Below are 57,671 nucleotides of genomic sequence, written 5' to 3'. Positions count from 1 at the left end.
AGCGCCAGCTCATCGAATGTGACGGGCAAAGGAGCATCAGGCTGGCAGAGGGCCCGGGCCTGCAGGGCATAGACCGCCATGCTGGTAGGCAGATGGGCCACCAGCGAGGCATAACACCAGCCAAGGCCACCGGCGGGATGGACACAGAAAAGAGTTGGACCGGATAGCCCCGCCTCCTCCCTGCGCCCCCTGAGTGGCAACAGCATTGGCATCCCTTCTCGCTCGCCGCCAAGATGCCGTGCCAACTGAGCGGGGCTAGGTGTTTCGAACAGGCTGGCCAGGGAAAGCGTCTGGCCGAGCGCCTCTTCAATGCGTACCACCAGTTGCGCCGCCAGCAGAGAGTGGCCGCCGAGAGCAAAGAAGTTATCCCCGGCGCCGACCCGCACCAGCCCCAGCACCTCGGCAAAGAGACGGCAGAGCCGCTCCTCCAGCAGGGTTCGCGGCAACTGCTGGCCAACTGCGGTAGCAAGATCTGGCAGCGGCAATGCCTTGCGATCCAGCTTGCCGTTGGGAGTGAGCGGCAGCTCGGCCAGAGTCACCAGCAGCCCCGGCACCATGTAGTCGGGTAGCGCGGCACTGAGCGCAGGCGTCAGCTCGGCTAGAGTCAGCTCGACGCCATCAGAGGGCACCACATAGGCCACCAGCCGGCGATCGCCTTGGGCAAACTCGGGGGCCAGTACCACTGCCTGTGCCACGCGGGGATGTTGCAGCAACACCAGCTCAATCTCCTCCAGCTCGATGCGCTGACCGCGGATCTTCACCTGAAAATCGAGGCGCCCCAGATACTCGATGGCGCCATCCTCGCGCCAGGAGGCCAGATCGCCGCTTCGATAGAGGCGCCCCGCCCCGAAGGGGTTGGCAATAAAGCGCTCGGCGGTAAGCTCGGGCTGTCCGAAATAGCCTTCTGCCACCTGTACGCCCCCTATCCAGAGCTCTCCCGCTACACCGGGTGGCACTGGCTGCAGCCAGGGATCGAGAATATGGATACAGGTATTCCAGACCGGATAGCCGATGGGCACGCTGGTCACCTCCTCATCCGCACGGCAAGGGTACCAGGTGACATCCACTGCCGCCTCGGTCGGGCCATAGAGGTTGTGCAGGGGCGCGGCAAAAGCGCCATACCAGCGCTGCACCAGATCGGCCGGCAGCGCCTCGCCGGAGCAGAAGACCTGGCGCAAGGTGCGGCAACGCTTGGGCTCGGCCTGACCGACGAAGATCTGCAACATGGAGGGAACGAAGTGCAAAGTGGTGATCCCAGACTGTTCGATAAGCGCGGCAAGATAGGCGGGATCCTTGTGGCCGCCCGGTTTGGCGAGCACCAACCGCGCCCCCGTCATAACAGGCCAGAAGAACTCCCAGATGGAGACATCAAAACCGGCCGGCGTCTTTTGCAGCACTCGATCCGCTGGACTGATGGGATACATATGTTGCATCCAGAGCAGTCGGTTGACGATGGCGGCGTGGCTCACCACCACCCCCTTGGGGCGGCCGGTCGAACCCGAGGTGTAGATAATGTAGGCGGCATCTTCCGGTTTGGGGGCCGGCAAGGTGCAAGGAGCCACCGCCGCCAGCGTCTTCGCCACCTCCGGTGCATCAAGGCAGACGGCAGGTATGTCGGGCGCCACCGACATGGCCAGGGCTCGGCAAGTCAATAACAGCGCAGGTTCGCTGCTCGCCAGAATGTAGCCGATCCGCTCTGCCGGATAGTCTGGGTCAACCGGCACATAGACGGCCCCCACCGCCATGATGGCCTGCTGGGCCAAGATGAGCTCGGGCGAGCGGGAGATCACCACCGCCACCCGGCAACCGGGACCTATCCCCCTCCCCACCAGATAGCTGGCCAGCTGGCGAGTGCGCTGGCGCAGCTCGGCCACTGACCAGCGCTCCTCACTACATTCAAGGGCGATGGCGGCGGGGTTGGCCGCGGCCAACCCCTCGCCTAGCAGGGTGCTCAGCGTGGTGGATGGTAACGGATGGCTGGTCTCGTTCCAGCGTGCCAATTCAGCCTGCTCACAGGCCAGCAGCAGCGGCAGACGCACGACCTCAATGTCATCACCGGCATCACTCCAGGCCGCCAGATAGGCCACCAGACGGGCCAGATGGCGCTCACTCTCCTGACGGCTGAAGCGCCCCTGATGGGTCTCAAGGGTCAGGGTGACGTCGCCTGCTTCCTCGGCAAAGTAAAAGGCGCACTCTTCCACCGGCCCCGCCGCCAGTACCCGTACCTCCCCGCGTACCTCGCCAAAAGTCAGGGTGCGGGTAAAGGGCATCAGGTTGACCTGAGGGCCAAAGAGCGGCAGCCCGGGTTGACGCTGCTGCAAATGCTCCTGACGACAACCCTGATGGCGACGCAGGGCGGCAAATTGCCGCTCTACCTGCGCCAGCAGCTCGCCAACCCGGCTTGCCCCTGTCACCTCGATGTGAAGGGGCAGCACATTGACCTTCATGCAGGGGGTATCGGCAGCCTGTGAGCCCAGCCGCCCCATCAAGGGGATCCCCAACACTACCTCGCCAGCGCCGCTCATCCGGTGTACATAGCTGGCTACCGCCGCCAGCAAGAGGCTGTATGGATGGCAGGAAGAGCAGCCAGCTCGCGCCACCAGAGCCTGCCACAGTCGGCCAGCCAAACGCTGCTCGAGGCGATGGATGTATCCCGGCCCCTGCACCGGACGACGGGAGAGCGACGCCGGGCTCTCCACGCCAGCCAACTGCTGCACGAAGAAGTCGAGATCCCGCGCGGCACGGGGGGATGCCTGATAATCAGCCTCTTCGGCCAGCAGCTCGGTCTGGGTGGCATAACCGCATGGGGCTGGCAGACACCCGCGGCAGAGCTCTTCGTACCAAAGCGCCACCCGTTGGCAGATCAGGCGCAGGCCAAAACCGTCGATGGTGATATGGTGCACCGCGATAAACCAGGCCCACTGCCGGTCGGCAAGGCGGTAGAGGGAGGTGGCAAAGAGCGGGCCCTCGGCCAGATTGAAGGGGGTCGCCAACAGGGTTTCCATCTCTGCCAGCGCGGCTGCGAGCGGCTCGGCCTCACGGCGCAGATCCCGCTCTGCCATCTGCCAACAGGCGGGGTTGGCCTCCATGAAGGGGCCCTCCCCCGTTGCCACAAAGGCGCAGTGCAGACCGGGGATCTCATCGAGCGTCTGACGCACCGCCCGGATGAAGTGATGAGGGGCGAGCGCCCCCTCCAGCAGCCAGTACTCTCCCGTGTTGCAAGCCGGACTCTCCGGGTACTTTTGCTGGGCAAACCAGATGCCCGCCTGCGCCGTGGTGAGTGGCCAGCGCGGCTTGTCCCCGCCCTGGTGCGGGGCACGCATCGCCATTGTCTGTTCCATGGGAATATCCTTGCGCAACATCGACCGGGGAGCGTTTTCGCCTCCCCGAACGCTTGAAAAGCGAGGAAGCAGAGCCTCCTCAATGTAAGAAAAGGGCGATGCCCGCGACATCTGAAGATGCGGGGCTAGACGCCCAGAGTGGCACCGCCATCGACTACCAGATCCTGCAGGGTGATATGGCTGGCAGCATCGGAGGCGAGAAAGAGAACGCAGGCCGCCACGTCGGCCGGTGTGGCCAGCTTGCCAAGGGGGATCCCCAGCTTGAACTGTTCGGGGAGCCCGGCGATGGTTCTCCGCTCCCCCTCCCCGTCCTGCCACATGCCCCACAACATCGGCGTCTGGGTCGACCCCGGCGACACCAGATTGCAACGCACTCCGTAGGGGGCGAGCTCAAGCCCCGCCGTCAGAGTGAGGCTGGTCAGTGCAGCCTTGGAGGCACCATAGACCCCCATCCCCGCTCGCGGCACCTTGGCTGCATTGGAGGAGACATTGACGATGGCACCGCCTCGTCGCGTGCGAAACCAGGGGGCCAGAGCCCGCATCAGGTAGAAGGGGGCAAAGGTGTTGACGGCAAAGGTGCGCGCCAGCAGGACGTCATCCACTTCGTCGAGCCTGCCGGTGGCCAGCACGCCGGCAACATTGACCAGCACATCGGGCCCCAGCCCCTCTTCGAGCAACTGCTCGCAGCAGCGGGCGATGGCCTCGCTGTCGCTCACATCGATCACCACCCCCTTCACATTGCCGGGCAGCGCCTCGGCCAGCTGAAGATCGAGCACCACCACGCTCGCCCCCGCCTCGGCAAAGGTGCGCGCCACGGCATGGCCTATTCCCTGCGCCGCGCCGGTTACCCAGACGATTTTGCCTTGCCATTCGCTCATGGGGTGCACTCCGGCTGTCCGGCGTGACGGGAGAGCAGCGACCACCAGTGGGCCAGCGTCGGTTGACAGGCAAGTTCGGCGAGTTCAACCTCCAGGCCCCGCTGGCGCCACTCCTCCACCAACCCCATCACCGCCAGGGAATCGAGGCCGTAGTCGAGCAGGTTCTCATCCTCTGCCGGCAGCGTCTGCTGCATCTCTGCTGGCAAACGGGCCAATACCTGCGCCTGCAACAGCGCACGGCTAAGCGGAACAGCGTTTGCTGCCTCCAGCACCTCTGCCACCGTGAGCACCCGACCGGCATTGCGGCTGACATAAGAGAGAGCCAGCAGATGATCCTCACGGGAGAAGTCGGCGATGGCGTCGGCCACAAGGAAGGGGCGTATGTCGCGCATGAAAGCATCGACCGCCGTCTGCATCACCCCGATGTGACCGTAGATACCGCAGATCACCAGCTGATCCCGCCCCCATCCAGCCATCAGATCAGCAAGGGGGGAGCGGCAAAAAGCACTGTAGCGCCACTTGGTCAGCACAGTATCCTGCGGCTGTGGCGTCAGCGCCGCGACAATGGGCTGGCGTTCCGGCGAGCGGGTCAAACCCGGCCCCCACATGTCGCTGAGCAGGGCGCGATCAGCCGGACTCTGCTCGGCGGGCTGGGCGGTATAGACCACCGGCATGCCGAGGGCCCGGGCCTGGCGGCTCAGGAGCACGATATTTTCGACGACCTGGTTGATAAGCGGGTTATCCGGCCCATAGAAGTCGACAAAGTAACGCTGCATGTCGTGGATCAGCAGCACGGCGCGACCCGGTTCGAAGGGCCAGTTGACCCGTGCGGCGGGCAGCTCTTCTGCGGTGGGCAGCGGGTAGGCATCAAGGGCTTGAATGGTCATGCACACTCCTTGGCAAGCTGCTCGCGCAGCGTCTGTTTGTCTATCTTGCCGACCGGGGTCTGGGGCAGTTCATCCACCAGTACCAGGCGATCTGGCAACTTGTAGTCCGCCACCCCCTGCTCTCGCAGGAAACGACGCAAACGGGGCAAATCGAGGGACTCACGGCTCATCAGAAAGGCACAACTGCGCTCCCCCAGCAGCGGATCGGGCATGGCCACCAGCGCCGACTGCCGCACGTCGGGATGAGTGAGCAGCAGCTCCTCTATCTCAAGGGCGTCGATCTTCTCCCCACCCCGGTTGATCTGATCCTTGTTGCGGCCGACCACCATCAAATGGCCGCCGGGCAAGCGGCATACCAGATCGCCGGTGCAGTAGAAGCCATCCCGATCGAAGGCCCGCAGATTGTGGGCCTCGGCCTTGTAGTAACCACGGAAGGTGTAGGGGCCGCGCGTCCACAGCTCACCGCACTCGCCATCGGGCAAGGTGCGCCCGTTGCTGTCACGCACCTCCACCTCGTCTCCCGGGCTCATCGGACGTCCCTGGGTGTTGACGAGATGCCAGTGGTCATCCTCGGCGCGGGTGTAGTTGACCAGCCCCTCCGCCATGCCGAATACCTGCTGCAAGCGACAACCCAGACGGCTTTCCACCGCTTCGGCATGCGCAGGACTCAGGCGCGCGCCCCCCACCTGCACCCACTCAAGGGACGTTTGCGGATAATGGCTGGCCGTCTCCAGCCAGAGCGCAAGGGCGGGGGGTACCAGCGCGGCCCAGTTGACCTTGTGACGCTGTACCAGTGGCAGACAGGTTGCCGGTGAAGGCTCCGGCGCCATCACCACACAGCCGCCGACATGAAAAACGCCGAGCGATCCGGGAGAACTCAGGGAAAAGTTATGAGGGGCAGGCAGGGCACAGAGATAAATGACCCGCTCGTCCCAGCCGCAGACCGCCACGCTCTGGCGCACGCTGTAGCCGTAATCGTCGTGAGTACGGGGGATCAGCTTGGGAGTGCCTGTGCTGCCACCGGATAGCTGGAAAAAGGCAACCTGATCGGCCGGGGTCGGCACAGGGTGCGCCATTGCAACAGATGCCGGATGATCTGCAACAGAAACAGGGTCCGGCTCACGCCATGCAAACCCTTGTGCTGACGCCTCCCCATCTACAGGCTCGAAGAGCAGCATCTGGCAGGATGGCTGCGCCAGCGCCTCAAGGGCCGCCAGGCTGCCCGCCTCTCCCGCAAAACCCGGATGAGCAGGGCTCAGTACCAGCAGCGAGGGATCAATCTGGCTAGCAAAGGCGACCAGCTCGCGCCGCTGATGGCTGAAGAGGGCATGTACCGCCACCACGCCACAGCGGATCAAGGCAAACCAGCAGATATAGAATTCGGCGCAGTTGGGCAATTGCACCAGCGCGGTATCGCCGTGACCGAGCCCGCGGGCGGCCAGCCGCACCGCCAATGCATCGACCTCACGACGCAGCTGGCCATAACTCAGGATACGCTCGCCGCAGATGAGGGCTGTGCGATCGGGATAACGTTCTGCAGACTCATCCAGTAGGGCGGTAAGCGGCTGACCGCGCCACCACCCCTGCGCCCGATAGTGGGCTGCGCGTTCTGCGGGCCAGGGAGTAAAGGAGACCAGCGGCTTCATGCAGCCACCTCCGGCTCACGGCGCTCGAGGCCAAAGGCACGCAGCATGGTGCCGAGTTTGGCGGCCGTCTCCTGCCACTCCGCCTCGGGCGAGGAACCTACCACCACCCCGGCGCCGGCATAGAGACGCAACGTCTTTCCGGCCAGCATGCCGCAGCGAATAGTGACCACCCACTCGCCATTGCCATCGGCATCCATCCACCCCACTGCGCCACTGTAGAAGTGACGATCATATCCTTCCAGCCGGGCGATGGCCTGGCGGGCTTCCTCCTGGGGAGTACCACATACTGCCGGAGTGGGATGGAGCGCCAATGCCAACTCCAGCGCGGTAGATGGCTCGCGCAACCGCCCCTCGATCCGGGTCGAGAGGTGCCACATGGTGGGCGTGGCGATCACCTGCGGCTCAACCGGCACCTCGAGTTCGCGACAGAAGGGAGATAGCGCGGCTGCGACCGCATCGGCCACCAGCGCATGCTCATAGCGATCCTTGCGTGCCTGCAGCAGATCGGCGCAGGCTGCCTGTTGTTCGCAAAAGGCGTGGCGGGGACGGGAGCCTGCCAACGGGTTGCTCACCACAGTCATGTCATTGCGCGAGATCAGCAACTCTGGACTCGCGCCCAGCAGTGTCTCCCCCTCGGGAAGCGGAACCTGAAACACATAGGCCCCGGGATTCTGGGCCAGCAGGCTGCCATAGGCTTGCGAAGGGGCAGTACGCTGCGCGCTCTGCACATCAATGGCTCGCGAAAGCACTATCTTCTCAAGCTGGCCTTCGCTGAACTGCTGCAGGGCCTCTCGCACTGCCCCCTGATAGTGAGCCGCATCGGTCACCTCACACACCTTACCGTGCAGCTGGCAGTGGCAGCTGGGCAACAGGCGCTCCCGTGCAATCCATTGCCACTGTTCCGGGATCACCAGATGCCAGGGGGCTCGGGTGTCGAAGGGGATGGCGCCGATCGCGATGGGATTGGTCATGCCCTGTCGGCGCAATTGACGCAAATGGCTCAGCAACTGACCCGGTGCGATGCCAGTGAAGCTGTCGTGAATGCCCGAGGTGAGCAGTACCCGCTCACCACTGGCAAAACAGCAGGCTCTGTCCAGATCAGCCGCAGTGGCGGGCCACTCTTCTTCCTGTACATAGTCACACATGAGGGTGCTACTCCTTGGAATGAATCTCTGCCTGATGCTGACAAGCCCGTCATTCGACTCGCTTGGCAACAAGGTGAGCGGCATCCTAGCAAGGAGCAAAATCTGGATCAATACAAATGATAATCAATATCATTAACTTCTTTTCTGTCAAAAAGGGGAGCGTATGAATCTTTGAAAGAAAGCTAAAAAAAGAGTTGCGAACGAGGCAAAAGCAATTTGATAATGCTTATCATTTGAATATTATGGAAAATATAAATAATGAAATCCTCAGCCTCCCGTTTTGTCACTCCCACGCTACTGGCCACCACCATAGTGGCCTTGCTGACCCAGCAAGCCACAGCCGCCAATAGCACGCCCCAAGCCGACGAGGTGATCACCGTCACCACCACGGCACACAACACCCGCTCGGCACCGGCTTCCATCTCTGTCATCACCGCCGAACAGATTAAGGCGGCACCGATCAACGATCTCTCGGATCTGCTGCGTCACGAGGTGGGTATCCAGGCCGAAACCGATACCAATGGCCGCAGCGATATCGGCATTCGCGGCATGTCGGGCAAATACACGCTCGTACTGGTGGATGGCAAACGCCTCTCCTCCTCCAATGCCCTGTGGCGCGGCGGCAACTTCGACAACACTCCGGTTCCCCTTGGCATGATCGAGCGGGTCGAGGTGATCCGCGGCCCCATGTCAGCGCTCTACGGTTCCGACGCCATCGGCGGTGTCATCAACATCATCACCAAGCAGCCAGGCACGCAGTGGCAGGGGGCGGCGGATGCCGACTTCAAGGCCATAGAAGGCAAGGATGGCGGCGAGCAGCACAGAACCAACCTGGGCTTTACCGGCCCGCTCACCGACAACCTGCTGATCCGGATGAACGGCGAAGTCTATGATCGCCAGGCCTGGACACCCACAGAGGCAACCGACGGCATTCCCCTCATCGAAGCCAAACAGACGCGCAACTTCGCGTCCACCCTGAGCTGGCTGGTGGATGAGCAACAACGCTTCGAACTCGACTATCTCTACAACCAGGACGAACGGCCCCTCGACATTTTCCGCAAAACAGGCAACAAGGTGCACAGTCGCCAGCAGCAGAACGACCGCAATCTGTTTGGCCTGACTCACAAGGGGAACTGGAGCTGGGGTGACACCACCGTCATGGCCAATTACGAAAGCTCCCGGATCGACGACTTCAACACCAGCTACTCAGCCCCCCAGCAGCGCGAGCTGGAGGAGAACACCCTGACTCTCAAGGGTTACACCAATCTGATGCTGGCCAATCACTATCTGACCTTCGGCGGTGAATATCTCGACCGGGAGCTGGTGGATACGGTGAGCTACAAGGATATCGGCGGCAGGGAGAGTCACGCCCAGGAGGCGCTGTTTGCCCAGGACGAGATCGGCCTGACCGATAACCTGACCTTGACCCTGGGGGGGCGTTACGATCACCACGAGATCTATGGCGGCCACTTCACGCCGCGCGGTTATCTGGTCTATGAGCTGAGCGACCTGGTGACCGTCAAGGGCGGCGTCAGCCAGGCCTTCAAGGCGCCGGCTCCGCATCAATACTCCAAGGGTTACAGCATCGAGAGCTGCGGTGGCAGCTGCCTCATCTACGGCAGCGACAAGGTCAAACCCGAGACCAGCACCAACTACGAGCTGGGGATCATCGCAGGAGAAGGCATCTGGGAAACCAGCGCCACCCTCTTCTACTCCGACATAGAAGACATGCTGACCTTCAAGCAGATACCCAACTCCAAAGACCGTACCTGGTACAACCTGGATAAGGCCACGACCAAGGGACTGGAGCTGACCGGTCGCCTCGATCTGTTCGAGGATCTCAGCCTCAATGCCAACTACACCTACCTCAAGGCGGAAGGGGAGCAAGGTCAGCCCCTGCCCGAGCGCCCGGAGCACAAGGCCAACGCCAGGCTCACCTGGCAAGCCACCGAGCGGGTGAATGCCTTCGTAGGCACGACCTACACGGGCACCCAGTTTGCGGAGCAGACCGTCAACAAGGCCACTGTGTTGCATAAGTTACCCAGCTACCAGACGTTCGATCTTGGCACCGGCTTCAAGGTAACCAACAACTTTGATCTGCGAGTCGGCATCACCAACCTGACCGATGTCCGTCTGCAAGAGAAAGATGCTCTCTTCCAAAACGTGGAACCGGGCCGCAGCTATTACATCAGCGGCTCGGCCCGTTTCTGATCCGGCCCTCCACGCGGCACGGGAACCTTCCCGTGCCGCAATTTACGACAACAAGGGACAAGTCCCACTGGATAGCAATGAGCATGCTGATTTTCACTCTGTTCGAGGATCTTCCATGTTTCCCTCACTACTGAACGCATCGCCACTTGCCACTCTCCCCACTCTGGGCGAGTTGCTGGCGACGCTCCCCTGCCCCACCCGGCTTGCCCACCGGATCGGCTGCCACCGCCACCATGCCAGCCAGATCCTGCAAGGCATGGAGGATCGCCTGCTGCTGGTGATTGGCCCCTGCTCCATTCACGATCCGATCGCCGCTCGCGACTATGGCGCTCGGCTGGTCGAGCTGCAGACACGCTACGGCGATCAACTGCTGCTGGTGATGCGCACCTATTTCGAAAAACCACGCACCACCCTCGGCTGGAAGGGATTTATCTTCGATCCCTGCCTCGATGGTAGCGACCGACTGGCGGAGGGATTGCACCAGGCACGCGCTCTGCTACTGGAGCTGGGAGAAGCGGGCCTCGCTTGCGCTACCGAGTTTCTCGATCTCACCAGCATGCTCTATCTGGGGGATCTTATCAGCTGGGGAGCCATCGGAGCGCGCACCACCGAATCCCAGTTCCATCGCCAGCTGGCATCTGCGCTCCCCTGCCCCATCGGTTTCAAGAATGGTACCGATGGCAATGTCCAGGTCGCCGTGGAGGCGATCCTCGCCAGTCGGGCTGCCCACCTCTATACCCAACCGGATGGTGAGGGGCGCATGACACTGGTTCGTAGCCACGGCAACAAGGATTGCTACCTGATCCTGCGTGGCGGCCGCCAACCTAACTATCAACATGATGCCGTGAAACAAGCCTGTTTACTGTTGCAACGACACCACCTTGCTCCCCGGCTGATGGTCGATTGCAGCCACGGCAACAGCCAGAAGCAGCATCTTCGTCAACTGCGGGTGGCACAGGATCTGGCCAATCAGCTGACAGCCGGTAACCAGGGGATCGCTGCCGTGATGGTGGAGAGTTTCCTGTGTGAAGGGCGTCAGGAGATCAAGAGGGGTCAGCCACTTTGCTACGGCCAGTCGATCACCGACGCCTGCATCGGCTGGGAACAGACCCTGGTACTGCTCGATATGCTGGCCGAAGGGGTGGAAGCAAGACGCCGGCGGCGGATTGCGCTGGCAAGTTGAGATAAAACGGCGGCATTCCTGGTACAGCGCCAGAGCGCAATATGGCCCCGACGGGGCCACATTTTTACTCTCTTTGGCGGGCGTCAGGCGACGGACTCGCGCTCCACCAGCCTGGCTTCAAACTTGAGTGCCAAACCGTCGGCCGGCTTGTGATCGAGCAGGCGAAGGGCCAGCTCGGCGGCACGGCTCCCCATCTCCTCGATGGGATAACGCACCGTGGTGAGCTTGGGATAGATGTAGCGGGCGTAAGGAATATCGTCGAACCCCACCACCGAGATCTGCTGCGGGATCTTGTAACCCCGCTCCAGCAGACAGGAGATGGCTCCCGCCACCATGGCATCGTTGAAGCCAAGCACGGCGGTAAATTCAACCCCGCGGGAGAGCAGCTCGTTCATCGCCACATAACCACCGTTCTCATCGGCAAAGCCACGGCCGATCAAGGCCGGTTCCAGTGCGATACCGGCCTGGGCCAGGGTCTGGGTGTAGCCCGCCATGCGCTGCTGGCCGTCGACGAACTCTTCATCGTCCGAGGTGATAAAGGCAATCTTGCGGTGGCCGGCCTCCAGCAGATGCTGGCATGCCGTAGTGATACCGGCCTGGTTGTCGAGCCAGACGCAGCGATCTTCGGCTCCCGGCACCTGGCGGTTGATAAAGACCACAGGGGTGGATCCGGCGGCCAGCTCGCTCAGCTCCTCATCGGGCAACGCCTTGCTGTGCAGGATCAGGGCGTCACACTGGCGCTGCAGCAGGGCCTGAATGGCATGACGCTCGCGGGTGATGTCATGGTTGCCTGACATCACTATGGTGAACTTGTTGGCCCGATCGACCATGGCTTCAATGCCTCGCATCATCTGGGCGAAGAAGGGGCCGCCACAGAGATCGCCGACCAGCACGCCAATGCAGTTGGAGCGCTTGCTGACCAGGGCCTGGGCAAAGCTGTTGGGACGAAAATTGAGTTCCTTCATCGCCGCCAGCACGGCCTCGCGCTTTTCCGGCGCGACCTGTGCCGTATTGTTGATCACCCGGGAGACGGTTGAGATGGACACATTTGCCAGCTGAGAAACGTCTTTAATCGTTGCCACTATCCATTCCTTTATTGTGGGGAACCTGTCGGTACCGACGGCCCAGTATATCCTGCTCGCGGATCCGATTCCCGGAGCCAGGTCACCTGACAGGTTTCCTTTGGTAACAAATTCTTGCGCCGTGATACCCGGCGCCGGGTAACAGGCAGGGGCCAGCGGCCCCCGCATTCAATAGCCGTGCTTGAGTTCGCGATCGGACATGAACCGCAGCGGCTGCTGAAACTTGTGCTGATAGATGAGATCGAACGACAACACGTTCTGCACATAGTTGCGTGTCTCCCGGTAGGGGATGCTTTCGACCCACACGTCCATCGGCTTGTCGGCACTCTGCTCACGCCAGCGCTTCACCCGGCCGGGGCCTGCGTTGTAAGCCGCCGCCGCCAGGATCCGGTTGCCGTCGTAGACATCCAGCAGGCGTTTGAGATAGGCGCTGCCCAAGCGGATATTCATTGCAGGATCAAACAGTTGCTGCTCACTGCGATAGGGTACCCCAATCTTGCCGGCAGTCTCTTTCGCGGTCGCCGGCATCAGTTGCATCAGGCCCCTCGCCCCCACCGGCGATTGTGCCCGCGGGTAGAGGGCGCTCTCCTGGCGGGAGATGGCATAGAGCAGGCTCATGTTGACCGCCCGCTCGCGGGCCACCTGACTGAAGGTCTGCTTGTAGGGTTTGGGGAAGCGCAACTCGAGGGCATCCCAGGCCTCGGCACGGATGCTGGCGAGGATCGCCAGATCATGCCAGCCACGATTGAGGGCGATGTGGCCAAATTCGATGCGCTGGGCCACCGGGTTGCGATCCAGGTTGTGGATCCACTCCGAGCGGGCAGCCGCCACCTCGTTCATGGCCAGGAGCTCCTGCACCCGAAGCAGGAAGGGCCAGCGCCGGCTCGCGCTGCGCCAATCCGGTACATGCGGCACCGTCTGGTTCTTCATCCGGTAGGGGGCGCCAGTGCGCTGGGCGGCCATAAACCCGTAGAAACCACGCAGATTGGCGGTCTCCAGATAGAGGTCGCGGGCCTGCTTCTGCTGCCCTTGTACCTCCAGCGAGCGAGCCATCCAGTAGCGCCAGCGATCCTCCTTCTGGTGTGCCATCGGCATCATCTTCACCCAGCCGGAGAGGCCGCGCCAATCCTCTTCCCAGATGGCGAGCCTGGCTCGCAATTCGGTGATGTCCGGATCGGCCAGCAACCTGACCATGTTGTCCAGCCACTGGCGCTCGCTTCTCGAACGATCCAGCAGCAGGCGGCGGGCGATAGCCCGCTCCACCGGCTTGATCTCAGCCTGGCTCAGGCCAAAGCGGCTGCGAAACAGGTCGAGCTGGCGCAGCACAGCCTCCGGCTGCTGGTTGGCATAGCGGGTCAGCCCCAGCGACAACAACTTCCTGGAGTAAGGGTTGTTGCTGAAGTAAGTGGGGTTCATCGCCTTGGCTGGCTGCTCGAACAGGGTCACCATCTGGTTGCCATACCCTTGCAGGCCGGTGCCAAGGGAGGCCCCCAGATGGCGGATCAGGTTGGGATTTTCCGCCTCGAAGGCCATCGTCATCCGCTGCCAGATCTTATCCTGGGTGCGCAGACCAGCCCCCTGCCAGAGGGTGAACAGCGGATCACAGGCATCGGGACGGGATTGCCCGCTCATCCACATCTTGCCCGCCCCCTGCAACGCCTCCCTGGTCTTGCCGGTGTAATAGAGCGCCTGATAGTGCATGCAGAGCAGGTCGGTCGATTTGGGCTTGGCCGGGTAGAAGCGCAGGAACTGCGACCACTGCTGGCTCTGGGCCAGATAAGTCAGATAGGTACGCTCCAGCCGGTTGGACTGGGGGGTATCCCCATGCTGGCGGATGAAACGGGTCACATCCTGATAATCGGCCGCCCCGGGCCGAAAGGCGAGCTGGAAGTAATCGAGATAGGGCAGCAGAGGATAATGGGTCAAGCGAGCGCGAAGCTGCTGAAAACGGGCCTGATCGTTGGCCCGCACGGCATCATAGGCCTGACGGTACAGACTCTGATCCTGGGTCTGGGCCATGATCCCTGGCGCAAACAGTGTCGTTAAGAGAATTCCCCACACAGCTTTCACTGAACATCTCCATTGGGAAGCACGCCACCGCCCGCAGGCGGTGGATCCGGAAATGCCCATTCTACCCGCAGCCGGGCGGTGCGAAAGCGGGGATGACGACTATTTTTCCGCGCAGGCCAGGTGGACGTCGCGCTGGTACTCGGGTTTGGCCAGCCGCTGCACATATTTCTCCAGATAAGGTACTGGCAACGGCTTGGAGGCGAGGTAACCCTGGTAGAAGCTACACCCCTGCGCCTTGAGAAACTCAAGTTGCTGGCGCGACTCCACCCCTTCCGCCGTCACATTGAACCCCATGTGGCGCGCCATGGCGATCACCGCCTCGACAATGGCCATGTTGTCCCCATCCCGCGGAATGTCCTGGATGAAGGAGCGGTCGATCTTGAGCTCGTCAGCGGGCAGCCGCTTGAGATAGCTGAGGGACGAGTAGCCGGCACCAAAATCGTCGATGGCAAAGCTGATGCCAAGGGCCTTGAGCTCCGCCATCTTGCTGATGGTGTCCTCGGCATGGCCCAGCACCACCGACTCGGTGATCTCCAGGTTGAGGCAGGCCGGATCCATGCCGGTTTGTGCCAGCACATCGTGGATCCGCTCGACGAAATCGGTGGCGTGAAACTGCTTGGCGCTCACATTGACCGAGATCTGGGGAATGTGGATGCCACTCTCCTCCCACAACACGTACTGGACACACGCCTCATGCAACACCCAGTTGCCGATGTCGACGATGAGATCCGTCTCCTCGGCAATGGGGATGAACTCGGCGGGCGAGACCAGGGCCCGGCCCGGCGGCTGCCAGCGGATCAGGGCTTCAATGCCGATGAGATCGCCGCCATCCACCAGGTGCTGCGGCTGATAGTAGAGGGTCAGCTCGTTCTTGTTCAGGGCGTTGCGCAGCTCGTTGTGGATGAGCAGGCGCCGATCCGCCTGATGCTGCATGGAGGCATCGAAGAAACGCCGCGTCTTGCGCCCGGCAGACTTGGCCTGGTACATGGCGGTATCCGCCTGTTTGAGCAGATCGTCGACCCCCTGTTCCCGATCCGGAAACAGGGTGATGCCGACGCTGGCGCCGATATGCAATACCTGCCCGCCATGGCTGTAAGGGGAGGCAATCTCGGTGATGAGGCGCTCGGCGATGATGTCGGCCTGCATCTCGGCCTGGGGCGGGCTGGCTGAGAGGGAAGGCAGCAGCAGCACGAACTCGTCACCCCCGAGGCGAGCGAGACAGTCCCCCTGACGCACCAGCCGTTTGAGACGGGTCGCCACCTCCTTGAGCAGCCAGTCACCGGTGGCGTGGCCGAGGGAGTCGTTGATGGTCTTGAAGTGATCGAGATCGATAAACAGCAGAGCCCCGATCAACCCATTGCGACTGGCCTCGTTGAAGGTCTGCACCAGGGTTTCGTGCAACTGGCGCCGATTCGGCAAACCGGTCAGCTCGTCGTAATAGGCCAGATCCTGGATCCGCAGCTCGGCCGCCTTGCGCTCAGAGATATCCTCGAAGCAGATGACGAAGTGGCTGATCTCCCCCTTCTCATCCTGCACCGGCGTCACGATTTCCCACTGGGGATAGACGTGGCCATCGGCATGGCGCCGCTGGGTCTCCCCCTGCCAGCGGCTCAGGGTATTGAGCTCGTAGCCCGGTTTTCCCATGGTGGGCCAGAGATCCTCTTCCAGATGCAGGCCCAGCACGGCCTGGCTGTCAAAACCGGTGATCTGGCTGAAGGCGTGATTGACCCGCAGCACCTTGAAACCGGGATCCGTGATGATGATCCCTTCGTGGGTTTCAAAGGCCACGGCGGAGAGGCGCATCTGGGCATCGGATTGCAACCGCTCCAACTCGGCCACCATGCGTACCGAGAAGGTGTTGAGCACAGAGTCGAGGTTGGCAATGTCGGCGGGAGCGGAGTAGAGCAGGGCCAGATGACCCAGCAGCTGGCCCCGGCTATCGCACAGCGGCTGGCCATAATAGCGCTGTCCGGGTCGGGAGGGGGTCTGGCATTCGCTCAGCTCATTCAGGTTCACCTGACAGCTGGTTCCCTGCCGATAGAGTTGCTGGCACGGGGTGCCCGCCAGGGGGTAATCCCGGATATCCAGCCCGTCGGCAGCCAGCACCTTGATCCTGTCCACCCCGCTCAGCTCACCCACCCAGACGGCATCCACCTTGAGGATGTGAGTCAGCTGGTTGACCAAGGTGTTGAAAAACTCGGTACCGGTACAGGCAGAAAGCGCCTGGGCCAGGCGGGTCAGCAATGAGGTCTGCAATGGCTGGGAGAGATTGAGTGATTCGGCCGCCGCGCTCATCCCGTCAAGGGGCGCCAGCCAGCCGCAGCACAACTGCTGGCTGGGCACGTATTGCCCACTCCAGATCACGTGACTGAACAGGCCCCGTTCATCCTTGAGATGGCCGATGAACTGTTCCGGCAAGGTGGATTGATGCAGACGCGCCAAAAAATCGGCAAAGCCCGCTTCATCTTCCGGCTGCAGGCAACCTGCCCAGGGGTGTTTCCCCTCCCCCTGCCACTGCTGGTAGGCGCCCTGATCGGAGAGGCTCCACTGATCATGCTGCCGATCATAAAACCACATGATTTGAGTGGCTTGCTGCTTCATCTACAACTCCAACACAACAATCGTTCACGTTTGATGTCCAGGCAGAACGGGCACAACCACTCCCCACATCGACTCATGAGTTCAAAGACAATCAAAGAGGGGGGGCTAACATGCAGTATCGAGCGGGGAAAACCGGGCGAACCGGACAATGAAGTCGACACAAGGTGCTGCCAAGAAGGGACAGAAACGATCCTATTCCCGTCATACTGCCTGCCAGTTTCAAGGAGCTCAAGCTATTTTTGGCACGAAACCGGAAAAGCTCACAATTTACAAATCGCTAAATACATGGCGGGAGATTTTGTGACCAATATCACATTTTCAATACTACCGATGAGTAATCTGAAGGTGAAGACACAAGCAAGACGACCCGAAGGGGGCCAATATGAAAATCGAAATTACCAGCAAAATCATCGACATCACCCCGGCTATCCGCGAGCGCATCGAATCCCGTTTTGACAAGCTCGAGCGTCTTCAGGTGCCTCTCATCACACCCCATGTGATTGTGTCCAAAGAGCGTCTGATGTTTATCGTCGAAGCCACTGCTGGCATCCCCAACGGCAAGCTGTTTGCCCAGGCAGAGCATGAGGATCTCTACGCCGCCATCAATGAACTGGGACAAAAACTGGAGCGTCAAATCAACCGCCACACCGAAAAACCGATCGCCCGTCGCGCCAATGGCACACGCAAGGAGATGCCACAACCGGATGAAGCCGACGCATAACTCCCGGCAAGGTTAACACAGTCATTCAACACAAAGGCGGGATATCCCGCCTTTTGTATGTCCGCTTGCATGCCCGCATTCGCTTACCGACATGGGCGACTCGAACCGCCCTTCATGCAACCCGTCTCGCTCAAATGAGCCAGTGGAGCCGGGTATCGATGCCCTGCTGCAGGCGATCCAGCACAGGCAACAGCACCAGCGGGTCTTCCTGACGAGGCTCATCCGCAAGTGCTCCCCTCAGCCGCTCACGCCCGAGTGGCGTCAGGTTGTCGTAGACCGCCTCATCCAGCAGCGGTTGCTTTGCCACCAGTGGCTGTGGCTGCAATGCCAGCCACAGCCGCACATCCACCATGCTGCCCCCCTGCTGCAACCGCTCGTTGAGGGCACAGCTGTCGCTGGTCGCCTCTTCTGCCATCAAGGCTTCTGCCGGGCGCAACCCGAAATGGGCACGCCAGTCCCGCTCATCCGGCGCAGCGGCCGGCTTGGCGTCAAACCAGGGCTGCTCCTCCACCGAGTCGGTGAGCAACGCCAGGTGCAGCCGAAAATCCGCCCGATCGCCATGCTGCAGATCCAGGTTGAGACGTTGCCCCAACTGGCCCTCATCGACGAGCAGGTGATCACGGATTGAGCGGGGTAGCATGGCATAACTCTTGAAAATGGCGATTTCATTTCTTATCGGCCATCAATCCGATTCTTTTAATGGAAAAATCCCGCTTGGGGGTTCACAAAAGCGGAAGATCTGTTAGTATGCGCCTCGCACTTGTGGAGGGGTTCCCGAGTGGCCAAAGGGATCAGACTGTAAATCTGACGGCTCTGCCTTCGAAGGTTCGAATCCTTCTCCCTCCACCATTTCAAGTGCCACAATCTGTTTGCAATACCCCGTGGAGGGGTTCCCGAGCGGCCAAAGGGATCAGACTGTAAATCTGACGGCTCTGCCTTCGAAGGTTCGAATCCTTCTCCCTCCACCATCATTCAGAAAACCCGGCCTTGGCCGGGTTTTCGCTTTTCCGGCCCACCATATGTCAGGCCGATCTCCCCTCGCCCTCCATCAGAATAAAAAAACGGGAGGCCAGCGCCTCCCGTTTCGTCAGTCACGGTCGCTCCCGTTAGAGGGTGAAGCGATAGAAGACATCCACCGCCTGGGCGACCCCACTCATGGCCTGCAGATAGAGTCGCGGCAGCACCTCGTAGCGCAGCTTGAACTCGGCGATCGGGCTGAATACCCCCACCCCGTACTGAAACTGCAAACCGGGCAACAAATAGGCGGAGAGAGTCACCTGGGTGTCGTCGCCACTGCCGGCGGTATCGAGGGAGACATCACTCATCCCCAGCGCCTCTCCGATGCTCGACACCACGCCGTTGGCCTGGCTGACCGCGCCGGCCACCAGCAGGCCGTTGAAGCCGCCATCCTCGCCGCCCGTCTGCAGCCCCTTGCCGCGCAACAGATAGGAGAGCTGTTCGGACTGGGCCATCTGGGGTTCGGAATAGACCTTGATCTCCGGCTTGGTGGCCGGCCCCGTCACCCGTACCCCGACCGTCACCTGATCCTCTATGGTATCCGGGTCACGATAGGCCTCGATATTGAGGAAGGGGCGATCGAGGGGACCGGAGAAGATGATCCGTCCCTCCTTGATGATGAGGTTCTGGCCATAGGCCTTGAAGCGGCCGTCGGTCAGCACCAGCTGGCCGTTGCCCGCCAGTGGCTTGCCCGGATCCTGATTGATATTGAGCCCGCCGGAGACATTGGTCTTGAGCCCCATCGCCTCCAGTTTCACGTCGTCCCCGAGCCGGATCGCCACCTTCATCAGCAGTGGCAGGCTGGCCTGGGGAGGCGGTGGCGGCAGATCGTCGTACACCACGGTCACGTCATCGGAGACGGCGACCGCCGAGTCCGGCAGACTCTTGACCAGGATCCGCGCCCAGGGAATATCCACCTTGCCGGTGATGCGGGTCTCCTCCCCCAACGAAATGGCAATGTCCGGGGAGACCCGCACCCGGCCCATGCCCGGGTATTGCGCCTCCAGCTCATCCCCCTGGATGGTCAGGCTGCCACTCACCGGCATCTTGGCCCAGCTGAGCCAGCCGCCGAGGGCCAGCGGCCCCTTGCCCACCAGCATGGAGCCATCCAGCTCGGCGCGGTTGCCCTCGATCTTGAGGCGGGTCACCAGTTTGGAGAGGGTCACCATATCGGAGTGAGTCTGCACTTCGCCATCAAGCAGATTGAGCTGACCGAACAGCAGGGGGGATGCCAGGGTTCCCTCGAAGCGGGCATTGGCGGAGATCACCCCTTGCAGGGAGCGCACCTCGGGAATGAGGGGGGCAAAGGTGTCGAGCTTGAGATCGTCAAACTTGAGCTGGCCCCCGAGCTGGCCGCGACCTGCGGGCTCCCTGATCAGCAGGTCGGTATCGATATTGCCGATCTGCTGCGAGGCGAAGTCGAGGCGGATCGCCGCCTGCTGGCGCTCGAACTCCACGGCCAGCGCCAACTGCTGATAATCGGTCTTGATGTCGTCAGCCACGAAGGAACCCGGCGTGGTGCGCACCACCGCATGCAGGGTCGGTTGGCTACCGCGCCAGCTGGCACGACCATCGGCGGAGAGCTCCGCCTGCCAGCGGAAGTTGTCCGGCAGCCAGGGGCGCAGCCGTTTGAGATCAAACCCGTTGAGGGCAAACTCCAACGCCCCCTGCTCGGCCGATACCTGGCTGCCCTTGATGCAGAGGTTGGCCCCCTGGGAGTCAAGACAGAGATCCCCCATCGCCAAGCGCTGGCGCGGCAGATCGAGATCGAGGGCCCAGGGGTTGGTCAGGCTCCAGCGCCGCAAGGGAGTCTTGAGCTTGAGCTCGGAGAGGGTCCCGCGCCAGTGATCCCCGCGCACGCCGCCACCCAGCTTGAGATTGGCGGCCACCGGATCGCCCTTCATCGTCAGGGTGAGCTGATGGCGCGCCAGATCCCCGTCGAGGGCCAGCGCCAGCTGGCTTAGCTTGGTCTCTCCCTGGGTCAGGCTGGCCACGGTGAGCGCCAGCTCACCCGCAGGCTTGTCACCCACCAGGGCATTGCCCTTGATGGCGATCCCCTTGATGTTGGTGCCCGCATAATAGAGGCGATTGGCCAAAAGCTCAGTGGTCACCCGCGGCGCCTGCTGATTGCCCCCCAGGCGCACCTGCCCCTTGATATCCCCCTTCAGGCCGGGGTAGAGCCCCGCCAGATTGGGAGCATCGAGATCGGCCACCAGTTGCCACACCTGCTGGCTGATCTGCCCCTTGGCCTGCAACCGGTTGGGGCCGCTTTGCAGCGACAGCCCGGGAATGCGCCACTCCATCTTGTCATTGCCGCTCGCCTCACCCTTGATGGCCAGCGGATACTGGTTGAGCTTGCCATCCACCCTGAGGGTGGGCAGGTTCAGCTCCCAGCTGCCCGCTTCGTTCATCACGAAACGGCTCTCAATCTCCCCGCCCAGGGTGCCCTTGAGATCCGGCACCAGCTCGGCCGGATTGATCCCCTTGAAGCGGGTGTTCCCTTGCCAGTGGACTCCCTTTTGCCAGGCCAGCTTGCCATCCAGGGTCAACTCCCCCTTGAGAGCCTCGAGCCGCAGGGCCAGTTTGCTCAGCTGTTCGAGATCCCCCTTGCCATTGAGGGCAATCTTGAACGGGGGCACATCCGTCCCCTTGCCCGACGTCTTGAGGGCAAACTGATAGCCGGAGAGCTTGCCCTTGGCGGTCAGGCTCCCCTTGTCCAGCCGGTAATTCGGCTCATCCTTGGCCGGCTTGTGCAAGGGCCAGCCGAGGCTCTTCCAGTCGAGCACCAGATCAAACGGCAGATCCGGGTCAAGGGCTGCCAGCGACCCCTTGAGGCTGGCGGCTACCGGCCCCTTGGCCTGCAACGCCAGATCCAGCTTACCGACCGACCCGCTCAGGGCCAGGGTGGCCTGCTCCCCTTTAAGCTCGCCATCGAGCAAGCCCTTGCGCGCCTTGGCATCCAGGGTCAGATCCAGCGGATAATCATCGCCCAGGCGAATATTCCCCTTGAGGACCAGATCGGCCATGGCGTGGCGCAGCGAAAGCTCGCGCAGTTCGATGCGATCATCCTCGGCGCCGGCCGAGAGGTGCAGCTTGTCGACGGCTTCGATCAGATCGCCCTGCTGATAACGAAAACGGGTCAGACTCACCCCTTCCAGCTGGACGGGAAATGGCAGGGAAATGGCGGGCAGCTCGATGGGTGCAGCTTTATCAGCCTGAGTTGACTCGCTGTTGGTTGTCTCGCTCGCCTTATCCTGAGCCTGGCCCTGAGCCGTTTTCCCGGCCTTGGCATTCTCTTCGGCCGCCGCTTTGGCTGACGGCGTGTCAGCCAGGGTGACGCTCAAGCCATCCAGCACGGGGCCGCGCACTATCAGCCCCTTGCGATCGAGGGTCGCGCCGATATCCAGCGATCCCAGGGTCACGGCCACACCGGGCACGGCCAGATCGAGATCGGCCACCTGCAGGGTGTCTACCTGGATTTTGAGGGGCAGTGGTTGCCAGGCGAAAGGTTCGGAGGGCTCTGGCGGCGCGGGTTCGGAGTCGGCGACCTTCACCACCGGATGGATGACCACCAGGGATTTTATCCAGAGCTTGCCCTGCAGGAGCTTGCCAAGATCCCAGTCCAGCACGGCGCGATCGACCGAAACATCCACCAGCTCATCCTGCCAGCCGACCCCTTCCAGGGTCCAGCCATAACCGAGCTGGCCCGCCACCAGCTCACCCTTGAGGGAAGGGAGAGCGCCCTTAGCCTGTTGCCACAGCCACTTGTTGCCCTGATGGGTGAAGCCCAGCAGGCTGACGCCGATGAGCAGCAGAAAAACGAGGCCCATCAGCCAGAGAAAAAGACGCTTTACCCAGATCATAATTCAGGCCCCAAGGCGAAATGCAGCCGCACGGGCTTATCCTCTTCCGATACCCCGACCGCCAGATCGAGTCTGACCTGACCGATGGGGGTAACCCAGCGCACCCCGATCCCGGTGCCGATTTTCCACGGCTCGCTGTAATCGACGGTGGCGGTACCGCCATCCACGAACAGAGCCCCCAGCCACTTCTCGCTGAAGCGGTAGTTGTACTCCAGGCTGGCCACGCTGGTATAACGGCCCCCGGTCAGCTTGCCATCCGGCCCGGTCGGGGAGATGGTTTCATAGTCAAACCCGCGTACCGTCTGATCGCCACCGGTGAAGAAGCGCAGGGATGGCGGCACCAGGGAGAAGCTGTCCCCTATGATGGCCCCCTGCTCGGCCCGCATCAGGAAGCGATGATCCTCGCCCAGGGTGCGCAGCCACTTGCTGCGGCCCCATATCCGCACGAAGCTGATGTCGGATCCCCAGGTGGGATCGGAAAACTCCAGGGTGAGCTGCTGGCGATCCCCCCAGTCCGGCACCAGGCCGCCCCGCACCCGCAGCCGCGACCAGGAGACGCCGGGGATCACCAGCAAGCTGTTCCCCTCGTCCATGCCCTGGGTATAGACCTCGTTCTCCAGGCGGATGAAGACGTCGCGATCCCAGCTCTCCGGCCGCCGGGTCCAACGGTGCACCCCTATGGTGGTGAGATCGGAGCGGGTGTCGTTGTTGTCCTTGTACTGGTAGCCACTCTGGATGGAGTAGTAGTCCCGCAGCGGGTTGCCCACCGGGATCTGGTAGTCGAAGCTGAGCTCCGCCTCCGGCGCCGACACCTTGGCGGTGGCAAACAGGCGGTGGCCGTAACGGTTGACCCAGGGCTTCTCCCAGGTCGCGCTCATCCGCGGCCCCACGTCGGTGGCATAGCCCAGACCGGCTTCGATTTCGTGATCGACCCGGTTGGCCAGGGTCACCGAGATGGGCACCCGGTAATCGGTCGCCTCGCTGATCTGGGGCTTGATATCCACCTGACGGAACAGCTTGGTGGAGGAGATATCCTGGGACATCTCGGCCAGGCGGATGGCCAGATAGGGTTCGTCATCCTTGATGGTGATGAGCGGCTTGATCAGCTTTAGCGCCTCGGGGGTGGCGTCATAGCGGATATCGCCAAAACGGTAGCGATGACCGGACTGGAACAGGATGAAGATCTCCGCCGTGCCCTTGTCGGGAAACACCCTGACCTGGCTCTTGCTCAGCTTGGCGTCGAAATAGCCGCGCGCCAGCCCCAGGCTGCCGAGATCGGCCTTGATGGATTCATATTTGGCATGGTTGAGGGGCTCCCCCTCTTTCAGGGGCAACTGATCCAGCAGCTCGCTATAGCGCTCGTCACTGCTGGCATCCCCTTCCAGCAAGACGTCGAGACGGGAGACAATGACCGGCTCCCCCTTGTCGATGGTGACAATGACCCGAGATGGCTTCTTCTCGTCGCGGCTGAGGGAGATCTTGGGCTCGTAGTAGCCATACACCTGCAGCGCCTTTTGCACGCTCTCGATGATCTTGGGGCGGGCAGGACGATACTGGCGCTCCTGATAGACGGGCAGGGCGTTGAGATAAGCTTCAACGTTGTCCTTGTTGTCCCCTTTCACTCCCTTGACCTGATAGGTGAGCTTGGCCGCCAGCGCTGGCGCCGCCAGGAGCGACAGAAACAGGCCCAGCGCCAGGATCAGCAGGCCGCGGCGACAGGCGGAGCCGGAGAGTAAACGCCCTGCCGGCAGGGATGGATTGCATCCGGTCAAAGGTCGATATTCCTGAAAGTTGGGTAACGAATATAAAGACGCACACAGGCACAGCCCGCTGCAGCCACTCGCCCGCCAAGCGGGGAACGCAGTCATGCACGGGGTCGGACCAAGAGCGCACCAACATATGGCGAACCCTATCCTAACATAGGCTTTCGCCAACGACAGAGCCGCCGGCCTGGCAAATTCGCCATAGATTTTAAGATGTTGGCCACAAATTGCGCAGCCAGGTGCCCCCTTTGGCCTCGCTCGCCGACCCAAAATAGCGCTAGCCATCTGAAACCGGAAAAATCTCCATCACTCCCGGTCCACGTCGAACAGCGCGTCCGTGGGTGTGCCACGACAAGGCTTGTCGGAACCTGCCTGTCGATTGAGCAGCCAGCCTCTCAAACCCCGCTATCCCGCGACAAGGCCCGCGCCACGCGGGATTGAGACAGGCTCGTTCAGTGCAATCGAATTATCCCGCTGCCCTTGTCTGACGCCCTCGCGCACACTCAAGCCATCAACCGAAGGAGATCCCATCATGCATGCCCGTAGCGAACAGATGGCTGACTACATTGCCGACCGGCTCGAATTCATCACTTTTCTCGCCTGTTGCAGCGCCCTGCTGGCGCTGCTGACCGGCATGAACGGCCAGCAGGCGCTGGCCTTTACCGCACTCAACCTGCCATTTGGTCTCGCCATCCTGCTGACCATGGCATTGCTGGCTCCCCTGCCCGCTTACTGGCGCCTGCCCGGCATCACACTGTTGCTGGCGGCAGCTGCCTTGCTGACGATGCAGCTTGGTGGCGAATGGCTCAACCCGCTGGCCATCTGGAGCCTCTATGCCCTGCTGGGACTGGAAATCCTCTGGCAGGCTCGCCCCAGAGCGCAACTGGCCACCAGCAGCCACCCCTGATGGCGGCAAGGCTCTGCCAAACGTGACCCGGACGGCTGACGCGGAGGGCAATTTGGGGTACCCTTGCGCCCCCGATTTGCCATCCACCCGTTAACCCGAGGAGCGCCCCATGAAAAAAGCCTGTGCCCAGCACATCCTGGTCAAGACAGAGAAACAGTGTCTGGAGATCAAGGAGAAGATCGAGAAGGGCGCCGACTTCGGCCAGATGGCCAAGCGTTTCTCCACCTGCCCCTCCGGCAAGCGCTTCGGCGATCTGGGGGAGTTTTCCAAGGGGGACATGGTCAAATCTTTCGACGATGCCGTCTTCAAGGGGGAGTTGCTCAAGGTATTGGGACCGGTGCGCACCAAGTTCGGCTTTCACCTGATCAAAGTTTTATATCGGAATTGAGAGAAAAAGAGCTGGCGTATACGCCAGCTCTTTTTCTTTGCTACTCAGCAACACCAATAAAGTCATTCAATAAAGGACCTAGCTCGTTATCCTCCAATATGCACCAACTGAGAAAAGCGCTGTAGGGTGCAGATGCTTTAACTAATAGCTTCATTCTTTCCAATGCAATTTCTTTTTCTTGTGGCAATACCGTTTCGGTATAATATTTATCTAGAAGATCTAACAATAGATTGTATTGTGAGAACACTCGCCCTCTTAAAAAAGACGCAGAAACAGTCTTATTCGGTGTATGCGTACTATTGAATATCTTATCTAGCAACTCTACAGTTAAATTGGTTTTTTCATTATTAACTTGAGCTTCTATTTGGAGCTTTTTTGCGTGTGGAGTTACGGGTGGAACATGTTTGATGGCCCTTAAAACATCAACATTTGTATCACAACAGTCAATAAGGTCATTATAATTAGCCAACTTTATATTATTACACCGACCGCATGAAAAATAGAGATTATTCCAATCGAACTTTATATTTTTATCACCTTGATGTGGAACAAAGTGCTCTACATTTATATCTTGAGGCTCTTTCGTCTCACAAATATAGCATTTTTTATGGAATACCCTGTTCAAAGCCTCCCATACGTCCTGAGAATCATACTTTACTTTATTAGCAAGCGAAGCTGGGGCTGGTTCATTTCTAACAACATTGAACATATTACGACCTCTTCGCTTTGCTAAGAGCGATTTTAGCAGATTTAACAAAATACAAAGACTCATCATCCAAAGCGGCATAATCAGATGGAAGTAGATCCAGTAACGCCTGGACGCCATCAATATTAAGAGGTGATCTATTCAATAAAACAGCTAATTTAGCTATATTTTTTTGAAGCAGACTGGATATGGGGAGTACACCAAACAACCCTTCTAATACAGCTTCGTAGGAGTACATCGAGAGATCATCAACCTGCTCAAGACGTGATAGGTCATAGATCACTGCATCATCAACCGATGAGACTACAAATGGCGAATGTGTACTAACAATAAATTGTACTTTGGGGAATGCTCTCTTTAAAAAAGCGAGAATTTTCTTTTGTAATGAAACATGTAGATGCGCATCAACTTCATCGATCAGAACAATCCCTGTTAATTCATCTGGGTCAATTGAACGAAGAGATACTTTCGTAATCAAATCTGCATATACCGCCATGATTGAAGAGAAACCAGAAGATAAACTTTGAAATGTATATGGATCTTTATGTGGCTGATGGATTTCGAATGACAAGGTATCTGATTTGAATACCAACCTTAGACTATTATCCTCAAAAAGATCTTGCAGGTCAGTTTCTAGCTTAGAAAACCATTTTTCAATGCGCATAGCCTCTTCAGGATTATTATTTATTTTACTCGACTCTGAGAACGCCTGATTAGCTATATTTGAAACAAGAAACTCTTCAAAAATTGAAGAAGAATTTAAATTTGAATAGATCTTTTGTGTAAACTCTTTATCTTTTGAACGTAAAGCATCAAGACTTGTTACAGTTGATGGTTTTGTGATCTCAGACTTCCTCATAGCCTCAAAAGAAACCAAAACAGCCTTAAAATTTTGATACTTTACGACAAAATCTTCAAGGCTACATATTTGAATAGGTGGATTTTCAACTTCTTTTATTTTAGCTTTTGTATTCTCAATTTGCTCTTTAAAATGATTATAGTTCTGATGTGCAGGACCTATAATATCAAAGTTGTATTGATAGGAGGCAAGATTGCTTTGAAGTTGCTCAACAGTATAATTATTTCTATCGATTATATATTCTTTCAGCTTTTTGAATAGGTGATCCATTAGTTGCGTTTTACCGCAACCGTTCCCTCCAGTTAAGATTAGTGTCTTCCCATCCAGATCAATATCAACAACCTTATCTGAATAAGGTATTTTTGTTTTGATTTTTATTAAATAACCAGACATACTACCACCTAAATTAATATTTTAGTCATTATATTGAAATTTATGAGTTTTTGTAAGGCTACTGTTTTAAAATGAGAGGCAATTGGCAAAATTCATGCTAGGAGATCATTTTTCCTATGCTTTAAAAACCACAAGATACTGTGGAATTAGATAATTAGCCGTCCATTGTTGAGCGTTTACAGCACTGCACTCACGTTTTGTACCAAATTTAGGCGAATCCGAATTTATCTTAAGAGCACAATACCAAGGTCCTCTACCGCAACTAATGCGCTCCCCTGTGGTGCTCCTCCTGCGGGCACCCTCCTTTTTTCCTCATGCCTCCATGGCCAAAAAATCGCCGAACAGGCTTCAATTTGCTAACGTTATCAGGCTATTAGGTTTATCCTTCTCGGCATTGCCCACTCAATCCATGGATCCCGCCCTATGCCCAGCACCATCTTGTGGCCACTGCTGGCCTGGTTCGTTCCTCTGGTAGGGGCCCTCGGTAGCCGTATCCATCTCTGGCCCTGGTGGCTGGGTTTTACCCTCTGTCTGGCCGGGGCGTTGCTCTCCCTCTTCCTGCTGGTACGTTTGCCCTGGAGCCGAAACAAGGCATCCAACCTGTGGGGGGCCATCCCGCTGCTGTTGCCCCTGCTGTTCCTGGTGCAGGCGTGGCGCATGCCACTGACCAACGATGTCAGCACGGATCCCTATCATCCCCCCGCCCTGAGCTGGGCCAGCGAACTCAGAACCCCGGCGGATCTGCCCGTCAATGCGCCTCCCCTGAAAGTTTTTGCCGGCAACCCCGGTCCTCTCTATACCCGCGCCTCCGGGGCCGAGGTGATCGCCGAGGCCAACGCACTGATGACAGAGCTGGGCTGGCAGGTACGTCCGAGCCCCCACGGGCTCGATGCCGTTGTCACCACCCCCTGGTTCGGCTTTCAGGATGATGTGGCGCTGCGGGTCTTTACCGGCCCCAAAGAGACCCGCATCGACATGCGCTCCGCCTCCCGTCAGGGGCGCAGTGACCTGGGCACCAACCGGGCACGGATCAACTGCTTTCTGGATCGGCTCAACGAGCGGTTGGGTGGGGCATACAAACCCAAGATGATGAAGAAGAACAAAGAAGAGGAGTAGCAATGCGCGTCGAGGTCAAACCGGATCAGGAGTATGCCTGGTTTATCCGCCCCTTTTTCTGGCTGCAAAAACGCAACTACGGCCAGGTGCTGATCCCGGGCAAGTGCTGGGGCCGCTCCCCCAGGCTGTTTGCCGCCGTGGCAACTCTCTATGGCGTCATCAACCGCAAACGCTCTCCCATCGATCCCGTGCTGCGCTCCCTGGTGACGGTGCGGGTCTCCCAGCTCAACTGGTGCCGTTTCTGCGTCGACATCAATGCCATGACCCTCATCAAGCGGGCCGGCTCCAGCGAGAAGGTGGAGGCCCTGGCCGAGTGGCGCGAAAGCCCCTTGTTCGACGAGCGGGAGCGGGCCGTGCTCGACTACACAGAGGCGATGACAGGGCTGGATGGTGTGAGCGACGAGCAGGCTGCCCGTCTCAAGCCGTGGTTCGATGACGACGCCATGGTGGAGCTGACCGGCCTTATCGCCTTCCAGAACATGTCGGCCAAGTTCAATGCGGCCCTCGACATCGCTCCCCAGGGCTTCTGCCAGCTGCCGGTGCAGCCAGCGCGCCCGACCGATGCCAACGCCGACAAGGACGCCAAATGACGCGAGCCCGTCTGCTGCTTCTGCTGGTGATGGGCTGCCTCATCGGCGCCTTTTTCGCGTTCGATCTCGGCCACTATCTGAGTCTCTCCCAGCTGCAGGCTCACCAAGAGAGCCTGGCGCTGTGGGTCGACCGCCATTTTGTCGCGGCCAGCCTGCTGTTTCTGGTGATCTATGTGCTCAGCACCGCCCTCTCCCTGCCGGGAGCCAGCCTGCTCACCCTGGCAGGCAGCGCTGTCTTTGGCGTGGCGTGGGGGCTGCTACTGGTCTCGTTTGCCAGCTCGCTCGGCGCCACCCTGGCGTTTCTCAGCGCCCGCTTCCTGCTGCGCGACTGGGTGAGCGCCCGCTTTGGCGACAAGCTGGCCACCTTCCAGGCGGGGATGGCAAAAGATGGCGCCTTCTATCTGCTGAGCCTGCGCCTCATCCCCATATTCCCCTTCTTTCTGGTCAACCTGCTGATGGGGCTGACTCCCATCAGAGTCAGTACCTACTACTGGGTGAGCCAGCTTGGCATGCTGCCCGGCACCTTCGTCTTCGTGCTGGCAGGGAGCGAGCTGGCGACCCTCACCAGCACCGGCAATATTCTCTCCCCCGGCCTGATGGTGGCGCTGACCCTCTTGGGGCTGATGCCCTGGCTGATGAAAAAACTGGCGCAGACCCTTGCCCTGCGCCGCCTGCACGCCCCTTTTCAAAAGCCGATCCGCTACGACTACAACCTGGTGGTGATCGGCGCCGGCGCCGGCGGCCTGGTCACCAGCTATATCGCCGCGGCGGTAAAGGCCAAAGTGGCCCTGATCGAAAAGCACAGGATGGGGGGAGATTGCCTCAACACCGGTTGCGTCCCCTCCAAGGCGCTGATCCGCGCAGCCCGCTTTGCTGCCGAGCAGCGCAAGGCGGGCGAGCTCGGCTTTAGTCCGAGCCAGAGCGAGGCTGATTTTGCCGCCGTGATGGAACGGGTCGCGCAGGTGATCAGGGAGGTCGAGCCTCACGACTCTGTCGAGCGTTACCAGGGGCTGGGGGTGGAGTGTATCGAGGGAGCGGCTCGGCTGGTCTCCCCCTGGGAGGTCGACGTCAACGGCCGGCGCCTCACCACCCGCCACGTGGTCATCGCCACCGGCGCCAGACCGCTGGTGCCCGATTTACCGGGACTTGATGAGGTGCCCTACCTCACCTCGGACACCCTGTGGCAGCTGCGCACCCCGCCGCGCCGCCTGCTGGTACTCGGCGGCGGCCCCATCGGCTGCGAGCTGGCCCAGAGCTTCGCTCTGCTCGGCATCCCCGTCACCCTGGTGGAGCTGGCCGATCAGCTGTTGCCACGAGAGGAGCGGGAGGTGGCCGAGGCACTGCGCCACCAGATGGAGCGGGATGGCGTCACCCTTCTCACCGGCTGGCGCGCCGAGCGGGCGCAATACCAAGCCATAGAGGATGGGCTGCCCATCCGGCTGCACCTGCGCCGGGGTGACGAGACCCAAGTGTTCGAAGGGGATCAGCTGCTGCTGGCGCTGGGCCGGGTCGCCAACGTGAGCGGTTTCGGGCTGGAAGAGCTGGGGGTGACGCTGGCGCCGCGCGGCACAGTAGCAGTAGACGGCTTTCTGGCCACCAACTACCCCAGCATTCTGGCGGTGGGGGACGTGGCAGGCCCCTATCAGTTCACCCACTTTGCCGCTCATCAGGCCTGGTATGCCGCCGTCAACGCCCTGTTCGGCCAGCTCAAGCGCTTTCGCGCCGACTACCGGGTGATCCCGGCGGCTACCTACACCAGCCCCGAGATTGCCCGGGTGGGCCTCAATCGCAAAGAGGCCGAGGGGCAAGGCATTGCATTCGAGGCGACCCGCTTCGATCTGGCCGAGCTCGATCGCGCCATCGCCGACGGTGAGCGTGAGGGCTTTGTCGAGGTGCTGACCGTGCCGGGCAAGGACAAGATCCTGGGTGCCACCATAGTGGGCACTCACGCCGGCGAGCGGATTGCCGAATTCGTCCTCGCCATGCGCCACAAGCTTGGGCTTGGCAAGATCCTCGCAACCATCCACGCCTATCCCACCCTGATGGAGGGGAACAAATACGTGGCTGGCGAGTGGAAACGGGCCCACCAGCCCACCCGCACCCTGGCCATGCTGGCCCGTTATCACAACTGGCGCCGCGGCGCCTGATCCCTTAGGTGACATTCATGCTCAAGACCTTGCCCCTGCTCAAAACCCTGGTCTGCGCCCTGCCCCTGCTGGCAAGCGGCTCCCTGCTTGCCGGCGAGAACCCGGCCCCCGATGCCCGCTGGCAGCAGACGCTGGACGAGGCCAAAGGCCAGACTGTTTACTTCAACGCCTGGGGCGGCAGCCCGGAGATCAACGGCTATCTGGTGTGGGCCGGGCAGGAGCTCGAGCGCCAGTACGGGGTCAAGCTGGTGCAGGTCAAGGTGGATGACATAGCCCCGAGCGTCAGCCAGCTGCTTGCCAATAAACAGGCGGGCAAGCTCGCAGGCGGCCCCATCGATCTGCTCTGGGTCAATGGCGAGAACTTCAAGGCGATGAAAGAACAGGAACTGCTGGGGGCCCCCTTCACCGGGGAGCTGCCCAACATGGCCCTGGTGGATACCAGTCTGCCGGTAAGTGAGGACTTCACCGTGCCGGTAGCGGGGCTCGAGGCTCCTTGGGGCATAGGCCAGCTCAACCTGATGGTCAACGGAGAGGAGGTCGCCACGTCCCCCACCTCGGCCTCCGCCCTGCTCGTCTGGGCCAAGGCCAACCCTGGCCGCTTCACCTATCCCAAGCCGCCCCAGTTCCACGGCTCGAGCTTTCTCAAGCAAATCCTGCTGGAGCTCACCCCGGATCCCGCCCCCCTCTATCGGGAGGCGACCGATGCCGAGTTTGACCGCCTGACTGTGCCCCTCTGGGCCTGGCTCGATGAGCTGCACCCGGCGCTCTGGCGCAAGGGCAAGCTGTTTCCTGCCAGCGCCGCCGAGACCCGCCAGCTGCTGGATGACGGCGAGCTGGCCATGGCCATCAGCTTCAACCCGGGAGAGGCCCAGAGCGCGGTGCAAAACGGTGCCCTGCCACCTGGCGTGGTCGCGGTGGCCATGGCAAAGGGGGCGCTGACCAACAGCCACTTTCTCGCCATCCCGTTCAACGCCAGCGCCCGTGCCGGCGCCAAGGTGGCGGCCAATTTCCTGCTAAGCCCGGCGGCCCAGGCTCGCAAGGCTGATCCCGCCTTCTGGGGCGATCCCAGCGTGCTGCGGGCCGACGCCCTGCCCGCCTCGGCCAGCCAGACGCCGGCGCTGCGCTTCAAGGCGGTGGCAGAGCCCCACCCCAGCTGGCAGCTCAGGCTTGAAGAAGCCTGGGCCGAACGCTACGGCCACTGATGCCATCAACCACCAACAACCGGCTGCCAGGCTGGCGTCCCCTCTTCACCTGCGCTTGCGCCCTCCTGCTGGCGGCGCCCGTGCTGGTGGGGGTGTGGCAACTGCTGGGCAGCGGGCTAAGCCAGTTAAACCTCCATCGCCTGCTGGCTCAGCCCGGACTCTGGCACTCGGCGGCCCTGAGCCTGTGGATTGGCGCGGCCTCGACCCTCGGCAGCCTGCTGCTGACCGCCCTGCTGCTGGCACAAAGCGGTCAGCAGGGTGACGAGCCCCCCTGTTTTCGCTGGCTGCGCCGCCTGCTCTCCCCCCTGCTGGCCCTGCCCCACGTCGCCTTCGCCATCGGCTTTGCCTTCCTGCTCGCCCCCTCAGGCTGGCTGCTGCGCCTCGTCTCTCCCTCCCTGACCGGGTTCGAGTTTCCCCCCGATTGGCAGACCATCCGGGATCCCTGGGGACTTGGCTTGATCCTGGCGCTCATCATGAAGGAGACGCCGTTTCTGCTGTTGATGACGCTGGCGGCCCTGGAGCCCGCCAAACTGGCGCGCCAGCAGTGGCTCGGGGCGAGCCTGGGCTTCAGTGCCCCGCAGATCTGGTGGCGCCTGCTGCTGCCCGCCCTCTGGCCCGCCCTGCGCCTGCCACTCTATGCGGTCGCCGCCTACGGGGTGGCGGTGGTGGATCTCGCCCAGCTGCTGGGCCCGGATACCCCCGCTCCGCTGGCGGTCAGGCTGTGGCTCTGGTATCAGGATCCGGATCTTGGCTGGCGCGGCGTCACCGCTAGCGGCGCCCTGCTGCTGCTGGCCATCAGCCTGTTGCTGCTAGCGGCGATGAGGCTGCTGGAGTGGGCTCATCAGAGGTATGGCAAGCAGACCTGGCTCGACGGACAGCGCCGCGCATCGCGCCCCTTGGCGGCCAGGCTGGCCTGCCTCTGTGTGGCCGCCCTGTTTGCCATCAACCTGGCGGTGCTGGCGGCCCTGCTGCTCTGGTCGCTGGCGCGACGCTGGTCCTTCCCGGATCTGTGGCCAAGTCAATGGAGCGGCCAGCACTGGCTGGTGCTGCTGCCGGACCTGATGCCCCTGCTCGTCGACAGCGCCCTGCTGGCCCTGGCAAGCGCGGCGCTGGCCCTGCTGCTGGCGGTATTGAGCCTGGAGGCGCAACAGGGGCGTCGCCCCTGGCCGCTCTGGCTCATCTGTCTGCCGTTGCTGTTGCCCCAGGCCAGCCTGCTGTTTGGCATCCGGCTCGGGCTCGACTGGCTGGGTGGCGGGATTGGCTGGGGTTGGGTGCTCTGGAGCCAGCTGCTGTTCGTGTTTCCCTACGTCTATCTCTGTCTGCACGGTCCCTATCGCCAGTTCGATCCCCGTCTCACCCAGACGGCGCTCTTGCTCGGCGCCAGTCCCTGGCGCACCTGGTGGCGGGTGAAGGGGCCCTTGCTGGCCCGTCCGCTGCTTTTCTCGTTCGCGGTGGGAGCGGCAGTGAGCCTCGCCCAATATCTGCCGACCCTGCTGTTTGGCGCAGGTCGGGTGGTCACCATCACCACGGAAGCGGTGGCCATCGGCAGCGGCCTCAACCGGCGACTGGCCGGGCTCTACGGCCTGTTGCAACTGCTAGTGCCACTGGCAATCTATCTGCTGGCGCTCTGGCTGCCAGGTCGCCTCAACCCGGCGCTCAAGGGCGCCCGATAAACACGGGAACGTCTCGATGCTAAGCACCACGCCCCTTCACCTCTACCTTGGGCAAGATCCCTTGCTGTCGTTACCCGCGCTCGCCATCGCCCCCGGCGAGGTGCTGACCCTGATGGGCCCCAGTGGTTGTGGCAAGAGCTCGCTGCTGGCGGCGCTGGCGGGCGTCTTGCCCCCCAAGGGACCCCTTCGGCTGGAGGGGGAGATCCGGCTCGGCGAGCGACGGCTCACCCCCCTTTCTCCGCAGGCGAGGCACATCGGCATGCTGTTTCAGGATGACCTGCTGTTTGCCCACCTGACGGTGGCCGAGAACCTGATATTCGGCATGCCCGCCACCCTCAAGGGAAGCGGAGCCCGGCGGGCGAAAGCGCTGGAGGCCCTGGCACAGGTGGCGCTGGCGGATCAGGCAGACAAGCTGCCGGGGTCGCTCTCCGGCGGCCAGAAGGCACGCGTCAGCCTGCTGCGGGCTCTGCTGGCCGAACCGCAAGCCCTGCTGCTGGACGAGCCCTTCTCCCGCCTCGACAAGCCGCTGCGGGCGGCATTTCGCGCCCTGGTGTTCGAGCAGATAAGGATGCTGGCGATCCCCGCCATCCTGGTCACTCACGATGAAGAGGATGCTCCCGGCACCATCCTCGACCTCACCCTTTCCATCCCTGTTTGCTGAGGATCCTGACCTTGTTCGATCGCTACCTCATCCCCGTCATTCGCAGCCCCCTCACCCGGCTGGCCAAGCCCTTGTGCCGCATGGGGATCAGCGCCAACCAGGTGAGTCTCACCGGCTTTGCCATCGGCATGCTGGCACTGCCGCTGCTGGCCTTTGACCTTTATCTCTGGGCACTGCTCGCCATCCTGCTCAATCGCATGCTGGACGGGCTGGATGGCGCCGTGGCACGGGAGACGGGGATCACCGACTGCGGCGGTTTTCTCGACATCACCCTCGACTTCATCTTCTACGCCGCCGTGGTGCTGGGGTTCGCCCTGAGCGACCCCGCCAACGCCCTGTCCGCCGCCACCCTGCTGTTTGCCTTCATGGGCACGGGCTCGAGCTTTCTCGCCTTCGCCATCATGGCGGGCAAGCGGGGGATCGATAACCCCGTCTATCACCACAAGTCGCTCTATTACCTCGGAGGGTTGACCGAGGGGAGCGAAACCATCGCCCTGTTCGTGCTGATGTGTCTGTGGCCCGCCGGTTTTGCGTCACTCGCTTACGGCTTTGCCCTGCTCTGCCTCATCACCACCCTGACCCGGCTCTGGAGCGGCTACCATACCCTGCGTCAGGGAACAAAATAAGCGCCAGCCACACTGCACTGGCACTTGCGCATGGATGGCAATGTTTTACCATGTCGGCACTCTTTTTCAGGCTCATGAGAACCCTATGCGTCGCCTTGTCTGTCTACTCACTCTCTCCGTATTCCCCTTGATCGGCGGCTGCAGCAGCACGCCTGAAGCCAAGCCCGTGGTCAAACCCCAGCCCAATAGCGCCTTTATCAACCAGACGCCGCCGAGCAAACCCGTCTATTCACAGGGGATCAGCAAGGGAGACTTCGCCAATCGCCCCAACGTGGACAGGTTCGTACAGCGGATGGTCGACAAGCATGGTTTTGACAGTGCCCACCTCCATCAGGTGCTGGCCCAGGCCGAGCGTTATGACTGGATCATCCGCCTGATGGATGCCCAGGGGCCGAGCAGCAGCAAGCCCACAGGCCCGACCGGTGCCTGGAATCGCTACCGCGCCAAGTTCATCACCCCGGACAATGTGCAAAATGGCGTCGCGTTCTGGCGCGAATACGAGAACGAGCTCAACCGTGCCCAGCAACTCTATGGGGTGCCGCCCGAGATCATCGTCGGCATCATCGGTGTGGAGACCCGCTGGGGTCGGGTGATGGGCAAAACCCGCATCCTGGATGCGCTGGCCACCCTGGCATTTGACTACCCGCGCCGGGCGGAATTTTTCACCGGCGAACTGGAATCCTTCCTGGTGATGACCCGAGATGAGGGGATGGACCCCACCGCGCCGACAGGTTCCTACGCAGGGGCCATGGGTTATGGCCAATTTATGCCGTCCAGCTTCCAGCGCTATGCGGTGGACTTCAACAACAATGGCCACACCAACCTCTGGGACCCGGTGGATGCCATCGGCAGCGTGGCCAACTACTTCAAGGCTCATGGCTGGGAGAAGGGGCAACCGGTGGCCGTGCGTGGTCAGGGCCAGATGCCCGGCTACGAACATGGTTTCCAGACTCGCTACCCCGTCGCTTCCTTGCGTCGCGCCGGTCTCACCCCCACCAGCAGCCTTGGCAATCACAGCGAGGCGAGCCTGCTGCGTCTGGATGTCGGTACCGGCTACCAATACTGGTACGGACTGCCCAACTTCTACACCATCACCCGCTACAACCACAGCACCCACTACGCCATGGCGGTGTGGCAGCTGGGGCTGGCGGTCAAGAGCGCCCGCGGCGGATACTGAGACGCCCGGCAAAAAGACAACCCGGCAAGGAGTGCCATGCCGGGTGTCTTCTCTACCTGAATACAAAGAGCAGCAGCGCCGGCAAGCCGGCGCTGTTTTTTTAGATTTTCCCCGCCGCAGCCAACTCGTCCAGTACGGCCACCAGGGTCGCAGGTTCGACCCGCTTGGTGTAATCCACGTTGACGAAGTGATAGAGCACGGTGCCATCCTGGCCAATCACATAGGTGGCTGGCACCGGCAGGGTGAAGCTGTCATCCCCGTTGCTCGCCGGAATATCGATGCCAAAACTCTCATAGATTGGGCGCAGCTCCTCGGCAAGCGTGAATACCAGTCCCAGGGAGGCCGATACCCGGTTGCCTTCGTCGCTGAGCACGGTGATCGCCAGCCCGTTGGCGGTGAGGGTATCCTGGGCCGAGCTCGGTTTCTCCGGAGTCAGTCCGATGAGGTTGACGCCACGAGCCCGAAACTCCGGCAGCACGGCGTTGAGGGCCTGCATCTCCAGATTGCAGTAGGGGCACCAACCGCCGCGGTAGATGTTGAGCACGACCGGCCCCTGCGCGAGGTAGTGAGAGAGCGGACGGATCACCCCGTGCTGATCCGGCAGCGCGAAATCGGGGATCTGCGCGCCAGTGGTGAGTGCCCCCTGTTCGAGGGCGGTTTCCCTGAGCTGCTCGGTCGCCTGATCCATCACCGCCAGAATATGAGCCGGGACCTTGCTCTGCTTGATCTCGTCGTAGGCTTTGATTTTTTGTTCCAGAGTCTGCATGATTGTCATCCTTTTTGTAGTGGTCGCTACAATATCAATCAGGGGCCGGCAGTCGGTCAAGCTTATTTTGTAGCGACCACTAAAAAACAATCTCCTCACGGCAGGTGACACCATGGCAAGACCCGCATCATTTGACAGAGACAACATCCTGGACATCGCCCTCGACGCCTTCTGGGACACGGGATTCAGCAACACCGGCATAGCGGCGCTGGTCGAGAAGATGGGCCTCAAGCCCAGCAGCCTGTACGGGGCCTTCTCCTCCAAGGAGGGACTCTTCATCGAGGTGTTGCAGCGTTATTCTGCCAAGAGCCTGGAACAGATCCGCGCGCTGCTGGCGTCGGAGGATTCTCCCCTGGCTGGCGTGCGGGCGCTGCTCGATGCCGTGGCGCGGGATGCCATCGCCTGCGAGGCCCATCGCGGCTGCCTGCTGGTCAATACCTTGCTGGAGGTGGGGCGCCACCACGACACCATACAGGCGGCAGTCAGCGCGCACCTCGCCGAGGTCGAGCAACTGGTGACGCAGGCGCTGCAACAGGCACAGGCGCAGGGGGAACTGGCGCCGGATAGAGATGTGCCGGCGACCGCCGCCCTGCTGATGACCATGCTGTGGGGCTTGCGCGTGCTGGGACGCACCCATCCGGACCCCGCCAAGGTTCAGATCGTGCTGGCACAGATGCAGGCCTGTCTGTAAGCCACTGACCGCCTGCCGCGGGCAGCAGTCATCGTCTGCACAGACAAAAAAGAGGAGCCGTGATGGCTCCTCTTTCTCGTTGCATGTCGGCCCGGGGAATTCAGGCTCCGGCGTTAGGCCTTGCCTAGACGCCAGCCTTGGCCAGGGCCGCGGAGACGATCTGCTGGGCTTCCTGCTGGATAAGATCCAGGTGTTCCTCGCCCTTGAAGCTTTCCATGTAGATCTTGTAGATGGACTCGGTGCCGGAGGGGCGCGCCGCGAACCAGCCGTTTTCGGTCACCACCTTGAGGCCACCGATGGCGGCGTCGTTGCCGGGCGCCTTGGTCAGCTTGGCAACGATAGGCTCGCCGGCCAGGGTGGAGGCTTCAACCAGCGCCGGATCCAGCTTGGAGAGTACCGCTTTTTGCGCGCTGTTGGCCGGTGCGTCGATGCGGCGGTAGCTGGAGCGGCCGAACTTGGCCTCCAACGCGTCGTAGTGCGCCTGGGGATCCTTGCCGGTGACTGCCAGAATTTCGGCAGCCAACAGCGCCAGGATGAAGCCATCCTTGTCGGTGGTCCAGACGGTGCCATCCTTGCGCAGGAAGGAGGCGCCCGCGCTCTCCTCGCCGCCAAAGCCGAACTCGCCGCTGTAGAGACCATCCACGAACCACTTGAAGCCGACCGGCACCTCTTTCAGGGTGCGGCCAATCTCGCCGGCAACCCGGTCAATCATCGAGGAGGAGACCAGCGTCTTGCCGACGGCAGCATCCCTGGACCAGCCGGTTCTGTGGGTGAACAGATACTGGATGGCCACCGCCAGATAGTGGTTCGGGTTCATCAGGCCCGCCTTGGTGACGATGCCGTGACGGTCGTAATCGGGGTCGTTGCCAAGAGCGATGTCGAACTTGTCTTTGAGGGCAATCAGGCTCGCCATGGCGAACGGGCTGGAGCAGTCCATCCGGATCTTGCCGTCCTTGTCCAGGGTCATGAAGGAGAAGGTCGGATCGACGCGATAGTTGACCACTTCGATGTCGAGATCATAGGTCTTGGCGATGACATCCCAGTAGGCGACACCTGAGCCACCCAGGGGATCCACGCCAATCTTGATGCCGGCCTGCTTGATGGCATCCAGATCCAGCACGTTCTTCAGATCATCCACATAGGGGGTGACATAGTCGTGTTCGACCACGAACGGGCTCTTGAGCGCATCGGCGAACGGCATGCGTTTCACGCCGGCCAGCCCCGCTTCCAGAATGGCGTTGGCGCGGTCTTCCACCCACTTGGTGATCTCCCCTTCCGCGGGACCACCGTGGGGCGGGTTGTACTTGAAGCCACCGTCTTCCGGCGGGTTGTGAGACGGGGTGATCACCACGCCGTCGGCACGCGCAGCAGGCTTGCTGGCATTGTGGCGCAAAATGGCGTGGGAGATGACCGGGGTCGGGGTAAAGCCGAGACCAGCCTGGATGCGGGTCTCGACACCGTTGGCCGCCAGCACTTCCACCGCACTGGCAAAGGCGGATTCGGAGAGAGCATGGGTGTCCATGCCAACAAACAGCGGGCCCGTGATACCGGCCTGCTGGCGGTACTCCACCAGCGCCTGGGTCACCGCCAGGATGTGGGATTCGGTAAAGGCGCTGTGCAAGGCGCTGCCACGATGGCCGGAGGTACCAAACGCCACGCGTTGTTCGGGGCGGCTCATGTCCGGCTTGTTGAGGTAGTAGGCGCTGACCAGACGAGGGATGTTGGTCAGATCACTTAAACGGGCCGGCTGACCGGCGTGAGCATGCTGAGCCATGGTGTTGTCCTTGCGTAATGGCGGCCTTGATGACCAAGGCCTGAGTCTGATGAACCGTTAAATTGCGCCGCACACCTGTGCGATCACCTCGTCGTCATACCCCATGCTGCTCATCAGCTGGGCCACCATGTTCTGCTTGCGGCTGGTGTTGGTATTGGTGATCACCCAGAACGGGGTCTGTGGCACCGGCTTGGGCTTGGTGGTGCTGCCACTGGCACGCAGAGCGTCGGGATCCCGCGAAAAATAGACACGCTTGCGCCCCTTGATTTCGGTAGCCTGAGTGAACCCGGCCGGATCATCCCGGTAGAGGGTACTGAGCACCTGCATGAAGCGGTTGATGGACTTCTCTTCTTTTTGCAGCTCACCGGAATCGAGCAGCGCCTGCACTCCCTGGTTGCTGCGCGCCGCAACGGGCTGCGGTGCCGTGACTGGCTCGGTCACGGGCGCCGTCACCTGGACAGGCTGTTCCAGCAGACGGCGCAGAATATCGGAGGCACTCTCGCCAATGTGCCGGGTCTGGCTGGCGATATAGAAGTAGAGATCGTCATCAAGCTCGATGGTTTTCATAGGGATGCGCTGGACTCGTCGAAATTCGGATGCGGCGATTATACATAGGCAGACCCGACAGCCCAAGCCAGGGGCTGGCAGATGTACATGAATCTCATCGAGAATACGGCATAATGGCGGGCCAAGTGTGTGATCGGCCGCACTGATAGCCAATTTGGATGGGATTTTTTAGAAAAAAAACCACACAAAATCTCTATCCAGGATATGAAAAGCTTTTCTTTCCAGTGCGTTAAGCCATATCACCATTCGAACTCATGAGCGGGAAGGTGTTATTTTGCAACATAATCACGAATTGAACTTCAAGGAGCAGGGCCAGGGGCCGGCCGTCATCCTGATCCACGGCCTGTTCGGCAGCCTCGACAACCTGGGATTGCTGGCTCGTGCCCTGAGTGAACACTATCGGGTCATCAGCGTCGATCTGCGCAACCACGGCGCCTCCTTTCACTCGGACGAGATGGACTACCCCGCCCAGGCCGCCGATATCCTGGCGTTGATGGATCAACTGGCCATCCCTGAGGCGACGCTCATCGGCCACTCCATGGGCGGCAAGGTGGGGATGCAGGTTGCCAAACTGGCGCCAGCGCGGGTCACCAAGCTGGTCGTTGCCGACATGGCGCCGGTGGCCTATCCCCACTCCCGCCACCAGAATGTGTTTGCCGGCCTCAACGCCACCCTGGCCACGCCCCCGCAAAGCCGCAGCGAAGCAGAAGCCCAGCTGGCCCAGTACATAGAGATCCCGGGAGTTCGCCAGTTCCTGCTCAAATCCTTTGCCAAAACCGAGGCGGGCTGGGGCTGGCGTTTCAACGTGCCGGCCCTTGAGCAAAACTACGCCAATATCATGGGCTGGCCCGAGGATAATCGCCGCTTCGAGGGGCCCGTGCTCTTCATCAAGGGGGGCGACTCGGACTATATGCAGCCTCGGTACAGCGAGACGGCGCTTGCCCAGTTTCCGGCGGCAAAAGTGCGGGTCATTACCGGAACCGGTCACTGGCTGCATGCGGAAAAGCCGGTTTTGTTCAACAAACTGGTTGTGGATTTCCTGTCGACAGGCGGTTAACAGTTTCAAATCCTTTGTGATATAGTGCGCCGGTCATAAGGAGTGTGCGCAATCCATGCTAAGTGAACATATCGACCTGATCGAAAGTTTGGGCCTGAAGTTATTCTTTGTGGCCATCTTCATATTGATTGGCCTTGCCATTCAGGACGTCCTCAAACGCGGCAACGTGCCCCGTTTCGGTCGTTTCATCGTCTGGTTGGTGCTGTTTCTGGGTTGCGCAGGTTTTGTCGCCAAGGGGCTGATTGAACTGGGCTGGGAAGGCTCAGGTCTCGGCTAACTTTTTTTCGTCTGTGATGTATGGCCAAACAGCAAACTGATCGAACAACACTGGATCTGTTCGCAAATGAGAAGCGCCCCGGCAGGCCAAAGACCAACCCACTCCCCCGCGAGACCCAGCTCAAGATCAACAAGCGTAACCAGCTTAAACGCGATCGGGAAAATGGGCTGAAGCGGGTAGAGTTAAAGGTGGAGGCCGAGTTGCTGGAGCGCCTGAACCAACTTGCGTTGCAACAGAACATCAGCCGAGCCGAGCTGATCCAATCTATCCTGAAACAACAGATTGAGTCCGCCTATCCGGTGGACATTGCAGTCTGAGCGTTAAGCATTAACACCAAACACGGGTAACTAAACACTATGGCAAGTGTAGGTCTGTTTTTCGGCAGCGATACCGGTAATACCGAAGCTGTCGCCAAGATGATCCAGAAAGAACTGGGCAAGCAACTGATTGAAGTCCGTGATATAGCCAAGAGCAGCAAGGCCGACATCGAGAACTTCGATCTGCTGATGTTCGGTATCCCGACTTGGTACTACGGTGAAGCCCAGGCCGACTGGGATGACTTCTTCCCTGACTTGGGCGAAATCGACTTCAACAACAAGCTGGTCGCCATCTTCGGATGCGGCGATCAGGAAGACTATGCCGAATATTTCCTCGATGCCATGGGCACCCTGCGCGACATCGTCGAAGCCAAAGGCGCCATCATCATCGGCCACTGGCCGACTGCCGGTTACGAGTTTGAAGCCTCCAAGGCACTGGTAGACGACAAGCACTTCGTCGGTCTGGGTATCGACGAGGATCGCCAGCCGGAGCTGACTGCCGAGCGCGTCAAGGGTTGGTGCAAGCAGCTGCATGAAGAGATGTGCCTGGCCGAGCTGGAGTGATCCCGCCCCTGCATCTTCTCTGAACACAACAAGGGCCCCAACGGGGCCCTTGTTGTTTTTGTACAAACGTCATTCTGCGCCATTTCTGTGTTCCGGCCGTGCCCGCACGTAGAGGGTGCGCTTGACCTGAGCGACCAGCTCGCCCCGGCTGTCCTGCACCGTCACTTCAAACTCGGGGAAGTGCTTGTCCCCCGCAGCCGTTGCCGCCACGATCGATGCCAGCTTGCCCTCGGTCAGGGTGAACTCGGCCACCAGCTTGCCCTTGCCGGGCTTGATGTAATTGATGCTGCCCGCCTTGTCCCACACGTAGTAACGGTTCTTGAAGTGCCCCATCAGCATCAGTGGGTAGATGGGGTCCGTCATGGCAAACATGCTGCCACCGAACTGGGTGCGGTTGGCATTCTTGTTCCACCAACGGGACTTGAGGGTCACCCTGCAGTAACGAAAATCATCGCTCAGGGTCTCTATCTTGATGCCGGCGCCCCAGAAGGGGGGCCAGGCATTGAGGGCGCGGCGCACTCGCGCTGCCTTGTCAAAAAGCCAATCCATGGATCTCATCCGACCAGATATACAGAAGTTACATTTTATCAACATACAGGCTGTCGACAAGCCGAACCTAACGATAGATTTTTTCGATACAAAGCGGGATCTCTCGCTAAACCCTTTGAATTAGCGGGTTTATTTTTGGGGATGCCGCCCTATAATGACAGGCCAAGCGAGTTCAAGGTTGCCATTCCCGCGGCAGTCCCTCAGAATAAACCCACCTTCGAGAATGCGAATAAGTAGAATATGGCAGACAACAACCAAGCGTTAAAAAAGGCCGGGCTCAAGATTACCTTGCCCCGAGTCAAAATTCTGGAAATCCTGCAACAGCCGGACTGCCAACACACCAGCGCCGAAGATCTCTATAAGCGACTTATCGATCATGGCGAAGAGATCGGTCTTGCCACCGTCTACCGTGTTCTCAACCAGTTTGATGATGCCGGCATCGTCACCCGACACCACTTCGAGGGGGGCAAGTCGGTGTTCGAGCTGGCTACCCAGGAGCACCACGACCACCTGGTCTGCCTCGACTGCGGCAAGGTGATCGAGTTTTCCGACGAGGTGATCGAAGAGCGCCAACGCGACATCGCCAAGAAGCACAACATTCGTCTCACCAACCACAGCCTCTACCTCTATGGTCACTGTGCTGCAGGCGAGTGCAAGCACGACGACTGAGCCGCCAGACACACTGAATGACGGACAATAAAAAAGCCAGCTGATGCTGGCTTTTTTATTGTCCTGGGCAACGCTGATTGCCAAACAGAGGGCAGGGTTTCCCCTGCCCTGCTCGCTTAGCCCTCTACCTTGCCCCAGGAGTCGCGCAGGGCCACGGTGCGGTTGAACACCAGGTGCTCCGGGCTGGAGAGCTTGTTGTCGGCGCAGAAGTAGCCTTCGCGCTCAAACTGGTAAGCCTGCTCCGGCTGGGCGTTCTTGAGAGAAGCTTCGACGCGAGCCCCCTGGACGATCACCAGAGAGTCCGGGTTGAGTGCGGCTTCGAAGTCCTCTTCGGCACCCGGATTTGGCACCTTGAACAGGCGGTCATAGAGACGCACCTCGGCAGGCAGGGAGTGAGTGGCGCTGACCCAGTGGATCACCCCTTTCACCTTGCGGCCATCGGCCGGATCCTTGCCCAGGGTGTCGGCATCGTAGCTGCAGTAGATGCAGGTGACCTTGCCGTCGGCATCCTTCTCGACCCGTTCGGCCTTGATGACATAGGCGTTGCGCAGACGCACTTCCTTGCCCAGCACCAGACGCTTGAACTGCTTGTTGGCTTCCTCTTTGAAGTCAGCCTCGTCGATGAAGATCTCGCGGGTGAAATTCAGCTCGCGGGTGCCCATCTCGGCCTTGCTCGGGTGAGCCGGCGCGGTCAGCACTTCGTCGGCCGCCAGGTTCTCGATGACGACCTTCACCGGATTCAGCACGGCCATGGCGCGCGGGGCATTCTCGTTGAGATCTTCACGGATGCAGGCTTCCAGCATGCTCATCTCGACGATGTTGTCCTGCTTGGTCACACCGATGCGCTTGCAGAACTCGCGAATGGAGGCCGGGGTATAGCCACGGCGACGCAGACCGGAGACGGTCAGCATGCGCGGATCGTCCCAACCATCCACGTGCTTCTCGGTCACCAGCAGGTTCAGCTTGCGCTTGGACATGACTGTGTATTCGAGGTTCAGACGGGAGAACTCGTACTGGCGCGGGTGGCAGTCGATGGTGATGTTGTCCAGCACCCAGTCATACAGACGACGGTTGTCCTGGAACTCCAGGGTACAGATGGAGTGGGTGATCCCCTCCAGGGCGTCCGAGATGCAGTGTGTGAAGTCGTACATCGGATAGATGCACCACTTGTCACCGGTCTGGTGGTGGTGGGCAAACTTGATGCGATAGATGACGGGGTCGCGCATCACCATGAAGGGAGAGGCCATGTCGATCTTGGCGCGCAGGCAGGCGGTGCCTTCAGCAAACTCGCCGTTTTTCATCTTCTCGAACAGCGCCAGGTTCTCTTCCACGGAGCGATCGCGGAACGGGCTGTTCTTGCCCGGGGCGGTCAGGGTACCGCGGTATTCGCGCATCTGCTCGGGGGTCAGCTCGTCCACGTATGCCAGCCCTTTTTCGATAAGCTCAACGGCATAACCGTGCAGCTTGTCGAAGTAGTCGGAGGAGTAGCAGATCTCGCCATTCCACTGGAAGCCCAGCCACTGCACGTCCTGCTTGATGGACTCGACATACTCGATGTCTTCTTTGACCGGGTTGGTGTCATCGAAACGCAGGTTGCACTGGCCCTGGTAGTCACGGGCGATGCCGAAGTTCAGGCAGATGGACTTGGCGTGGCCGATGTGAAGATAACCGTTCGGCTCGGGCGGAAAACGGGTATGCACGCTGGTGTGCTTACCACTGGCCAGATCCTCATCAATGATCTGACGGATAAAGTTAGTTGGGCTGTTCGCCTGACTCATGGCTCACCTCAAAAAAGCGTCACTGGCGGAAGTTGTGCCGGCTGGCACCCTCATCCCCCCGCCGTCAAGCCGGATATGATCCCTCATTACGCGCCCTGCCTCAACCTGAATTTGGCCGTTCCATGCCATTGACGCGCCAAAAATAGCGCCCAGGGGAAGAACTCCAGCAAAAAGCACAAAAAAGCCCCGCACGAAGCGGGGCAGAAGGTGATGAAAAACAGACAATACACACAACAAAGGCTCACACGCATAGTCAACCTTTCCCAAGACCGATGACCACCGGTCTTGGGAAAGGCGGGTCTTGCGACCCACCTTGCGTTATGGATTGAGAGCTATCAGTTCAGCTCGGTCACACGGCTGGTACGCTTGCCATCGAAGCTGACAGTGCGCAGGTAGACCTTGCCAGTCACGCTCGGCTTGGCCGCGGCGTCGTAGGCAGTCCAGGTGGTGCCATCCAGGCTGTACTGGATGGGCAGGCCCGGCAGATCCACGTTCGCTTCCAGCACACCGTTCACCACCCTGGCGCCCGGTACGGAGAGGCGGTATTCGACACCGGCCTGGTCGAGCTTGGGCAGTACGCGCTGACCCAGCAGGTTGGCGAACTGGTTCCACTCTTTGTTCAGAGTGGCCTTGTTGACGTGCTTGGTCTCACCGGAGAACTCGCGGCCCTTCACGTAATCCAGCTCGAAGCCACCCTTGTGCCAGGCACGCTCGGCCACGGAGAAGACACGGGGGTAAACCATGTACTCATACTGGGCGTCGGTGCGCACGGTTTCGCTCCACTGCTGACCGGAGATACCCTTGAACTTGACCGGCTCCTGGTCACCCTTGGCCACGAAGGCGTTGCCGTCGCGGTCAACCGAGGTCTCGGCGTTCTGCGGCAGGTTTTCCGGGGCGAAGGCGAACACCTTGCGGGTGTCGTTGAAACGGGTTGCCCAGTAGTAGCCACGCTCGGCCGGATGCACCTCGTTCGGGAAGTCGAAGTAGAGGTAATCCGGGTTGGAGAGCACCACGTCATAACCGTTGTGAGCCCACTTCATCGCTTCGTTGAAGCCACCCCAGTAGAGGGTCTCCCAGAAGTTGACACGGGTCTTGTCGGTGGCGAACACGCTGGCATCCTTGGCGTACTTCAGACCATCTTCCCACGCCTGCAGGGTGGAGAAGCCGTGGCCCTTGACCATCTCGCTCACTTCCTTGGCGAAGTAGACCGGCAGCTCGGCCACGTCCTTGATCTTGCCATCCTCGATCATCTTCTGGCACATGGGGGACTTGCCAAACGGCTTGTCCTGCTTGCTCCAGTCGGTATTGCCGCGCCAACCCACCAGCTCTTCCGGTTTGGTGACATTCGGGTCTTGATAACCACCACCCAGCATGATGTTCTTCGCCTCGTCACCACCGTAGTGCCAAGCGGTAAGCGGCTGGCCAGCGGCCTCGTGCATCTTGGCCACTTCATCCATCACCTTGGCCACGAAGGTGGCGGCACCCGGCTGGCAGGGGTTGATGAAGGACATCTTGTCGTAGAACTGCACCGAGGTGACGTTGGAGGTATCCGCCGGGTCAGTCAGACGGAACTGGTTAGCTTCGGCCTCTTTGCCTTCTGCCATCAGACGCTTGTAGCGCGCCTCCATGGAAACCACGGCGGCACGGGCGTGGGCCGGCATGTTGATCTCGGGGATCACGGTCACGCCGCGAGCCTTGGCATAACGCACCAGCTCGACGTAGTCAGCCTTGCTGTAGAAACCGGTACCCATGTTGTCGCTGGTCGGGCCGGAGCCGAGCTGCGGCAGCAGGCACTGAGTTTCGGAGAGATCGTGGCAACGCTTGCTGCCGACATCGGTCAACTCCGGCAGGCCCGGGATCTCGATACGCCAGCCTTCATCGTTGGTCAGACCCAGGTGCAGTACGTTGAGCTTGGTGGCGGACATCTGGTCAACCAGCTTCTTCATGGTGTCCAGGCTGCGGAAGTGACGAGCCACGTCGGTCTGCATGCCACGGTATTCGAAGCGCGGCGCATCCTCGACACTCATCGGGGAGACCAGCTTGTCATCGACGCCCAGCAGGGATACCAGGGATTGCGCGCCCCAGAAGGCACCCGCAATGTCATGGCCCTGGATGACGGTGCCCTTCTTGCCGATGGTCATGTCGTAGCCTTCGGCCTGCTTGACCTTGCTGCCAAGTTTGATGGTCACTGGATAGCCGGTGTCGGAGAGGGTAACACCCAGCTTGGTCAGTTGAGCCTTCAGGGTCTCGGCGCGATCGGTCGGCAGATCAAGGGCGTTGAGCTTGATGGTGGAGAAGTCGACCTGCGGACCGGCTTTCACTACCTGCTTCATCGGGGTCGGCAGGATCTGGTTGTCGATCTTGCCCGCCGGCAGCAGGGTGCTGGTCTGGTTGGCAGCAAAACGGGTCTCGCTGTTCATCAGGATGTTGTTGTCATCCTTGGTGCGCTTCCAGCCATCGGCTGGCATCGACTTCTCGTAGGTGGTGGCATCATTGATGTTGCTCATGCTGGCCAGCACTTTCGGCTCGGCCCCTTCGCTGGCCACATACCAGTTCGGCATGATGTCAGATTCGAACAATACCCAGTACTCCACGACCAGCGGCACTTCCACGGTCGCATCCTTGGCAAACCCCTGGAACTTCTCGGTCGGCGTCAAACGATAGAGGTCGCCAGTGAGGTGGGTAATGGTGAACTGGTCGTTGTCCACCCGCTGGATGCGGCGGATGGAGGAGACATAGAGGCTCCAGTCCTTGGAGGTCACATCGGCACCGGTGTTGGTCAGGTGCAGCTTGGCCACACCACAGCTCGCCCACTCGGAGCCCAGCGCCTGGCAATCGAGACCGGCACCGGCACCGTCGTTGGTGACCACTTCATACTTGACCACCAGGTTATTGGCGAGGGAATCGACCACGGCTTGCTTGGCGGCATCGGCTGCCTGGACCTGGGTGGCAAAAACGGTAGACATGGCAATGGCTAACAGAGAATGTTTCAAGTTCATAACTGCTGCTCTCATTTGAAGTAAAGGTTGGAATTTCTTGGCTTTTTTTATATTGGGCCCCTAAGCGGGGCCCTTAGTTATGTCAACAATGGACTTAGACTTGAGGCGAGCTTGGCGCCCGATTAACGCAGGGCCTTCATTTCACCGGCGATGATTTCGGCCAATGGGCCCAGAATCACCTGCAGGTTCTGCTCGCCGAGCTTGACCACACCGGCCGCGCCCAGGGCTTTGAGCTTGCGCTCATCCACGATGCTGCGATCTTTCAGGGTCAGACGCAGACGGGTGATGCAGGCATCGATGGTGACCAGGTTGTCATGACCACCCAGTACTTCCAGGTACTGCTTGGCCAGTTCGGTACGGTCGGTAGTCTGAGCAACCGCCGGAGCGCTCTCCTCTTCCTCTTCACGACCCGGGGTCTTCAGATTCAGCTTGGCAATGACGGCGCGGAAGACCACGTAGTACAGACCGAAGAACACCAGACCCTGAGCAATCAGCATGTACCAGTTGGTTGCCAGCGGGTTGCGGCTGGAGAGCACCATATCCACCAGACCGGCACTGAAGCCGAAACCGGCCATCCAGTGCATGGAGGCGGCGATGAACACGGAGATACCGGTCAGCACGGCGTGGATGACATACAGCACCGGCGCCACGAACATGAAGGAGAACTCGAGCGGCTCGGTTACACCAGTGAAGAAGGAGGCGAAAGCGGCGGCGATCATGATGGACGCAACTTTCTCTTTGTTCTCTTTCTTGGCGGAGTGGTAGATGGCCAGCGCGGCACCCGGCAGACCGAACATCATGATGGGGAAGAAGCCAGCCTGGTACATACCGACCACGCCTTTCACCTGATCCAGGCTCTTGCCAGCGGCCAGCGCGGCATCGATGGTAGCCTGACCACCCAGGAAGTTCGGGATGTCGTTGATACCGGCCACGTTGAACCAGAACACGGAGTTCAGGGCGTGGTGCAGACCGATCGGGATCAGCAGACGGTTGAAGAAGGCGTAGATACCGGCGCCAGTGGAGCCCAGGCTCACGATGGACTCACCGAAACCGACCAGACCGCCATAGATGGCAGGCCATACGGCCATCAGGATGAAAGATACGATGATCATCACCACTGAGGTCACGATCGGCACCAGACGACGGCCGGAGAAGAAGGAGAGTGCCTTGTGCAGCTCGACGCTGCTGAAGCGGTTATACAGCTCAGCGGCGATAACGCCACACAGGATACCCACGAACTGGTTGTTGATCTTGCCAAACGCGGCCGGAACTTCTTCCAGCGGGATGCTCTTGATCTGGGCAACCGCGCCCGGGCTCAGCAGGGTGGTCACTACCAGGAAACCGACCAGACCGGCCAGTGCGGCAGAACCGTCTTTATCTTTGGACATACCATAGGCGACACCGACCGCAAACAGCACGGACATGTTGTCGATAATGGCGGCGCCCGCCTTGATCAGGAAGGCAGCCAGCGCGCTGTCACCACCCCAACCATTCGGGTCAATCCAGTAGCCAACCCCCATCAGGATCGCAGCGGCAGGCAACACCGCTACCGGCACCATCAGGGCACGGCCGATCTTTTGTAAATAACCGAGAATGTTCACGGTTCCTCTCCTTAGTTAATGTATTTCTAGAAATTAAGTGCTTATCACGTTTGACGCATAAGCCATCAAGGCTTGATTGGCAGTCTAGGGGTTTTATTTCGCTGCGCAAATTAATAAACCGATAATCGTGATCATTATCACCCAAACAAGATAAAGGTAGCGGATAGATGTGGCTTAGTTCGCAATCTTTATTTACGCTATAAAACAACTTGAATCCATCTTAGCCCATTGCCACCGTCCAAGCGGTCGCAAACCGACACCGAGGAATCCAACATGCGTCTGATCCCGTTGAAATCTGCCAGCCAAGTCGGCCTCTGGTCAGCCCGTTACATCGTTGACCGTATCAATGCGTTCAAGCCGACCGCTGATCGTCCCTTCGTGCTCGGTCTGCCCACCGGCGGCACCCCGCTCAACACCTACAAGCGCCTGATCGAACTGCACAAGGCCGGTGAAGTGAGCTTCGAGCACGTGGTCACCTTCAACATGGACGAGTACGTGGGCCTGCCGGAAGATCATCCGGAGAGCTACCACAGCTTCATGTACAACAACTTCTTCAATCACGTGGACATTCGCCCGGAAAACATCAACATCCTCAACGGCAACGCCGAGGATCTGGTAGCCGAGTGCAAGCGTTACGAGGACAAGATCAAGTCCTACGGCAAGATCCACCTGTTCATGGGCGGCGTGGGCAATGACGGCCACATCGCGTTCAACGAGCCGGCCTCCTCCCTCTCCTCCCGCACCCGGGTCAAGACCCTGACCGAAGACACCCGCATCGCCAACTCCCGCTTCTTCGGCGGCGACACCGAGCAAGTGCCCAAGCTGGCCCTGACCGTGGGCGTCGGTACCCTGATGGATGCCGAAGAGATCATGATCCTGGTGACCGGCCACAGCAAGGCGCTGGCCCTGCAGGCCGCCGTGGAAGGCAGCGTCAACCACATGTGGACCATCTCCACCCTGCAACTGCACCCGAAAGGCATGATGGTATGTGACGAGCCCTCCACCATGGAGCTCAAGGTCAAGACGGTGCGTTACTTCCAGCAGCTGGAAGCCGCCAACATCGGCCGCCTGTAAGGAGTGAACATGTACGCATTGACCAACTGCACCCTCTACACCGGCAGCTGTGTGCTGACCGGTTACGGGGTCGTCATCGAGGGCGACAAGATTGTCGCCATCTCCCATCTGGATGAGTTGCCCGAGGGGATCGAGCGATTCGATCTTGAAGGTGCCAACCTGACCGCCGGTTTCATCGACGTCCAGCTCAACGGCTGTGGCGGCGTGATGTTCAACACCGACATCAAGGTGGAGACCCTGGCCATCATGCAGGCGGCCAACCTCAAATCCGGTACCACCAGCTTCCTGCCGACCCTGATCACCAGTCCGGATGCAGACATGAAGCAGGCCGTCGCCGTCACCCGCGACTACATGGCGGCGCACCCCAACGAGGTGCTGGGGGTACATCTGGAAGGCCCTTACACCAATCTCAAGCGCAAGGGGATCCATCCTGCCGCCCAGATCCGCCAGCCGGCGGACGAGATGATCGACTTCTTCTGTGCCAACGCCGATGCCATCGCCAAGATCACCCTGGCCCCCGAGCGCAACGATCCGGCCCATATCCGCCGTCTGGTGGAAGCCGGCATCCTGGTCTCCGCCGGCCACACCGCCGCCAGTTACGATCAGGCGATGGCGGGCTTTGACAATGGCATCCGCTTTGCCACCCACCTCTACAACGCCATGACCCCGACCCTGAACGGCCGCGAGCCTGGCGTGGTCGGTGCCATCTACGATCGCAAGGATGTCTACACCGGCGTCATCGTCGACGGTCACCACGTGCACTACGCCAACGTGCGCCTGGCCCACAAGATCCTCGGCGAGCGCCTAGTGCTGGTCACCGATGCCACCGCGGCGGCAGGTGCGCCGGAAGGCTTTGAGAAATTTGATTTTTGTGGCACGACCGTGTTTTTACGCGATGGTCAGTGCATTGACGAGAATGGTACACTCGGCGGCTCTTCCCTCACCATGATTGAAGGGGTGGAGAATCTGGTCAAACAGGTCGGATTACCGCTTGATGAAGCACTGAGAATGGCCAGCCTCTACCCGGCACGCGCCATTGGATGGGACTCACGTCTCGGTAGTATCCAGGTCGGCAAGATTGCCAACCTCACTGTATTCGATCAGGACTTCACGGTCCGCGGGACCGTGGTTAACGGACACTACACACAACAGTGACATCATGACTGGCGGACAAATAGCAAACGTAGATCTTATCAAGCAGGTCAACAGTGCGGCCGTGTATCGGCTCATCGACCTGCAAGGGCCCATCTCCCGGGTCAAAATTGCCGAACTGAGTCACCTGGCCCCGGCCAGCGTGACCAAGATCACCCGGCAACTGATCGAGCATGGCCTGATCAAGGAGACCTCGCCGCAAGCCTCCACCGGCGGACGGCGCGCCATCTCCCTGACCACCATCAAGCATCGCTTTCAATTTGTCTCTGCCAAGCTGGGCCGTGGCTACCTGCACCTGAGTCTCTATGATCTCGATGGCAAGGAGCTCGACCAGCACATCACCCAGGTGGCCGAGATCGACCAGCAACCCGTGGTCGACATGCTGCTGCGGGAGATTGGCGCCTTTATCGATGCCAACAGCGAACGCAGCCGCAATCTCATCAGCATCGCGCTGACCATGCCGGGTCTGGTCAATCCCGAATCCGGCATGGTCATCTACACCCCCAAGTACCAGATCCGCAACCTGCCGCTGGCGAAGCTCCTGGAGAACCACTTCAACCTCCCCTGCTACGTGGGCAACGACACCCGCTCGCTGGCGCTGGCCGAACACTTCTTTGGCGAGTCCCGCGACTGCATGGACTCGATCCTGGTGAGCGTGCACCAGGGGACCGGGTCGGGGATCATCACCAAGGGGCAGGTGTTCTTAGGCCAGAACCGCAACGTGGGCGAGATCGGCCACATCCAGGTCGAACCCCTCGGCAAGCGCTGCCACTGCGGCAACTTCGGCTGCCTCGAGACCATCGCCTCCAACGAGGCAATCGTCGACAAGGTGAAGGAGCTCATCAGCCGTGGCCACCAGAGCTCGCTGCAAGAAAAACACATCACCATCCAGGAGGTGTGCAAGGCAGCGCAAGCGGGGGATGAACTGGCCCACAGCGTGATCGAGAACGTGGGGGAGCATCTGGGGCGGGCGGTGGCCATCACGGTCAACCTGTTCAACCCGCAGAAGGTACTGATCGCCGGCGAAATCACCGCCGCCGAAGAGATCCTGTTCCCGGCCATCCGCCGCTGCGTCGAGCACCAGTCGCTGCCAAGCTTCCACCGTGGCCTGCCCATCGTGAAGGCGCGCTTCCAGAACCAGCCCACCATCGGCGGCTTTGCCCTGGTTAAACGGGCCCTGCTGGAAGGGGATCTGCTACAGATCATCATGGAGCAGAAGTAGCCTTGGCGACGCAAGGCCCATAATGACAAACGGCAGCCCTCGGGCTGCCGTTTTGTTTTGCTTGTTTGCCTGGAGTTAGGCTCCTACCCCGCCCGGCACGGTTTAAACAGGTCCAGCGCTCCGTTGTAGACCTTGGTCTGTACATCCATGATCCCCAGCATCGAGTGGAACAGGTTGTCGTGGGAGAAGCGCTTGCTGCCCGCCTCCTGCTGCAGACAATCCATGTTCAGCTGGCGATCCGTCTGCAACTGGGGAGAAAACCAGGTCAGCAGCGGCACCCGGGTCTGATCATCCGGCGCGAACTTGTAGGGCGTACCGTGCAGATAGAGGCCCATGGCACCGAGGGATTCGCCGTGATCCGAGAGGTAGACCAGCCCTACGTTGTACTGACTCTCCAGGGATTTCAGCTTGTCGATGAGCCGGGCCACCACCTTGTCGGTATAGCGGATGGTGTTGTCATAGGTGTTCACCAGCTCTTCATTGGTACAGTTTTCGATGTCGCTGCGCGGGCAGTCCGGCACGAAGGTACGCTCGCTGGCGGGATAGCGACGGAAATAAGTTGGTCCATGGCTGCCCATCAGGTGAAACGCCACCAGCTTGTTGCCCTTCATGGCGGCGATCTGCTGATCCAGTCCTTCCAGCAGCACCTCGTCATAGCAGGAATCACCCTTGCAAAGGGCCGGATAATCCCTGGGGGCGATTTCTATGGTCGGCACATTGCGGCACACCCCTTTGCAGCCCCCGTCATTCTCTTTCCAGAGCACGGAGACACCGGCATGCTGCAGCACATCCAGCAACCCATCACGGGAGCCGGCCAGCTGATCATCGTAGCCGCGGCGGGTCAGGTTGGAGAACATGCAGGGCACCGAGACAGCCGTCGCCGTGCCGCAGGAGCGCACATCCCGAAACGAGACGATCCCCTCCTCTTTCGCGGTAAAGCTGTTGGTCGCCTTGGCATAACCGTTGAGGGAGTAGTTCTGGCTGCGCGCCGTCTCCCCCACGACCAGGAACATCAATGTCGGCTTGGCATCCTTGGCGATCAGCTTGGCATCGGTGCCGATCTGCTGGTAGGGGATCGGAGTCGCGAAGACCACATCACGGGCATATTTGTAGAGCCCGTTAACATAGTTGGCGGGTACTATCTCCTTGCCAAGGGATTTGTTGTTGCGCCCGACCGAGGCGTAATCCTGGTAATAGAGAGCGGCCATGCTACCCACCACCAGCAGGGAGAGCGCCAGCGAACCAGCGCGCAGCGCCAGTCCCTTGTACCAGGTGGCGGGATAGCGGATCTTCAGCGACCAGAGCCCCAAGGTCGGCAGTACGCCGGTCAGCAGGAACCAGAGGGCGACCGACCCGTTCAGATAGGACGTAGCTTCCCTACTGTTGGTCTCCACTATGTTCTGCATCATGCCGGCATCGAAGACGACGCCATATTTGAGCATGGCGTAGCTGACGATGGAGCCGGTCAGGATCAGCAAGGTAAAGAAGGGTTTGAGGACAAAGCGGAAGGTAAAGGGAATAAAGACGGCATTGAGCGCCGCTACCAACACTAGGGGAATGGAGAGTACGAATCCGGTTTTGACATGCTCCAGACCGCTGAGCACCTTGTAGAAATGCAAAAAAATCGGCCAGTTCAGCACCAGCGCAAAAAACAGTACCAGCAGCAAATTCGCCTTCAGCACACCGAGCGCAATACGCATTAACAACTCCTAGCGAACGGGTCAGTCTTTGATTGACCCGGATTAACTGACTAAAACCATGGCGTCAGACTAATCGGCGAAACTTAAGAGTGAATTAAGAGAGAAAGAGGTCACAACCTGGCCCTTCTCCAGGGGTGCTAAACGGATTTTTAGTTGTCTATCCATCGGATTTTGCTAGCTTGTTTGAGAGGCATTCAAGAAATGCAGGCATTCCAATGGCACTGATCCAGGTTTCGATAGAACAGTTGAAGGTAGGCCACTTCATCCATCTGCCAACCGGATGGACCAACCACCCTTTTATGTTTAATACCTTCAAGATCAAAGACCAGCAGCAACTCGACATCATTCGCCACCTCGATCTCCACCTCCTGATGGTTGACCCGGACAAGAGCGATCTCCCCGTCGAACCCTTGCTGCGCGGGGATGTGCCGGATGCAGGCCCCGATCTTGACGAACTGGATGCCACAGAAGAGCCGACAGATTCCGGCCCTCCCCCCTTCGATGAGAAAGCCTTTCGCCGCTCCATGCGCGCCGCCGACAAGGCCTTTGGCCAGTCGATGTCGGAGCTTCGCGACGCCCTGGGTGCCCTCAACCTCAAACCCGATGAAGGCTTGGCCAACGCTGCTCAGCTGGTGCGCAATACCGCCGCCCGTCTGAGCGAACACGAAGGCCCCCTCGGCCTGCATCTGATCCGCAGCCCCCATACCGATGTTCTGTTGCAGCACAGCCTCAACGTCGCCTTCATCGCCATGCTGATGGGACGTGAGCTGGGGATGAACCCGGTCGCACTGGAAGAGGCGGGGCTGGCGGGGCTTATCCACGACATCGGCGAGCTGAAGGTGCCGACCCAGATCACATTGAAGCGGGGAGAATTGAACAAGGCCGAGCAGAACTTTCTCAACATGCATCCTCAATACGGGCTGGACATGCTGACCCAGCTCAACGCCTTCGAGCCGAAGATCCGCCAGGTGGCTCATCTGCATCACGAGCGGCTCGATGGCAGCGGTTATCCACTGGGGCTCAAGGGAGGGGATATACCACCGCTGGCCCGTCTCATCGGGCTGGTGGACTATTATGACGAGCTGCTTCACCCCCGCAGCAGCGCCAGTGCCGCCGCCCCCAGCCAGGCCATCAGCCAGCTCTACAAACTGTCCCAGAAAAAATTTGACCAGAATCTGGTCAAATTGCTTATCAAGGTCCTGGGGGTGTATCCACCGGGTTCACTGGTCAAAATGTCTGACGACAGCATAGGGCTGGTGCTCTCCACCGAGCCCACCATGCCCCTCAAACCCAAGTTGCTCCCCTATATCAAGGCTCAGCGCCCGGAAGCCGTCACCATGATCGATCTGCGGGAAGACGAGCGCACCATCACGGGCTGTATCAGACAGGAGGATCTGGATGAGGGGCAGCGCCAGTTCTTCAATCTGACTCGCCGCTTCTGTTATTACTTCGCTTTTTGAGTTATCCCCAGAAGCTGGGGATAACTCATTGGACAAACCGGAATAATCACTCGAATACCCACCGGAAAGTTGCCATCCGGCCATGTATAAAAAACGCCCAGCCAGTGGCCGGGCGGAGCATGCTACCTCCATGTAGCCTATCCAGCGGATAGATTTATGCTCCATCCACCAATAGCAACCCCGGCTCGCTTACACAAATATCAATTTAACATGCTGATTTAATATGGTTTTATCCGCATGTTCTGGCAAACTGGCGGCCCGCGTCGCAAAATTGGCCCCCCAGAACAAGATCCTGATCACACTTGTTCAGATGCTGGCTGTTTTTTAACCTTTCCCTTGAGGAGCGTTTTTTATGCAGTTGGTTCTCTCCTTGCTGCAACAGATGAGCGTCAGCTTGGTGATCGCCTATCTCTTCTCAAAAAGCCCTCTGCTGCGCCCGCTGGCCAACTACTCCGTCAGGCTTCCACACAAAATACTGATATACATCATTTTTTCTGCTTTCTGCATCCTTGGCACCTATGTGGGCCTCGATATCGATGATGCCATCGCCAATACCCGGGCGGTCGGCGCCGTGCTGGGGGGCCTGCTGGGGGGACCGCTG

General features: G+C 60.2%; 45 protein-coding genes and 2 tRNA genes (2 of these 47 cut by a window edge). 26 read left to right on the top strand and 21 right to left on the bottom strand.

Annotation, left to right across the window (positions count from 1 at the left end; translation table 11 throughout):
- The 5 genes from ACB034_RS09515 to ACB034_RS09495 form a co-directional block, all read right to left on the bottom strand.
- On the bottom strand, positions 1 to 3,341 hold the 5' portion of the coding sequence (locus tag ACB034_RS09515; protein ID WP_371172694.1) for an amino acid adenylation domain-containing protein. 604 nt of this gene lie to the left of the window's left edge; only the first 3,341 of its 3,945 coding nucleotides appear in the window; it begins with the start codon at positions 3,339 to 3,341; its stop codon lies off the left edge, out of view.
- Between the two features lie 125 nt (positions 3,342 to 3,466).
- Positions 3,467 to 4,219, bottom strand: coding sequence for a 2,3-dihydro-2,3-dihydroxybenzoate dehydrogenase (gene dhbA, locus ACB034_RS09510; protein ID WP_371172693.1), 753 nt, complete (start codon positions 4,217 to 4,219; stop codon positions 3,467 to 3,469).
- Complete coding sequence (locus tag ACB034_RS09505; protein WP_371172692.1) at positions 4,216 to 5,106, bottom strand: isochorismatase family protein; 891 nt, start codon at positions 5,104 to 5,106, stop codon at positions 4,216 to 4,218. Before ACB034_RS09505 ends, dhbA begins: the two co-directional genes overlap by 4 nt.
- Complete coding sequence (locus ACB034_RS09500) at positions 5,103 to 6,752, bottom strand: (2,3-dihydroxybenzoyl)adenylate synthase (RefSeq protein ID WP_371172691.1); 1,650 nt, start codon at positions 6,750 to 6,752, stop codon at positions 5,103 to 5,105. The genes ACB034_RS09505 and ACB034_RS09500 overlap by 4 nt, the downstream gene beginning before the upstream one ends.
- Positions 6,749 to 7,897 (bottom strand): isochorismate synthase MenF, encoded by a 1,149-nt coding sequence (locus tag ACB034_RS09495; protein WP_371172690.1) that lies wholly within the window; start codon positions 7,895 to 7,897, stop codon positions 6,749 to 6,751. Before ACB034_RS09495 ends, ACB034_RS09500 begins: the two co-directional genes overlap by 4 nt.
- Positions 7,898 to 8,155: 258 nt before the next feature.
- On the opposite strand from ACB034_RS09495, the gene ACB034_RS09490 reads away from it, so the two are divergent.
- Positions 8,156 to 10,108: a TonB-dependent receptor domain-containing protein gene (locus ACB034_RS09490; protein WP_371172689.1), complete on the top strand. Its 1,953-nt coding sequence runs from the start codon at positions 8,156 to 8,158 to the stop codon at positions 10,106 to 10,108.
- Positions 10,109 to 10,223: 115 nt separating this feature from the next.
- Positions 10,224 to 11,291: a 3-deoxy-7-phosphoheptulonate synthase gene (locus tag ACB034_RS09485; RefSeq protein ID WP_371172688.1), complete on the top strand. Its 1,068-nt coding sequence runs from the start codon at positions 10,224 to 10,226 to the stop codon at positions 11,289 to 11,291.
- Positions 11,292 to 11,374: 83 nt separating this feature from the next.
- Here the strand turns inward: ACB034_RS09485 and ACB034_RS09480 are convergent, their stop codons facing one another.
- From ACB034_RS09480 to ACB034_RS09470, 3 genes are all read right to left on the bottom strand, one after another.
- Complete coding sequence (locus ACB034_RS09480) at positions 11,375 to 12,373, bottom strand: LacI family DNA-binding transcriptional regulator (RefSeq protein ID WP_201940169.1); 999 nt, start codon at positions 12,371 to 12,373, stop codon at positions 11,375 to 11,377.
- Between the two features lie 168 nt (positions 12,374 to 12,541).
- The gene (locus ACB034_RS09475; RefSeq protein WP_371172687.1) at positions 12,542 to 14,443 is read right to left on the bottom strand and encodes a transglycosylase SLT domain-containing protein; all 1,902 of its coding nucleotides are present in this window, start codon (positions 14,441 to 14,443) and stop codon (positions 12,542 to 12,544) included.
- Positions 14,444 to 14,542: 99 nt separating this feature from the next.
- Positions 14,543 to 17,044, bottom strand: a complete 2,502-nt coding sequence (locus tag ACB034_RS09470) for a putative bifunctional diguanylate cyclase/phosphodiesterase (protein ID WP_371172686.1) — start codon at positions 17,042 to 17,044, stop codon at positions 14,543 to 14,545.
- A gap of 382 nt (positions 17,045 to 17,426) precedes the next feature.
- Between ACB034_RS09470 and hpf the strand changes: the two genes are divergently transcribed.
- Complete coding sequence (hpf, locus tag ACB034_RS09465) at positions 17,427 to 17,765, top strand: ribosome hibernation-promoting factor, HPF/YfiA family (protein WP_026456769.1); 339 nt, start codon at positions 17,427 to 17,429, stop codon at positions 17,763 to 17,765.
- 130 nt (positions 17,766 to 17,895) lie between these two features.
- Here hpf and ACB034_RS09460 read toward each other — a convergent pair whose 3' ends face one another.
- Positions 17,896 to 18,405, bottom strand: a complete 510-nt coding sequence (locus ACB034_RS09460) for a VC2046/SO_2500 family protein (protein ID WP_371172685.1) — start codon at positions 18,403 to 18,405, stop codon at positions 17,896 to 17,898.
- 124 nt (positions 18,406 to 18,529) lie between these two features.
- Here ACB034_RS09460 and ACB034_RS09455 point away from each other — a divergent pair.
- A tRNA-Tyr gene (locus tag ACB034_RS09455) sits at positions 18,530 to 18,614 on the top strand.
- Positions 18,615 to 18,648: 34 nt separating this feature from the next.
- A tRNA-Tyr gene (locus tag ACB034_RS09450) sits at positions 18,649 to 18,733 on the top strand.
- Positions 18,734 to 18,871: 138 nt separating this feature from the next.
- Here ACB034_RS09450 and ACB034_RS09445 read toward each other — a convergent pair.
- Both ACB034_RS09445 and ACB034_RS09440 read right to left on the bottom strand, forming a co-directional pair.
- Positions 18,872 to 22,645, bottom strand: a complete 3,774-nt coding sequence (locus ACB034_RS09445) for a translocation/assembly module TamB domain-containing protein (RefSeq protein WP_371172684.1) — start codon at positions 22,643 to 22,645, stop codon at positions 18,872 to 18,874.
- Positions 22,642 to 24,417, bottom strand: coding sequence for an autotransporter assembly complex family protein (locus tag ACB034_RS09440; RefSeq protein WP_371172683.1), 1,776 nt, complete (start codon positions 24,415 to 24,417; stop codon positions 22,642 to 22,644). Before ACB034_RS09440 ends, ACB034_RS09445 begins: the two co-directional genes overlap by 4 nt.
- Before the next feature lie 523 nt (positions 24,418 to 24,940).
- On the opposite strand from ACB034_RS09440, the gene ACB034_RS09435 reads away from it, so the two are divergent.
- Together ACB034_RS09435 and ACB034_RS09430 are read left to right on the top strand one after the other, a co-directional pair.
- On the top strand, positions 24,941 to 25,315 hold the full coding sequence (locus tag ACB034_RS09435) for a hypothetical protein (protein WP_026457965.1): 375 nt from the start codon (positions 24,941 to 24,943) through the stop codon (positions 25,313 to 25,315).
- Positions 25,316 to 25,424: 109 nt separating this feature from the next.
- A complete protein-coding gene (locus ACB034_RS09430) occupies positions 25,425 to 25,703 on the top strand; it encodes a peptidylprolyl isomerase (protein WP_026457964.1) in 279 nt (92 codons plus the stop codon).
- Between the two features lie 40 nt (positions 25,704 to 25,743).
- Here ACB034_RS09430 and ACB034_RS09425 read toward each other — a convergent pair whose 3' ends face one another.
- Both ACB034_RS09425 and ACB034_RS09420 read right to left on the bottom strand, forming a co-directional pair.
- The gene (locus tag ACB034_RS09425; RefSeq protein WP_371172682.1) at positions 25,744 to 26,412 is read right to left on the bottom strand and encodes a hypothetical protein; all 669 of its coding nucleotides are present in this window, start codon (positions 26,410 to 26,412) and stop codon (positions 25,744 to 25,746) included.
- Position 26,413: 1 nt separating this feature from the next.
- Positions 26,414 to 27,661: an AAA family ATPase gene (locus ACB034_RS09420; protein WP_371172681.1), complete on the bottom strand. Its 1,248-nt coding sequence runs from the start codon at positions 27,659 to 27,661 to the stop codon at positions 26,414 to 26,416.
- Between the two features lie 423 nt (positions 27,662 to 28,084).
- Here ACB034_RS09420 and ACB034_RS09415 point away from each other — a divergent pair, with 423 nt between their 5' ends.
- The 8 genes from ACB034_RS09415 (at position 28,085) to mltB (ending at position 36,853) form a co-directional block, all read left to right on the top strand.
- On the top strand, positions 28,085 to 28,777 hold the full coding sequence (locus tag ACB034_RS09415) for a DUF1499 domain-containing protein (RefSeq protein ID WP_042072013.1): 693 nt from the start codon (positions 28,085 to 28,087) through the stop codon (positions 28,775 to 28,777).
- Positions 28,778 to 28,779: 2 nt separating this feature from the next.
- The gene (locus ACB034_RS09410; RefSeq protein WP_342009571.1) at positions 28,780 to 29,367 is read left to right on the top strand and encodes a carboxymuconolactone decarboxylase family protein; all 588 of its coding nucleotides are present in this window, start codon (positions 28,780 to 28,782) and stop codon (positions 29,365 to 29,367) included.
- On the top strand, positions 29,364 to 31,514 hold the full coding sequence (locus ACB034_RS09405; RefSeq protein WP_371172680.1) for an FAD-dependent oxidoreductase: 2,151 nt from the start codon (positions 29,364 to 29,366) through the stop codon (positions 31,512 to 31,514). The genes ACB034_RS09410 and ACB034_RS09405 overlap by 4 nt, the downstream gene beginning before the upstream one ends.
- 17 nt (positions 31,515 to 31,531) lie before the next feature.
- Positions 31,532 to 32,716 carry an ABC transporter substrate-binding protein gene (locus ACB034_RS09400; RefSeq protein ID WP_371172679.1) on the top strand — a complete coding sequence of 395 codons (1,185 nt, stop codon included), beginning with the start codon at positions 31,532 to 31,534 and terminating at the stop codon, positions 32,714 to 32,716.
- The gene (locus ACB034_RS09395) at positions 32,716 to 34,389 is read left to right on the top strand and encodes an ABC transporter permease (RefSeq protein ID WP_371172678.1); all 1,674 of its coding nucleotides are present in this window, start codon (positions 32,716 to 32,718) and stop codon (positions 34,387 to 34,389) included. Before ACB034_RS09400 ends, ACB034_RS09395 begins: the two co-directional genes overlap by 1 nt.
- Positions 34,390 to 34,405: 16 nt before the next feature.
- On the top strand, positions 34,406 to 35,050 hold the full coding sequence (locus tag ACB034_RS09390) for an ATP-binding cassette domain-containing protein (RefSeq protein WP_371172677.1): 645 nt from the start codon (positions 34,406 to 34,408) through the stop codon (positions 35,048 to 35,050).
- An 11-nt stretch (positions 35,051 to 35,061) separates the two neighbouring features.
- Positions 35,062 to 35,676, top strand: a complete 615-nt coding sequence (locus ACB034_RS09385) for a CDP-alcohol phosphatidyltransferase family protein (protein WP_342009566.1) — start codon at positions 35,062 to 35,064, stop codon at positions 35,674 to 35,676.
- An 85-nt stretch (positions 35,677 to 35,761) separates the two neighbouring features.
- A complete protein-coding gene (mltB, locus tag ACB034_RS09380) occupies positions 35,762 to 36,853 on the top strand; it encodes a lytic murein transglycosylase B (protein WP_371172676.1) in 1,092 nt (363 codons plus the stop codon).
- Positions 36,854 to 36,953: 100 nt separating this feature from the next.
- On the opposite strand, the gene ACB034_RS09375 is transcribed toward mltB, so the two are convergent.
- On the bottom strand, positions 36,954 to 37,619 hold the full coding sequence (locus ACB034_RS09375) for a peroxiredoxin-like family protein (protein WP_371172675.1): 666 nt from the start codon (positions 37,617 to 37,619) through the stop codon (positions 36,954 to 36,956).
- Positions 37,620 to 37,731: 112 nt separating this feature from the next.
- On the opposite strand from ACB034_RS09375, the gene ACB034_RS09370 reads away from it, so the two are divergent.
- Positions 37,732 to 38,310 carry a TetR/AcrR family transcriptional regulator gene (locus ACB034_RS09370; protein WP_216992677.1) on the top strand — a complete coding sequence of 193 codons (579 nt, stop codon included), beginning with the start codon at positions 37,732 to 37,734 and terminating at the stop codon, positions 38,308 to 38,310.
- Positions 38,311 to 38,434: 124 nt separating this feature from the next.
- Here the strand turns inward: ACB034_RS09370 and pgm are convergent, their stop codons facing one another.
- Positions 38,435 to 40,084, bottom strand: coding sequence for a phosphoglucomutase (alpha-D-glucose-1,6-bisphosphate-dependent) (pgm, locus tag ACB034_RS09365; protein WP_216992678.1), 1,650 nt, complete (start codon positions 40,082 to 40,084; stop codon positions 38,435 to 38,437).
- A 57-nt stretch (positions 40,085 to 40,141) separates the two neighbouring features.
- A complete protein-coding gene (gene seqA / locus ACB034_RS09360) occupies positions 40,142 to 40,651 on the bottom strand; it encodes a replication initiation negative regulator SeqA (protein WP_026457525.1) in 510 nt (169 codons plus the stop codon).
- A 292-nt stretch (positions 40,652 to 40,943) separates the two neighbouring features.
- On the opposite strand from seqA, the gene ACB034_RS09355 reads away from it, so the two are divergent.
- Genes ACB034_RS09355 through fldA form a run of 4 tightly spaced genes read left to right on the top strand, consistent with a single transcriptional unit; the run spans position 40,944 to position 42,866 of the window.
- Complete coding sequence (locus tag ACB034_RS09355) at positions 40,944 to 41,708, top strand: alpha/beta fold hydrolase (RefSeq protein ID WP_338612444.1); 765 nt, start codon at positions 40,944 to 40,946, stop codon at positions 41,706 to 41,708.
- Between the two features lie 55 nt (positions 41,709 to 41,763).
- Complete coding sequence (locus ACB034_RS09350; RefSeq protein WP_005334296.1) at positions 41,764 to 41,985, top strand: DUF2788 domain-containing protein; 222 nt, start codon at positions 41,764 to 41,766, stop codon at positions 41,983 to 41,985.
- 20 nt (positions 41,986 to 42,005) lie between these two features.
- On the top strand, positions 42,006 to 42,302 hold the full coding sequence (gene ybfE / locus ACB034_RS09345; RefSeq protein WP_026457523.1) for a LexA regulated protein: 297 nt from the start codon (positions 42,006 to 42,008) through the stop codon (positions 42,300 to 42,302).
- A 39-nt stretch (positions 42,303 to 42,341) separates the two neighbouring features.
- Positions 42,342 to 42,866 carry a flavodoxin FldA gene (gene fldA, locus ACB034_RS09340; RefSeq protein ID WP_026457522.1) on the top strand — a complete coding sequence of 175 codons (525 nt, stop codon included), beginning with the start codon at positions 42,342 to 42,344 and terminating at the stop codon, positions 42,864 to 42,866.
- A gap of 69 nt (positions 42,867 to 42,935) precedes the next feature.
- Here the strand turns inward: fldA and ACB034_RS09335 are convergent, their stop codons facing one another.
- Entirely contained in the window at positions 42,936 to 43,415 is a 480-nt protein-coding gene (locus ACB034_RS09335) for a DUF4442 domain-containing protein (RefSeq protein WP_026457521.1), read from the bottom strand.
- 240 nt (positions 43,416 to 43,655) lie between these two features.
- Here ACB034_RS09335 and fur point away from each other — a divergent pair, with 240 nt between their 5' ends.
- A complete protein-coding gene (fur, locus tag ACB034_RS09330; protein WP_371172674.1) occupies positions 43,656 to 44,084 on the top strand; it encodes a ferric iron uptake transcriptional regulator in 429 nt (142 codons plus the stop codon).
- Positions 44,085 to 44,200: 116 nt separating this feature from the next.
- On the opposite strand, the gene glnS is transcribed toward fur, so the two are convergent.
- From glnS to nagE, 3 genes are all read right to left on the bottom strand, one after another.
- On the bottom strand, positions 44,201 to 45,862 hold the full coding sequence (gene glnS / locus ACB034_RS09325; RefSeq protein WP_201977030.1) for a glutamine--tRNA ligase: 1,662 nt from the start codon (positions 45,860 to 45,862) through the stop codon (positions 44,201 to 44,203).
- A 335-nt stretch (positions 45,863 to 46,197) separates the two neighbouring features.
- Entirely contained in the window at positions 46,198 to 48,861 is a 2,664-nt protein-coding gene (locus ACB034_RS09320; RefSeq protein WP_371172673.1) for a beta-N-acetylhexosaminidase, read from the bottom strand.
- Positions 48,862 to 48,983: 122 nt separating this feature from the next.
- A complete protein-coding gene (gene nagE, locus ACB034_RS09315) occupies positions 48,984 to 50,462 on the bottom strand; it encodes an N-acetylglucosamine-specific PTS transporter subunit IIBC (protein ID WP_042025599.1) in 1,479 nt (492 codons plus the stop codon).
- Positions 50,463 to 50,735: 273 nt separating this feature from the next.
- Here nagE and nagB point away from each other — a divergent pair, with 273 nt between their 5' ends.
- From nagB to ACB034_RS09300, 3 genes are read left to right on the top strand one after another with little or no spacing between them, the layout of a single operon-like run.
- Positions 50,736 to 51,536, top strand: a complete 801-nt coding sequence (gene nagB, locus ACB034_RS09310; protein ID WP_026457909.1) for a glucosamine-6-phosphate deaminase — start codon at positions 50,736 to 50,738, stop codon at positions 51,534 to 51,536.
- A gap of 9 nt (positions 51,537 to 51,545) precedes the next feature.
- Positions 51,546 to 52,691, top strand: a complete 1,146-nt coding sequence (nagA, locus tag ACB034_RS09305; protein ID WP_026457908.1) for an N-acetylglucosamine-6-phosphate deacetylase — start codon at positions 51,546 to 51,548, stop codon at positions 52,689 to 52,691.
- 4 nt (positions 52,692 to 52,695) lie between these two features.
- Positions 52,696 to 53,910, top strand: coding sequence for an ROK family protein (locus ACB034_RS09300; RefSeq protein WP_042025596.1), 1,215 nt, complete (start codon positions 52,696 to 52,698; stop codon positions 53,908 to 53,910).
- Between the two features lie 83 nt (positions 53,911 to 53,993).
- On the opposite strand, the gene ACB034_RS09295 is transcribed toward ACB034_RS09300, so the two are convergent.
- Positions 53,994 to 55,610: a phosphoethanolamine transferase gene (locus ACB034_RS09295; protein ID WP_371172672.1), complete on the bottom strand. Its 1,617-nt coding sequence runs from the start codon at positions 55,608 to 55,610 to the stop codon at positions 53,994 to 53,996.
- 215 nt (positions 55,611 to 55,825) lie between these two features.
- Here ACB034_RS09295 and ACB034_RS09290 point away from each other — a divergent pair, with 215 nt between their 5' ends.
- Together ACB034_RS09290 and ACB034_RS09285 are read left to right on the top strand one after the other, a co-directional pair.
- Positions 55,826 to 57,070 (top strand): HD-GYP domain-containing protein, encoded by a 1,245-nt coding sequence (locus ACB034_RS09290; RefSeq protein ID WP_201977025.1) that lies wholly within the window; start codon positions 55,826 to 55,828, stop codon positions 57,068 to 57,070.
- A 352-nt stretch (positions 57,071 to 57,422) separates the two neighbouring features.
- Positions 57,423 to 57,671 carry the 5' portion of a sensor histidine kinase gene (locus ACB034_RS09285; RefSeq protein WP_342009557.1) on the top strand. 1,422 nt of this gene lie beyond the right edge of the window, so the window shows 249 of its 1,671 coding nt (coding positions 1-249); the start codon lies at positions 57,423 to 57,425; its stop codon lies off the right edge, out of view.

The organism is Aeromonas sp. S18(2024), from assembly GCF_041402525.1.
Classification (GTDB): domain Bacteria; phylum Pseudomonadota; class Gammaproteobacteria; order Enterobacterales; family Aeromonadaceae; genus Aeromonas; species Aeromonas enteropelogenes.
The sequence above is the reverse complement of the archived record's forward strand: the minus strand, read 5'-3'. Positions and strand labels throughout refer to the sequence as shown.

What these genes read in the sequence shown, in the direction of transcription:
- ACB034_RS09425 (WP_371172682.1), bottom strand. Translation starts at nt 26,412, where the DNA reads ATGTTCAATGTTGTTAGAAATGAACCAGCCCCAGCTTCGCTTGCTAAT.
- hpf (WP_026456769.1), top strand. Translation starts at nt 17,427, where the DNA reads ATGAAAATCGAAATTACCAGCAAAATCATCGACATCACCCCGGCTATC.
- ACB034_RS09335 (WP_026457521.1), bottom strand. Translation starts at nt 43,415, where the DNA reads ATGGATTGGCTTTTTGACAAGGCAGCGCGAGTGCGCCGCGCCCTCAAT.
- dhbA (WP_371172693.1), bottom strand. Translation starts at nt 4,219, where the DNA reads ATGAGCGAATGGCAAGGCAAAATCGTCTGGGTAACCGGCGCGGCGCAG.
- ACB034_RS09410 (WP_342009571.1), top strand. Translation starts at nt 28,780, where the DNA reads ATGCGCGTCGAGGTCAAACCGGATCAGGAGTATGCCTGGTTTATCCGC.
- ACB034_RS09400 (WP_371172679.1), top strand. Translation starts at nt 31,532, where the DNA reads ATGCTCAAGACCTTGCCCCTGCTCAAAACCCTGGTCTGCGCCCTGCCC.
- glnS (WP_201977030.1), bottom strand. Translation starts at nt 45,862, where the DNA reads ATGAGTCAGGCGAACAGCCCAACTAACTTTATCCGTCAGATCATTGAT.
- ACB034_RS09500 (WP_371172691.1), bottom strand. Translation starts at nt 6,752, where the DNA reads ATGAAGCCGCTGGTCTCCTTTACTCCCTGGCCCGCAGAACGCGCAGCC.
- ACB034_RS09415 (WP_042072013.1), top strand. Translation starts at nt 28,085, where the DNA reads ATGCCCAGCACCATCTTGTGGCCACTGCTGGCCTGGTTCGTTCCTCTG.
- ACB034_RS09295 (WP_371172672.1), bottom strand. Translation starts at nt 55,610, where the DNA reads ATGCGTATTGCGCTCGGTGTGCTGAAGGCGAATTTGCTGCTGGTACTG.
- ACB034_RS09390 (WP_371172677.1), top strand. Translation starts at nt 34,406, where the DNA reads ATGCTAAGCACCACGCCCCTTCACCTCTACCTTGGGCAAGATCCCTTG.
- nagA (WP_026457908.1), top strand. Translation starts at nt 51,546, where the DNA reads ATGTACGCATTGACCAACTGCACCCTCTACACCGGCAGCTGTGTGCTG.
- ACB034_RS09320 (WP_371172673.1), bottom strand. Translation starts at nt 48,861, where the DNA reads ATGAACTTGAAACATTCTCTGTTAGCCATTGCCATGTCTACCGTTTTT.
- seqA (WP_026457525.1), bottom strand. Translation starts at nt 40,651, where the DNA reads ATGAAAACCATCGAGCTTGATGACGATCTCTACTTCTATATCGCCAGC.
- ybfE (WP_026457523.1), top strand. Translation starts at nt 42,006, where the DNA reads ATGGCCAAACAGCAAACTGATCGAACAACACTGGATCTGTTCGCAAAT.
- ACB034_RS09405 (WP_371172680.1), top strand. Translation starts at nt 29,364, where the DNA reads ATGACGCGAGCCCGTCTGCTGCTTCTGCTGGTGATGGGCTGCCTCATC.
- mltB (WP_371172676.1), top strand. Translation starts at nt 35,762, where the DNA reads ATGCGTCGCCTTGTCTGTCTACTCACTCTCTCCGTATTCCCCTTGATC.
- ACB034_RS09370 (WP_216992677.1), top strand. Translation starts at nt 37,732, where the DNA reads ATGGCAAGACCCGCATCATTTGACAGAGACAACATCCTGGACATCGCC.
- ACB034_RS09490 (WP_371172689.1), top strand. Translation starts at nt 8,156, where the DNA reads ATGAAATCCTCAGCCTCCCGTTTTGTCACTCCCACGCTACTGGCCACC.
- ACB034_RS09460 (WP_371172685.1), bottom strand. Translation starts at nt 18,405, where the DNA reads ATGCTACCCCGCTCAATCCGTGATCACCTGCTCGTCGATGAGGGCCAG.
- ACB034_RS09350 (WP_005334296.1), top strand. Translation starts at nt 41,764, where the DNA reads ATGCTAAGTGAACATATCGACCTGATCGAAAGTTTGGGCCTGAAGTTA.
- ACB034_RS09375 (WP_371172675.1), bottom strand. Translation starts at nt 37,619, where the DNA reads ATGCAGACTCTGGAACAAAAAATCAAAGCCTACGACGAGATCAAGCAG.
- ACB034_RS09290 (WP_201977025.1), top strand. Translation starts at nt 55,826, where the DNA reads ATGGCACTGATCCAGGTTTCGATAGAACAGTTGAAGGTAGGCCACTTC.
- ACB034_RS09445 (WP_371172684.1), bottom strand. Translation starts at nt 22,645, where the DNA reads ATGATCTGGGTAAAGCGTCTTTTTCTCTGGCTGATGGGCCTCGTTTTT.
- ACB034_RS09300 (WP_042025596.1), top strand. Translation starts at nt 52,696, where the DNA reads ATGACTGGCGGACAAATAGCAAACGTAGATCTTATCAAGCAGGTCAAC.
- fldA (WP_026457522.1), top strand. Translation starts at nt 42,342, where the DNA reads ATGGCAAGTGTAGGTCTGTTTTTCGGCAGCGATACCGGTAATACCGAA.
- ACB034_RS09470 (WP_371172686.1), bottom strand. Translation starts at nt 17,044, where the DNA reads ATGAAGCAGCAAGCCACTCAAATCATGTGGTTTTATGATCGGCAGCAT.
- fur (WP_371172674.1), top strand. Translation starts at nt 43,656, where the DNA reads ATGGCAGACAACAACCAAGCGTTAAAAAAGGCCGGGCTCAAGATTACC.
- ACB034_RS09430 (WP_026457964.1), top strand. Translation starts at nt 25,425, where the DNA reads ATGAAAAAAGCCTGTGCCCAGCACATCCTGGTCAAGACAGAGAAACAG.
- ACB034_RS09495 (WP_371172690.1), bottom strand. Translation starts at nt 7,897, where the DNA reads ATGTGTGACTATGTACAGGAAGAAGAGTGGCCCGCCACTGCGGCTGAT.
- ACB034_RS09485 (WP_371172688.1), top strand. Translation starts at nt 10,224, where the DNA reads ATGTTTCCCTCACTACTGAACGCATCGCCACTTGCCACTCTCCCCACT.
- ACB034_RS09395 (WP_371172678.1), top strand. Translation starts at nt 32,716, where the DNA reads ATGCCATCAACCACCAACAACCGGCTGCCAGGCTGGCGTCCCCTCTTC.
- pgm (WP_216992678.1), bottom strand. Translation starts at nt 40,084, where the DNA reads ATGGCTCAGCATGCTCACGCCGGTCAGCCGGCCCGTTTAAGTGATCTG.
- ACB034_RS09505 (WP_371172692.1), bottom strand. Translation starts at nt 5,106, where the DNA reads ATGACCATTCAAGCCCTTGATGCCTACCCGCTGCCCACCGCAGAAGAG.
- nagB (WP_026457909.1), top strand. Translation starts at nt 50,736, where the DNA reads ATGCGTCTGATCCCGTTGAAATCTGCCAGCCAAGTCGGCCTCTGGTCA.
- ACB034_RS09420 (WP_371172681.1), bottom strand. Translation starts at nt 27,661, where the DNA reads ATGTCTGGTTATTTAATAAAAATCAAAACAAAAATACCTTATTCAGAT.
- ACB034_RS09435 (WP_026457965.1), top strand. Translation starts at nt 24,941, where the DNA reads ATGCATGCCCGTAGCGAACAGATGGCTGACTACATTGCCGACCGGCTC.